We start from the raw sequence: 57,430 nt of genomic DNA on the forward strand, positions 1-57,430 counted from the left end.
GGTGTCGGGCTCGATCGCGACGAGCGCGCCGCGCTTGCCGGCGAACGCCTGCTCGGCGACCTGCTGCAAACCGATATCGAGCGACAGCACGAGGTTATTGCCAGGCGTGGCCTGCGTGCGCGACAGCGTGCGCACTGGGCGACCGCCTGCGGTCACCTCGACTTCCTCGAAGCCGGTCAGCCCGTGCAGCTCGGTCTCGTAGCTCTGCTCGACGCCGATCTTGCCGATGTAGTCGGTGCCCTTGTAGTTGTTCGCGTCGAGCCGTGGATCGTAATGATCCGGGTCTTGATCGTTCGCATCGCTGGCGTCGTCGATACGATCCTGGTCGCGCTGCGAAATCCGTCCGATGTAGCCGATCACGTGCGCGGCCGTCGGTCCGAGCGGGTATTGGCGGAACAGTCGCGCACGCACTTCGACGCCGGGGAAGCGGAAGCGCTGCGCGGTGAAGCGCGCGACTTCGTCGTCGGTAAGGCGCGTGCGGATCGGCAGACTCTCGAAGTTCTTCGAGTCTTCCTGCAGCTTCTTGAAACGACGCCGGTCGCGCGCGTCGATCGAGATCACCGTGGAGAGGTTGTCGATCACGTTGTCGAGCGTGTCGTTCAGCTTCGACGGCGTGATTTCGAGCGTGTACGCCGAGTAGTTCTTCGCGAGCACGACGCCGTTGCGGTCGGTGATGATGCCGCGGTTCGGCACGATCGGCGCGACCGAAATGCGGTTCTCGTTCGCCTGCAGCGAGTACTTGCTGTAGTGCCAGACCTGCAGATACAGGAAGCGGAACACGATCAGCCCGAAGCAGACGAACACGAACAGCCCCGCCGCCGCGACGCGCAGGCGGAATTTCGAGAGCTGCTGCTGGGTGTCCTTGAATTCGGTCATGCGAGTGCGGGGTGAGCCGCGAAGCGGCCGTCACGAAGTGCGCGGGCCCGCGGGCCGCGTACCGGGTCGAACGAAGTGCGTGGGCCGGGCCGGCTGGACGCAACGAATTTCACTGAGGGCCCCGGTGCGTGGATCAGATGGGACGCGTATCGTCCGGATCGGCCGGACGACGCTGCGGCATCAGCAGCAGCACGCTCGCGACCGGCCACAGCGCGGCCTCGACGAAGCCGTCGATCAGATAGCCCCAGCCGGGAAACGCGGCGCCGGTCAGCAGACGGATCACGAACGGCACGATCTGCGCGATGACGAGCAGCGGCATCACCGCGAAAACCTGCACGCCGAGCGACATCCACAACACACGTCGATGGATCGTGATCGCGCCGTACGACAGCAGCGTATACGCGAGCGCGTGTTCGCCGAGCAGGCTCGCGTTGTGCACGTCCATCAGCAGGCCGAGCAGGAACGCGATGCCCATGCCGACCTTGCGCGGCTGATGCACGTTCCAGAACAGCAGCACCAGTGCGACGAAGTCCGGCACGCCGATCATGCGGCCCCACGGCATCAGATTCAGCAGAAACGCGGCGGCGAGACTGAACGTGATGAAGTACGGATTGACCGGCTGCAGGATGTATTGCGGGCGGTTCATCGCGTCGCTCCCTGGCCGGCCGGTGCTGCGGGCTTCGTGTTGCCGCGCGCAGCGGGTTCCTTGCCGGCGGGTTTGGCTGCGGGCTTCGCAGCCGGCTTTTCAGTGGCTTTGTCGGCAGGTTTCTCCGCAGCCTTCGCGGGTTTTTCCGCCGCCTTCTTCGCCTTCGGATCCTTCGCGTTGGCGCTTGCGTCGGGATCTTCGGGGCGCGGCGGCACGTTGTTCTGGAAGTGCAGCACGAGCAGCTGACGCGCACCGCGCACCGTCGCGACCGGCACGCAGATCACGCGCGCGAACGCCGTATCCGCCTGCTTGTCGACCCGCACGACCTTCGCTACCGGCAACCCCGGCGGATAGAGACCGTCGAGCCCGCTCGTGACGAGTTCGTCGCCGGCCTGCACGTCGGCGGCGATCGGCACGAAGCGCAGATCGAGCGAATCGCCCTTCGGCGTGCCGTAGATCACGCTGCGCAGCCCGGTTCGGACGATCTGCACGGGCACGGCCTGATCTTTATCGGTGAGCAGCGTCACTTCGGCCTGCATCGGGAACACGCGTGTGACCTGGCCGATCACGCCGTCTTCATTGACGACCGGCGAGCCGTTCTGGATGCCCTGCTGCGAACCGCGACCGATCACGACTTTCTGCGTGAACGGGTCGCTGGTGTCGTACTGGATTTCGGCGGGGATCGACTGCGTGGCCGCGCGCTGCGACAGCTGCAGCAGATCGCGCAGATGCGCGTTTTCTGCGGAAAGCTGCGATGCGGTATTGGCCTGCAGCGACAACTGCAGGTTACGGTCGCGCAGTTTCGTGTTGTCGGCACGCAGTTGCGCGCTCGTCACTGCGAGATCGGCGGCGCCCATGAACAGGTCGCGCGGTACGAGCGCCGCGCGCTGCAACGGATACAACCCCGCGCCGAGTACGCCGCGCACGATCTCCAGCGTTCTGAAGCGCGCATCCGAAATGAGCAGCGCAAGCGCCAGCATGACGAAAAAGATCAGCCGGGCGAGCGCCGACGGGCCTTGCTTGAATAGGGGCGGCGGACTGTATTCCATGGTCGGCGCCGGGGGCGTAAGCAGGTGGATGAAGCGGCGTGCGGCGCGGCGCAGGCGCTCAGCGCGCGGCGGCCCGATGGGCCGCCTGGCCACGCGCCTGCCCGTGAGGGGCAGACTGGGCCGTGCGCGCTGCGGTCATGGAGCGACGCTCGCTTACTCGTAGGAGAAGATGCTGCCGAGCTTGTCCATACGCTCGAGCGCCATACCCGAACCGCGCACGACGCAGGTCAGCGGGTCTTCGGCGACCAGCACCGGCAGGCCGGTTTCTTCCGCCAGCAGGCGGTCGAGGTCGCGCAGCAGTGCGCCGCCGCCCGTCAGCATCATGCCGCGCTCGGCGATGTCGGCGCCGAGTTCCGGCGGCGTCTGTTCGAGCGCGATCTTCACCGACGACACGATCTGGTTCAGCGGATCGGTCAGTGCTTCGAGGATTTCGTTGCTGGAGATCGTGAAGCTGCGCGGAATGCCTTCCGACAGGTTACGGCCCTTCACTTCCATTTCCTTGACTTCGGAACCGGGGAACGCGGAGCCGATTTCCTTTTTGATCGCTTCGGCGGTCTGCTCGCCGATCAGCATCCCGTAGTTGCGGCGGATGTAGTTGACGATCGCCTCGTCGAACTTGTCGCCGCCGACGCGGACCGAACCCTTGTACACGATGCCGCCGAGCGAGATCACGCCGACTTCGGTCGTGCCGCCGCCGATGTCGACGACCATCGAGCCGGTTGCTTCCGACACCGGCAGGCCCGCGCCGATCGCAGCTGCCATCGGCTCTTCGATCAGGTAGACCTGCGAGGCGCCGGCGCCGTGCGCGGCTTCTTTAATGGCGCGGCGTTCGACCTGGGTCGAGCCGCACGGCACGCAGATGATGATGCGCGGCGACGGCGAAAACATGCGCGATTCGTGAGCGGTCTTGATGAACTGCTTGATCATCTGCTCGGTGACGGTGAAGTCGGCGATCACGCCGTCCTTCATTGGGCGGATCGCCTCGATGTTGCCCGGCACCTTGCCGAGCATCTGTTTGGCTTCCTTGCCGACTGCCTGGATCGTCTTCTTGCCGTTCGGGCCGCCTTCCTGGCGGATGGATACGACCGACGGTTCGTCGAGAACGATGCCTTTGCCGCGCATGTAGATGAGCGTATTGGCGGTGCCGAGATCAATCGCCAGATCGTTGGAGAAATAGCTGCGCAAAAAACCGAACATTCAAAATCCTGTCTCGCTGGGGGCCGGGCCTCGCACCATATGCGAAGGGCGGCAGCGGAAAAAATAGCAGCTTCACGTCGGCGGGAGCGGCCACGGTGAACACGAAACTGCGGGGGAATCTACCGGCGGCTGGAGCAAGGCCGCTCAGCGCTTGTGGACGAAGCTGAAAAATGTCCAGCAAGGCCTTGCCAAGGGGTCCGGGTTTGGGTCGAACGCGTAATGATACCTTATAATTTTGCTTGTTTTGAAGGAAACGGGTCGCACTTTTTGCCTCCGTGAGCCCCTTTTTCGAGGGGCGCCTCCATTGATGTAACCCGCTGTCGCAGCACTGTTTTTCCGCACTGCGGCAGTCCACCCTCTTCCCCGGTGACTGCATGGCTTTGACCCTGACCGATGTGAAACGTATTGCCCATCTCGCGCGGCTCGAACTCGCCGACGAAGAGGCGGGCCACACGCTCGCCCAGCTCAACGATTTTTTCGGGCTCGTCGAGCGGATGCAGGCGGTGGATACAACCGGAATCGAACCGCTCGCTCATCCGATCGAGCAGATCGAAGACGTCGCGCTGCGTCTGCGTAACGACGCGGTGACGGAGACCGTGCGCCGGGACGATTTCCAGAAGCCGGCGCCTGCTGTGCAGGACGGCCTGTATCTGGTGCCGCGGGTGATCGAATAGCGTCACGCGGGCGCCGGCTCGACGAGGTTCGATCCGGCGTGCCGTTGGCTGCGGCGCCCACGCGGGCGGCCGGGCTATCGTTGCGGCGCACGACGCGCCGCAGCGTTCTCCAGGAACAATGCAATGCATGAAAAGAGTCTGACCGAACTGCGCGCAGCGCTCGACGCGAAGGAATGCTCCGCGGTCGAACTGGCGCAGCTGTACCTGCAGCGGATCGACGCGGCGCGTGGCCTGAATGCGTTCGTGCATGTCGATGCCGACCTGACGCTCGCACAGGCGAAGGCCGCCGACGCACGGCTCGCCGCCGGCAATGCCGGTCCGTTGACCGGCCTGCCGGTCGCGCACAAGGACGTGTTCGTCACGCAGGGCTGGCGCGCGACCGCCGGCTCGAAGATGCTCGAAAATTACACGAGCCCGTTCGATGCAACCGTCGTCGACCGGCTCGCGCGCGCGGGCATGGTGTGCGTCGGCAAGACCAACATGGACGAATTCGCGATGGGTTCGTCGAACGAGAATTCGTACTTCGGCCCGGTGCAGAATCCGTGGGACACGCGTGCGGTGCCCGGCGGTTCGTCGGGCGGTTCGGCTGCTGCCGTTGCCGCGCGTCTCGCGCCGGTCGCGACCGGCACCGACACCGGCGGCTCGATCCGTCAGCCTGCATCGTTCGCGGGCGTGACCGGCATCAAGCCGACTTACGGCCGCGTGTCGCGCTACGGGATGATCGCGTTCGCGTCGTCGCTGGATCAGGCCGGTCCGTTCGCGCAGAACGCCGCCGATTGCGCGACGCTGCTCAACGCGATGGCCGGTTTCGATGAGCGCGATTCGACGAGCCTCGTGCGCGACGACGAAGACTACTCGCGCTATCTCGGTCAGCCGTGGCAGAGCGGCGCCGACGCGGGCAAGCCGCTTGCCGGGCTGCGTATTGGTCTGCCGAAGGAATACTTCGGTGAAGGTCTCGCCGCCGACGTGCGCGCCGCGATCGACGCTGCGCTGAAACAATACGAAGCGCTAGGCGCAACGCTCGTCGATGTATCGCTGCCGAAGACCGAACTGTCGATCCCCGTCTACTACGTGATCGCACCTGCCGAAGCGTCGTCGAACCTGTCGCGTTTCGATGGCGTGCGTTACGGCCATCGCGCAGCGGAATACCGCGATCTGCTCGACATGTACAAGAAGTCGCGTGCCGAAGGCTTCGGCCCCGAAGTGAAGCGACGCATTCTGGTCGGCACCTACGTGCTGTCGCACGGCTACTACGACGCGTACTACCTGCAGGCGCAGAAGATCCGCCGCATCATCGCGCAGGATTTCCAGGAAGCGTTCAAGCAATGCGACGTGATCATGGGACCGGTCGCGCCGAGTGTGGCGTGGGACATCGGCGCGAAGGGCGACGACCCCGTGCAGATGTATCTCGCGGATATCTACACGCTGTCGGTGAGCCTGGCCGGTCTGCCGGGCATGAGCGTGCCGTGCGGTTTCGGCTCGGGCGCGAACGCGCAGCGGCCGGTCGGTCTGCAGATCATCGGCAACTATTTCAATGAAGCACGGATGCTGCAGGTGGCGGACGCGTTCCAGCGCGCGACCGACTGGCATCGCAAGTCGCCGGCGGGAGTGTAAGCATGGCTAAAGAATGGGAAGTCGTCATCGGCCTCGAGACGCACACGCAGCTCTCGACGGTCTCGAAAATTTTCTCCGGCACCGCGACGCAGTTCGGCGCCGCGCCGAACACGCAGGCGAGCCCGGTCGATCTGGCATTGCCCGGCGTGCTGCCGGTGATGAACCGCGGCGCCGTCGAGCGCGCGATTCTGCTCGGTCTCGCGATCGGCGCGAAGGTCGCGCCGCGCAGCATCTTCGCGCGCAAGAATTATTTCTACCCCGATCTGCCGAAGGGCTATCAGATCAGCCAGTACGAGATTCCGGTCGTGCAGGGCGGACAGATCACGTTCCATGTCCCGGCCAACGAAAAGGCCGGTAAGGACGCGTACGAAAAGACCATCAACCTGACGCGCGCGCACCTCGAAGAAGATGCAGGCAAGTCGCTGCACGAAGACTTCGCGGGCATGACCGGCATCGATCTGAATCGCGCCGGCACGCCGCTGCTCGAGATCGTCACCGAGCCGGAAATGCGCAGCGCTGCCGAAGCGGTCGCATATGCGAAGGCGTTGCATGCGCTCGTGATGTGGCTCGGCATCTGCGACGGCAACATGCAGGAAGGCTCGTTCCGTTGCGACGCGAATGTGTCGGTGCGGCCGGTCGGTCAAAAGGAATTCGGCACACGCGCGGAAATCAAGAACCTGAACTCGTTCCGCTTTCTCGAAGAAGCGATCCAGTATGAAGTGCGTCGCCAGATCGAGTTGATCGAGGACGGCGGCACCGTTGTGCAGGAAACGCGTCTGTACGATTCGGACAAGCGCGAGACGCGCTCGATGCGCAGCAAGGAAGACGCGCACGATTACCGCTACTTCCCCGATCCCGATCTGATGCCGCTCGTGATCGACGCCGCGTGGATCGAGCGCGTGCGCAGTGAAATGCCCGAGTTGCCGGCCGGCATGCAGAAGCGCTTCGTCGAGCAGTACGGACTCACGCCGTACGATGCCGGCGTGCTGACGTCGAGCAAGGCGATGGCCGTGTACTACGAAGCGGTGGTCGCGAAAGCGGGCGCGGCGCAGGCGAAGGTCGCAGCGAACTGGCTGATGGGCGAGGTGTCGTCGCAACTGAACCGCGAAGACCTCGACATCGGCGCGAGTCCGGTATCGGCGGCGCAACTCGCGTTGCTGTTGCAGCGGATCGCCGACGGCACGATCTCGAACAAGATCGCGAAGGAAATCTTCGTCGCGATCTGGGAAGAGAAAGCCACCGACGAAGCCGCCGCCGACCGTATCATCGAAGCGAAGGGTTTGAAGCAGATCTCCGACAGCGGTGCGCTCGAAGCGATCATCGACGAAGTGCTCGCGGCCAACGCGAAGTCGGTCGAGGAATTCCGCGCAGGCAAGGAGAAGGCGTTCAACGCGCTGATCGGTCAGGCGATGAAAGCGACGAAGGGCAAGGCGAATCCGCAGCAGGTCAATGAACTGCTGAAGAAGAAACTGTCCTGAACGAAGTGACGCGGTAGCGGCGGCGAGTTTTTTCGCCGCTGCGAGCATTTGCACAACGGGCTGTTGCCGGATCGCATGGCGGGGCAACGGCCCGTTTCGTTTTATCGTTCGTGGTCCGGGCGTTGATCGACATCTGGACCATTCACAGGAGACGACTGCATGGCGAAAAATCCCGAGCTGGACGATTTCCTCGTGCCGTATTTTGACGGCAAGAAGGCCGCTAAATTCGCGCTGACCGATTTCGATCCGGCGGCGAAGCCGTTCTCGAGCGGCAACAAGGATGCCGACCGGCAGCGTCTCGCCGAGATCGGCGCGCAGCTCGATCCGATGCAGGAACGGCTGCACGCGCAGAACCGTCAGCGCGTGCTGCTGGTGCTGCAAGGCATGGACACGAGCGGCAAGGACGGCACGATCCGCGCGGTGTTCCATGAAGTCGATCCGCTCGGTTTGCGTATCGTGCCATTCAAGGCGCCGACGCCGGTCGAGGCCGCGCACGACTTTCTGTGGCGCGTGCACGCGCAGGCGCCGGCCGCCGGCGAACTGACCATCTTCAATCGCAGCCACTATGAAGACGTGCTCGTGCCGACGGTACTCGACCAGCTCGACGACGACGCGCGCGAAGTGCGCTACCGGCACATCCGCGAATTCGAAGGGCTGCTCGCGGACAGCGGCACGACGATCATCAAGTGCATGCTGCATATCTCGAAGGACGAGCAGCGCGAGCGTCTGCAGGCGCGCATCGACGATCCGACGAAGCACTGGAAATTCGACGTCTCCGATCTCGAAGCGCGCAAGCAGTGGGACAAGTATCAGACGGCGTATCGCGATCTGCTCGCGGCGACGTCGACGCCGACCGCGCCGTGGTACGTGATTCCCGCCGACTCGAAGACGCATCGCAACGTGATGGTCGCCGAACTGCTGCTGCGCACGTTCGAGGCGATGAAGCTCGAATACCCGACTGCGAAAAGCGAGTTGAAGGGCGTGAAGGTCGAATGACCCCTGACGCTTCCGTCCACTGTCATCCTCTCTAACAAGAACGCAAAAGGAACACCATGTTGCGCGTAATCACCGCCAATCTGAACGGCATCCGCTCCGCAGCCAAGAAGGGTTTCTTCGACTGGTTCGGCACGCAGGATGCCGACGTCGTCTGCGTGCAGGAAATCAAATGCTCGCAGGACGACATGACGCCCGAATTCCTCGCGCCGCACGGCTACACCGGCTATTTCCAGCATGCGGTGAAGAAGGGTTATAGCGGCGCGGGCGTGTACACGCGCCACGAGCCGGACGAAGTCGTGATCGGCTTCGGCAGCGAAGAGTTCGATGCCGAAGGCCGCTATGTCGAAGCGCGTTTCGGCAAGCTGTCGGTGGTGTCGGTGTATGTGCCGTCCGGATCGAGCGGCGAAGAACGTCAGCAGGCGAAGTACCGCTTCATGGCCGAGTTCATGCCGCACCTCGCCGCGCTCAGCAAGGAACGCGAAGTGATCCTGTGCGGCGACGTGAACATCGTCCACAAGGAAATCGACATCAAGAACTGGAAGAGCAACCAGAAAAACTCGGGTTGCCTGCCGGAAGAACGCGCGTGGCTCACGCAGCTGTTCGACGAAGTGGGCTACGTCGACGTATTCCGTACGCTCGACCAGCGGCCCGAGCAGTACACGTGGTGGAGCAATCGCGGGCAGGCGTATGCGAAGAACGTCGGGTGGCGGATCGATTACCAGATCGCGACGCCGGAGATTGCCGGCAAGGCGAAGCGCTGCGACGTGTTTCGCGACATCAAGTTCAGCGACCACGCGCCGGTCACGGTCGACTACGCGCACAAGCTCGCGCGTTGATTCGAGCCGCAGTCCCTGACTACTGGTCGCGTATCGTCGTACGACGCGGCCGGCCGATGCCCGCGTAATCGGGCAACGCATCGACCGTCTTGCCGATTGCCTTCGCGTACAGCGGCAGCATGTCGGCGAGACGCTTCATGATGTCCTGACGCCGCGCCGGCGTGTACGGATGCACGTAGATGAAGCCCTGATCGCGGTTGCTGCGCGTCGCGGCCGCGAGCTTGTCCCACAGCGTGATCGCCGCGCGCGGATCGTAGCCGGCTCGCGATGCAATGTCGCTGCCGATCACGTCGGCCTCGGTTTCGTCGGTGCGTTCGTACTTCATTTCCAGCAATCGCGAGCCGATGCCGAGCGGCGCCATGCCGAGATCAGCGAGGCCGAACAGTTGCGGAATCGTGCCCGAGCCGAACTGCGCGGCCTGCTGTTCGCCGAGGCGTTCGCGCGCGTGCTCGCGCAGCGCGTGCGCGATCTCGTGGCCGATCAGCATCGCGAGTTCGTTGTCGTTAAGCCGCACGCGATCGAGCAGCCCGCTGTAGATCACGATCTTGCCGCCCGGCAGGCAGTACATCCGGATATCGGACGAGCGCAGGACGGCGACGTCCCACTTCCAGTTCTTCGCGCGGTCGTTCCATTTGAGCGAATACGGAATCAGCTTGTCGACGATCCCGCGCACGCGCTGCACGCGATCGTCGGTGTCCGGATAGAGGCGATTCGAATGCTGCGCGCCGTGGACGATCTGGTCGTATTCGTCGGCGGCCTGGGCTTCGAGCATCGGCGACGGAATCAGATTGCGGAACACCGCGCCGTCGCCGTAGCGGATCTGCTGGCTGGTTTGATACGTCGGCGCCGATGCGCTCGACGGTGCGTTGGCGGCGGAGGTGTTCGACGTCGGCGCAGGCGAGCGCGCAGTCACCGGTTGTGCGGGTTGCGGCGATGAAGGAGCCGAAGCTGGGGATGCGGCAGCGGGAGAAGTCGGCGGCGCGGCGGTAGAGGGTGCAGGCGTATCGGCAGCAAACGCAGCAGGCGTTGCCGCCGACATCGCAAGCGCGACCACCAGCATGCGGCACGCAACGGCACGCAAAGAAAAACCCACCGACCGGACACCGGCCACGACACGCGACGAAAACAGCACGGTCACGACTGCGTTCTCCACGGGGCGATGCGGAACAAAAGTAGCATACCCGGCACCGCCAGCACGGTACACGCGATGAAGTACTCGAACCAGCCGAACTGCGCGACGAGATAGCCGCTGGCCGCCGACGCGAGCGTGCGCGGCACCGACGCAAGGCTCGTGAACAGCGCGAACTGCGTCGCGGTGTAGCGCGGGTCGGTCGTGCTGGCGATGTACGCGGTGAACGCGGCGAGCGTGAGACCGGTCGAGAAGGTTTCGAAGCCGTACACGAGCGCAAGCGCCACCGACATCGGATCGAACGAGACAGTCCAGCCGATCCCGACGAGCGCGAGCAGCTTTGTGAGCCCGGCGCCCGCCGATGCGGCGAACCCGTACACCGCGACGAGCGCAGGCGAAGTCGGCCCGACCTGCGCGAGCCACGCGAAGCCCAGCGTGGACACCATCTGCAGCCCGCCAAAGATCCACAGCCCGCGACCGATGCCGATGCGCATCAGCCAGATTCCGCCGATGATGCCGCCCGCGAGACTCGCGCCGAACGCGGTCGTCTTCGCGATCACGCCGATCTGCGTGCGCGTGAAACCGATGTCGAGAAAGAACGATGTGGACAGCGTGGTCGCCATCGTGTCGCCGAGCTTGTACAGGAAGATGAAGCCGAGCACGAACAGCGCGCCGCGCCAGCCGTCGCGCAGCACGAATTCGCGGAACGGCTCGACGATCGCCGCGCGCAGGTTCTTCGGCGGCACGCCGTGCACTTCGGGTTCGCGCACGACGAGCGTCATCACCATGCCGGGCAGCATGAACGCGGCGGTGACCGCGAACACGGTGGTCCACGGCAGATGGTCGGAGAGGATCAGCGCGAGCGAGCCCGGCACCAGCGCTGCGATCTTGTACGCGTTCACATGGACCGCGTTGCCGAGGCCCTGTTCGGTATCCCGAAGCAGTTCACGACGGTATGCATCGATGGCGATGTCCTGGCTCGCGCCGAAGAACGCGACGAGCGCGGTGAGCGCGGCGACGGTCCAGATCGATTCGCGCGGCGACACGAAACCGAGCGTCGCGATCGCACCAGCGACGAGGATCTGCGTGACCAGCATCCAGCCGCGCCGGCGTCCCGGCCGCCAGCCTGGCAGCCGCGGCACATAGCGGTCCATCAGCGGCGCCCAGACGAATTTCCACGTATAGGGAAACTGGATCAGCGCAAAGAGGCCGATCTCCTTGAGGTTCACGCCCTCGGAGCGCAGCCACGCCTGCACGAGATAGACGAGCGTGAAAAGCGGCAGCCCTGACGTGAAGCCGAGAAAGACGCAGATCAGCATGCGAGCGTTCAGGAACGCTCGCCAGCCGGGGTGTGCTTCGTGTGCGGTTAGTGCTTTCGCCTCGTGCGGCGGGTTCGACATAAGGAGGGTCAGCGCGAGCTTTTCTTGACGCGATAGACCGCAAGACTACCACGCCAGTTCACGCCCCAGCGCACCGCCTGACCGCCGTGCAGCACCGCGCGATCGAGAATTTCGATACCGACTTCGGGCGCTAGCGCCTCGAAATCGCGGATCGTCAGCACGCGCACGTTCGGCGTGTTGTGCCACTGGAAAGGCAGCGACTTCGACACCGGCATCCGGCCGCGCAGCACCGACAGCCGATGCGACCAGTAGCCGAAATTCGGAAACGACACGATACATTCGCGACCGACCCGCACCGTCTCGCGCAGGATCGCCGCGGTCTGATGGATGGTCTGCAACGTCTGCGACAGGATCGCGAAATCGAAGCTGCCGTCCTCGAACAGGCGCAGGCCGTCTTCAAGATTCTGCTGGATCACGTTCACGCCGTTCTTCGTCGATGCGAGCACGCCGGCGTCGTTGATCTCGATGCCGTAGCCGGACACGTCGAGTTCTTCGGTCAGCAGCGACAGCAGCGAGCCGTCGCCGCAGCCGAGATCGAGCACCGTCGAACGCGGTTCGACCCAACGGGCGATCGCGCGGAAGTCGGGGCGGGTCGCAAGATAATCGAGTGCGCGCTGGTTCATGCGTTCACCTCGGTGGCGATGCGTTCGTAGTAGGCGCGCATCAGGTTGTGATAGCGGGCGTCGTCGAGCAGGAAGGCGTCGTGGCCGTGCGGCGCGTCGATTTCCGCGTACGTGACCTGACGCTTGTGATCGAGCAGCGCCTTCGCGAGTTCGCGCGAACGCGTGGGCGCGAAACGCCAGTCGGTCGAGAAGCTCGCGATCAGATACTTCGCCGTGGTGTGCGCGAGCGCGGCGGTGAGGTCGCCGTCGAACGCCTTCGCGGGATCGAAGTAATCGAGTGCGCGCGTGATCAGCAGATAGGTGTTCGCGTCGAAGTAGTCGGCGAACTTGTCGCCTTGATAGCGCAGATACGATTCCACTTCGAACTCGACGTCGAAGTTGAAGTTGTACGCGTCTTCGGCACCTTCCGCGCGGCGCAGCGCACGGCCGAATTTCGCGGCCATGTCGTCGTCGGACAGGTACGTGATGTGGCCGATCATGCGTGCGACGCGCAGACCCCGCTTCGGCTTCACGCCGTGCGCGTAGTAGTTGCCGCCGTGGAAATCCGGGTCCGACAAGATCGACGAGCGTGCGACTTCGTTGAACGCGATGTTCTGCGCGGACAGCTTCGGCGTCGACGCGACGACGATGCAGTGCGCGACGCGCGCCGGGTACATCATGCTCCACGCGAGCGCCTGCATCCCGCCGAGGCTGCCGCCCATCACGGCAGCGAAGCGCTCGATGCCGAACTGGTCGGCGACGCGCGCCTGTGCGTTCACCCAGTCTTCGACGGTGACGACCGGAAAGCGCGCACCGTACGGTTCACCGGTGGCCGGGTCGATACTCATCGGGCCGGTCGAACCGAAGCACGAGCCGAGGTTGTTCACGCCGATCACGAAGAAGCGGTTCGTGTCGAGCGGCTTGCCGGGGCCGACCATGTTGTCCCACCAGCCGACGTCCTTCGGATCGTCCGCATAGACGCCCGCGACGTGATGCGACGCGTTGAGCGCGTGACACACGAGCACGGCGTTGCTGCGCGCGGCGTTGAGCGTGCCGTAGGTTTCGACCATCAGGTCGTAGTCCGCGAGCGAGCTGCCGTTCTGCATGAGCAGCGGCTCGGGGAAATGCATTTTCTGGGGAACGACGATCCCGATCGATTCCATTCAATCCGCCTTCTGACAGGAGCGGCTAAACGGCGTCGGCGATGCGCGGAGAAGAAACGGCTGGCGCGGCTGACGACCTCTTTAGCCGCATTTGTAGTGAACCTGGGCAAGAGGCCGGCAGGTTCGCGCGCCCGCAATCGAGTCAGCAAATCGGCGCGTTGTTAAGGTCGGCTGGCTATGCGAGCTAACCTCAACGGAGCGCAAAGTATAGCGGAAAAATGCGAGCGGCAGCGTCGGGGCGGCCTGTTGCTGGCTACTGCAGAATCAACCGCAGCTGCGCATCCGCGTGCTCGTCGGGCTGCCGTGTGAAGCCGCTGCGCGCATACCGGTGCCAGCGTCCGACGATATAGCTGACGAGCAGACTCGCGCGCACGGCGGGATCGTAGTCGGCGGGCAGCGGCACCTGTGAGCCCTTCTCGGTCTGAGCAGCTTGTGCATTCGAATCCATTAGCCCAAGCCGCAGACACTGCTTCAACGACGCCTCGACGCGTTCGAGCATCTGGTTCACCCGTTCGGTCAGCCGTTCGTGCTCGCCGACGAGCGCCTCGCCGGTCAGCACACGCGTCATGCCGGGATTCTTCGCGGCGAAGTTGAGCAGCATCAGCGCGATCGAACGTGCCTGCAGCACGCCGTTCGGCTCTTTCGCGACGATCTGGTTGATCAGTCCGAAGATGGTCTGCTCGACGAATTCGATCAGACCTTCGAACATCTGCGCCTTGCTGGCGAAGTGCCGGTACAGCGCGGCCTCCGATACGCCGAGCCGCGCGGCGAGCGCCGCCGTGGTGATCTTCTCGCTCTTCGGTGCTTCGAGCATCGTCGCGAGCATCTGCAGGATGTGCACGCGCCGCTCGCCGGGTTTCAGGCGCACGGTGCGCGCGCTGCCTGCTACTGCAGCGGCGGCGTCTTCGGTTACGGCCTCGTCATGCTTGCTGATCGGTTGCATGTGCGTCGTCCCTTCAGTCGCCCGGAGCGGGTGCCCAGTCGTAGCGATTTTAACGAACGAATGCACCGGTCGACATAGTGCGGTCTGCCGGTGCCCGGCAACGGCGCCCGGATGCCCGCCGGCCGGGCCGGAGCGGGCAGGTGACCGGTGATCCACACGGTGCGGATGCCGAGCCGCCGATAGTTTTTCAGGTGGCTGCGGGTGTCTTCGACGAGGATCGCGTCGCCGAGCGCGACGTGCGCGTCGCGCATCGCCCGGCGCAGCATCGACGCGTCGGGCTTCGCGCGCCACAACCGACGGTGCTGCATGTGCTCGATCGCGATCACGCGCTCGAACAGCCGCTCGATGCCGAGCTCTTTCAGCACGGCTTGTGCGTACGCGACGGGCGCATTGGTGAGGATGATCTTGCGGCCCGGCAGCGCGGCGATGAGCCGCGGCAAGCCGCGCTCGCTGCGCACCATCGACGGCAGATCCGGAAAATCGTGGACGACTCTCAGGAAGTCGTGCGGATCGATCGGATGATGGCGGGTAAGGCCCAGCAGCGTCGCGCCGTAGCGCAGGCTGTAGCCCGAGCGCAGACGGTTCGCTTCGTCGAGATCGACCTGCAGCGTGTCGATGATGTACTGCGTCATCGCTTCGTTGATCGCCGGGAAGATCGCATGCGACGCGTGATGCAGCGTGTTGTCGAGGTCGAACAGCCAGACGGGGCTGCCGGCTTCGATCTTGGGTCGACTGCGTCGCGGGCGGGAGGAGCGCATGAGGGAGAGCGGTTGGGACTGACGACAGCGGCACGGGTTGGGGTTGCGAGGCGTCGCGCGGACGCCTCGCCGCTTCCGCTCAGTGCGAGCGGATCATCGTGCCGAACGGCTGCTCGGTCAGGATTTCGAGCAGGACCGAATGCTCGATACGCCCGTCGATGATGTGCACCGAATGCACGCCGCTCTTCGCGGCATCGAGTGCCGACGAGATTTTCGGCAGCATGCCGCCGGAGATCGTGCCGTCGGCGAACAGCGCATCGATCTCGCGCGCCGACAGATCGGTCAGCAGGTTGCCCGCCTTGTCCATCACGCCGGGGATGTTGGTCATCATCACCAGCTTCTCGGCGTTCAGCACGACGGCGAGCTTGCCGGCGACGAGGTCCGCGTTGATGTTGTACGACAGGCCGTCTGCGCCGAAACCGATCGGCGAGATCACCGGAATGAACGCGTCGTCCTGCAGCGCCTTCACGACGGCCGGGTTGATCGACTCGACCTCGCCGACCTGGCCGATGTCGAGGTACTGACCCGGGTTGTCGCGGTCCGGCATCAGCAGCTTGCGCGCGTGGATCAGGCCGCCGTCCTTGCCCGTGAGCCCGACTGCGTGGCCGCCGAAGTGGTTGATCAGCGTGACGATGTCCTGCTGCACTTCGCCGCCGAGCACCCATTCGACGACTTCCATCGTCTCTTCGTCGGTGACGCGCATGCCTTGAATGAAGGTGCCCTGCTTGCCGATTTTCTTCAGCGCCTGGTCGATCTGCGGGCCGCCGCCGTGCACGATGACCGGGTTGATGCCGACCAGTTTCAGCAGGATCACGTCGCGCGCGAAGCCCTGCTTCAGCCGCTCTTCCGTCATGGCGTTGCCGCCGTATTTGATCACCACGGTCTTGCCGTGATACTGGCGAATGTAGGGCAGCGCCTCGGCAAGTATTTCGGCTTTCAGCGTGGGCGCAATCTGCGAGAGATCGGGAAGTTCAGACATGGCGGCGGACTCGGGCGCGGGCAGTTGAAACAAGGGCGAATTGTACAGGACTGGCGCGCTGCAACAGGGTTTTCGAAGCGGCTTTGGGCGGGGTTTCAGCGACGCTTCCCGCACTGCGCCATGCACGGTCGGCCGGGGTGCTTTTTCTGCGGATGTTCAGCGGATGTGGTCGGTTGGCGGGCGTGGCATCATGGCCACATCGGCGCTGCCGCTGTCATCGAACTGTCTTGCCATGAACCCGTCGGCTCATCGTTCGTCCACCTCTGCTTCCGCGTCCGCCAGCGGGCGTTGTCCGCGCTGCGGTCATGCGTTCGATTGCGGGATGCGGGCAGCCGCAGCCGCTGGTCAGCAGACCGACACGCCTCCGTGCTGGTGCCGCGCGATGCCCGCGCTACCCACCGAGCGTCTCGTGCCCGGTCGCGCGTGCCTGTGTCCCGAATGTCTCGCCGACGAGATCGCCCGCGCGCACGCCGCGTCAGACGCACCCGAGACACCCGGCCCTGCGCGATAAGCGGCGTCCGGTGCGACGTCACCATGTAAACTGACGGCATGCAACGCCTCACCAACACCGGCCGCGTCAATCTCAGCCATCTCTTCTGGCTGCGCAGCTTCGCCATCATCGGCCAGCTCGGCACGATCGCGTTCGTGCAGATTTTTATCGGCGTGCATCTGCCGTTGCCCGCGATGCTGCTCGTGATCGCGCTCGAAGCGCTGTTCAACGCGCTCACGTGGTTGCGCGTCGCGCGCGCGAAGCCCGAATCGAATCTTGAGCTGTTCGGCCAGATCTGGGTCGATCTCGGCTCGCTGTCGGCGCTGCTGTTTCTGTCGGGCGGCACGACCAATCCGTTTGTGTCGCTGTACCTGCCGTCGCTCGCGATTGCCGCCGCCGTGCTGCCGTGGCATCTGATGCTGTGGCTCGCCGCGTTCGCGGTGGCTTGCTACGCAGTGCTCGGTTTCGATTCGGTGCCGCTCAATCTCGATAATCCGGCGAACCTGTTCGACTACTACCGCTCGGGTATGTGGGTGAACTTCATGGTGAGCGTCGGGCTGATTGCGTGGTTCGTTGCGCGGATGTCGCGAGCGCTGCGGCAACGTGACGCAGCGCTCGGCGACGCGCAGCAGCGCTTGCTCCGCGACGAACGCGCGGTCGCGCTAGGCGTGCAGGCAGCGACGGTCGCGCACGAAATCGGCACGCCGTTGTCTACCATTGCGATGTTGACCGAAGAGCTGCGCGATGCCGCGCACACCGACGCCGGCCTCGCGCCGTATTCCGCCGACCTCGATCTGCTCGAACGGCAAATGACGTTGTGCACGTCGGCGCTCGCGCGGTTGCGTAGCCGCGCGGCGACGCACGAAGTGTCGGGCAACCGGCAGACGGTCGCACAATGGCTCGAATCGTTCGCCGAGCAATGGCGGCTGCGTCATCCGCACGTGACGTTCCAGCTGCTCGGTGCGCCGCCCGAAAGCGCGACGCTCGCCGATACGGTCGCGGCCGGCCAGATCCTCACGATCCTGCTCGACAACGCGGCACGCGCGAGTCGCGATCACGTGACGCTGTCTGCAGTCGAGACACCGCGTGGCGATTTCGTCGAGTTCGAGGTGCGCGATGCGGGTCTCGGGATTCCGTCGGCGCTGCGCACGTTGCTTGGGACGATGCCGGTCGATAGCACGCAGGGCGGCCAGGGTGTGGGGCTGTATCTGGCGTTTTCGGCGGCGGCGCGGCTGGGTGGGTCGATTGAGTTGACCGACGCGCGCGATATCAGGCCGCGGGGGACGCGGGCGGTGTTGCGTTTGCCGGTGGCAGGACATGATTCATCGGGGGGAGCGGGTTCAGACCTGGCGTTCCCCAATGTGGAGAAACACAAATGAGCGACAACAATTTTCTGGTCATCGACGACGACGAAGTATTCTCCGGCATCCTCGCGCGCGGTCTCACGCGGCGTGGTTTCGTGGTGGCCGAAGCGCACAACGCCGACGAGGCGATCCGTCTCGCGAACCAGCAGAAGTTCGGCCAGATCACGGTCGATCTGCATCTCGGCGACGATTCCGGTCTGAACCTCGTCGCGCCGCTGCGCGAACTGCAACCGGATGCACGGATGCTGGTGCTGACCGGCTACGCGAGCATCGCGACGGCCGTGAAAGCGGTGAAGGACGGCGCGGACAATTATCTGGCGAAGCCCGCGAACGTCGAGACGATTCTGTCCGCGCTGCAAAGCGAGGCCAGCGAGCTGCAGGCGGAAGAGGCAATCGAGAATCCGGTGCCGCTGTCGGTTGCGCGGCTGGAATGGGAACACATCCAGCGCGTGCTCGCGGAAAACGGCAACAACATCTCGGCGACCGCGCGTGCGCTGAACATGCATCGACGCACGCTGCAACGCAAGCTCGCGAAGCGGCCGGTCAAGCAATAAAAAACGGGCGGTCTTGCGAGATCCGCAAGACCGCCCGTTATGTGCAGCTTGGCGCTTACAGCACGTAGCGCGACAAGTCTTCGTCCTGTGCCACTTCATTCAGCGCGCGATCCACATACGCGGCGTCGATCTTGACGCTCGTGCCCGCGTGATTGCCCGCCGAGAACGACACTTCTTCCAGCAGCTTTTCGATCACCGTGTACAGCCGGCGCGCGCCGATGTTCTCGGTTTTCTCGTTCACCGAGAACGCGATCTCCGCGAGGCGGCGGATGCCGTCGTCGGCGAATTCGAGGTGCACGTCTTCGGTGGCGAGCAGCGCCTGGTATTGCTTGACGAGGCTCGCGTCAGTGGCATCGAGAATCGCTTCGAAGTCCTTCACCGACAGCGAATCCAGTTCGACGCGGATCGGGAAGCGACCCTGCAGTTCGGGAATCAGATCGCTCGGCTTCGCGAGATGGAACGCACCGCTCGCGATGAACAGGATGTGATCGGTCTTCACCATCCCGTACTTCGTGTTGATCGTCGTGCCTTCGACGAGCGGCAGCAGATCGCGCTGCACACCTTGACGCGACACTTCGCCGCCGCCCGCTTCGTTGCGCGACGCGATCTTGTCGATTTCGTCGAGGAACACGATGCCGTTCTGCTCGACGTTCTGCACGGCCTTCGTCTTCACTTCCTCGTCGTTGAGCATCTTCGACGCTTCTTCGTCGCTCAACACCTTCAGCGCTTCCTTGACCTTCAGCTTGCGGCGCGTCTTCTTGCCGCCGCCGATGTTCGCGAACATCGAGCGGATCTGCTCGGTCATGTCTTCCATGCCCGGCGGCCCCATGATGTCCATGCCCGGTTGCGGCAGTTCGACGTCGAGTTCGATTTCCTTGTCGTCGAGCTGGCCTTCGCGCAGACGCTTGCGAAAGGTCTGACGCGTGGCATTGTCGTCGCTGCCGGCGGATTCCTGCGAGCCCGCGCCGAAGCCGACCGTGCGTGCGCCCGGCAACAGGATGTCGAGGATGCGGTCTTCGGCCTGGTCCTGCGCCTTCGAGCGGACCTTGCGCATTTCGGTTTCGCGGGTCTGCTTCACCGAGATTTCGATCAGATCGCGCACGATGCTGTCGACGTCGCGGCCCACGTAGCCGACTTCAGTGAACTTGGTCGCTTCGATCTTGATGAACGGCGCGTCGGCGAGCTTCGCGAGACGCCGCGCGATTTCGGTTTTGCCGACGCCGGTCGGTCCGATCATCAGGATGTTCTTCGGCGTGATTTCCTGACGCAGCGGATCCGCGACCTGCTGACGCCGCCAGCGATTGCGCAGCGCCACCGCGACGGCTTTCTTCGCGCGGTCCTGGCCGATGATGTGTTTGTCGAGTTCCGAGACGATCTCGGCGGGAGTCATGGTGCTCATCGTGGGTCCTTACTCGATCGTCTCGATGACGCGGTTGTGATTCGTATAGATGCACATGTCGCCGGCGATCGCGAGCGCTTTCTCGACGATGTCGCGCGGCGATAGATCGGTGTTGTCGATGAGCGCCTGCGCAGCGGCCTGCGCATACGAACCGCCCGAACCGATTGCACAGATGCCGTTTTCCGGATCGAGCACGTCGCCGTTGCCGGTGATGACGAGCGTGGTCTGCGCATCGGCGGCGATCAGCATCGCTTCGAGCCGGCGCAGCATGCGGTCGGTGCGCCAGTCTTTCGCGAGTTCGACGGCGGCGCGCGTGAGATTGCCCTGATGCTTCTCGAGCTTGCCTTCGAAGCGGTCGAGCAGCGAGAACGCATCGGCGGTGCCGCCGGCAAAGCCGACCATCACCTTGCCGTTATAGATGCGTCGGACTTTCTTCGCGCCGCCCTTCATGACGATGTTGCCCAGCGTGACCTGACCGTCGCCGCCGAGCGCGACCTTGTCGCCGCGTCGCACGGAGACGATCGTCGTGCCGTGAAATTGCTCCATTTGCGTTCCTTTTGCAAAACGGGGAAGACCGATGGCGCGCCGCGCCACCGTGGAATGCGGCCGCTCGCTCAGAGCGGGAAAGCGGACGGCGCCGCGCGAGACTTCCGCGCGCGCACGTGCGGCGCATGTCCGATTTATTTTAGGGCGTGCCGCGTCATATCAAGAGCCGTTCGTGTGGGCTGCGGTGAAAAAGCGGCTATTGGTGTGCGGGTTTTGGAAGAAAGACCGATGCGGTCGGGGCGAGGCTGGGGAGCAGGTAAAAGATGCACGTAGAGATGCACGCAAATGCGGGCCGGTGGTGCGGTGAGGCCGCGCAGAGAAGGCGACACAAACCAGCTGCCCCAAAGAAAAAAGCGCACGGAATACCGTGCGCCTTTCGACGAAGCAATGCACTGGGCGCGGAACCGGCCGCGCCGTGGCGGTCAGTCGCCGAACAGTTTCTGGCGCAGCTCGCGGCGTTCCTGCGCTTCCAGCGACAGCGTCGCCGTGGGGCGCGCGAGCAGTCGCGGAATGCCGATCGGTTCGCCGGTTTCTTCGCACCAGCCGTAGTCGCCCGATTCGATGCGCGCGATGGACTGCTGCACCTTCTTCAGCAACTTGCGTTCGCGGTCGCGCGTGCGCAGTTCCAGCGCATGCTCTTCCTCGATCGTCGCGCGGTCGGCCGGGTCCGGCACGATCACGGTTTCGCGCAGGTTTTCGGTCGTCTGGCCGGCATTGCGGAGAATGTCCGCCTGCAGCTGTTCGAGCTTGTTCTTGAAGAAGGCGAGCTGATCCTCGTTCATGTAATCCTTGTCGCTCATCTTCAGGATTTCGGGCTCAGTCAAAGGTCGTTTCGTCGTCATCTGGCTTGCTTCTTCAATGTGGGGCAAAACTCATACATATTGCCCGCACTTTCGTGTAGCCCGCAACGGCGTCGGTATGACGCTCAATGAACGCCGGCGAACAGGACGGTGAACTGTCGTGATGCCGGACGCGTGGCGCTCATGCGCCGATGCGGGGCCGAACTCCTCTGGAACCGCTTCGTAGACTCCAGAGATATTGCAGACTGGGTACGCCTGCTGACCCTATCCTGGCCGGCGGCGATGTCGGCGTTATCTTCCAGACGAGATTTTCCGGCGCCGTTTCAAGGCCCGGCTCGAGACACGCAACGGCCGGCCGATTCGTTGTCCTTCTCCAGTGGGCACGTATTGTAACTGAATCACAATACGGCACCGCAACCGGGAGAGTCCCAGGCTTTCCGCCCCCGATTCCCGAAAATATAACGCGCCGACAATCAAAAAGCGATGGTCGTGCGCGCTTTGCGGCAACAGGGTTTTCACGCGTGCCGGACGGCTAGCCATTTGGCCCGCTGGGCGGCTCGCCAAAAGGCCATGCATACGCCGTGCCCGACTACCCGTGCCGTGCGGCACGGGTCCGGTGACTGCTTGCTGGCAGCATGCCGGACAAGCTTCGGGGTGAGGTCAGGCGAGGCAGGCGTCGAGGCCGTCGGTGATCAGATCCTGCGGCAGTTCGATACCGATGAAGACCATCTTGTTGGTCTTCTTTTCGACCGGCTGCCATTTCGCGGCGAGGTCGCTGCCCATCATCTGGTGGACGCCCTGGAACACGACCTTGCGATCGACGCCCTTCATGTACAGCACGCCCTTGTAGCGCAGCAGACGTTCGCCGTAGATCTGCAGGATGCCGCCGAGGAAATCTTCGAGCTTGTTCGGATCGAACGGGCGGTCGCTGCGATAGACGAACGATTTGATCTTGTCGTCGTGATGCGCGTGGTGATGATTGTGGTGTGCGTGATCGTGGCCCTCATGAGCGTGGCCTTCATGATCGCAATGGCCGTGATCGTGATCGCAGTTTGCGTGGTCATGATCATGGTCGTGATCGTGGCCATGCGCATGATCGTGGTCGTGGTCGTGATCGTGATCGTCTTCGGCGAGGAAGTCCGGATCGATCTCGAGCTTCGAATTCAGGTTGAAGCCGCGCAGATCGAAGATTTCCTTGATGTCCGCTTCGCCGAAATTGACGACCTTGATCGCCGCCTTCGGGTTCATGTGCAGCAGACGGTGCCGCAGATCCGCCACTGCGTTTTCATCGACGAGATCGGCCTTCGTGATGAACAGACGATCGGCGAAACCGACCTGGCGCTGCACGACTTCGTGTTCGTCGAGCTGATGGTTCGCGTGCTTCGCGTCGACCAACGTGATGATCGCGTCGAGCAAAAACTCATCGGCGATGTCGTTGTCCATGAAGAACGTCTGCGCGACCGGGCCGGGATTCGCAAGGCCGGTGGTCTCGATCACGATGCGGTCGAAATCGAGCTTGCCGTCGCGCTTCTGCGCGGCGAGGTCGGCGAGCACGCGAGCCAGATCGCCGCGGATCGTGCAGCAGATGCAGCCGTTGCTCATCTGGATGATCTGCTCGTTCGAGTCCTGCACGAGGATCTCGTTGTCGATGTTTTCTTCGCCGAACTCGTTTTCGATCACGGCGATCTTCATGCCGTGCTTCTCGTTCAGGATGCGTTTGAGCAGCGTGGTTTTGCCGCTGCCCAGAAAGCCGGTCAGGATGGTGACGGGAATCATGTGGTCGCCTGTCTGGGTACGTGAATCGGTGGATCGGTGCATCAGTGATTGGGGCCACGCGGGGTGCAAGCCGCGGGCATCGCCGCGCGTGGTTCAGCCAATTATTGAAACATATCTGTCAAGCCCCCGCTCGGCGGCGGCGTTACCGGCTGCCCGCGCGGACGCGTAATCCCGGCCAGATGGGGACGTTCACGCGATTTGCAACAGCAGTCCTTTCAGGTATTCGCCTTCCGGGAACGCCGTGAGCAGCGGATGATCGACGCCCGCGCCAAGGCGTTTCAGGATGCGGGCATCGACGCGCGCGTCGGCTGCGGCGCCCGCGACGATCTTCTGGAACAGATCGGCGTCGATCGCACCCGAGCACGAGTACGTGAACAGCAGGCCGCCCGGTCGCAGCAGCTTGAAGCCGGTCAGATTGATGTCCTTGTACGCGCGCGCGGCGCGGTCCACGTGCTCGCGCGACGGCGCGAACTTCGGCGGATCGAGCACGATCAGATCGAAGCGCTCGCCTTCGTCGTACAGACGACGCAGCGTCTTGAACGCATCCGCGTCGAGCCATTCGGCGCGCGCCGCATCGTAGCCGTTGGCCTCGACGTTGCGCTGCGCGAGCGCGAGCGCTTCGCCCGACGAATCCACCGACACGACCCGCTTCGCCCCGCCCTTCAACGCGGCCAGCGAGAAACCGCCGGTGTAGCAGAAGCAGTTCAGTACGTCGCGGTCCTGTGCGAACTGCTGCACGAGCGCGCGGTTGTCGCGCTGGTCGATGTAGAAGCCGGTCTTGTGACCGTGCAGCACGTCGACGTGATAGCGGACGCCGTTCTCGCTCGCGATCAGCGTGTCGGCGGGCGGGTCGCCGGCCAGCACGCCGGTGATCTGCCCGAGGCCTTCCTTCTCGCGGATCGATACATCCGAGCGTTCGTAGACGTTCGGGCAACTGGTCGCGCCGGTCAGCGCATCGACGATCGCGGTTTTCCATGCTTCGACGCCTGCGGCCATGAACTGGCAGACGAGCTGGCCCTGGGCGTTTTGCGACGCATCCGGCACGTAGTAATCGACGATCAACCCCGGCAAACCATCCGCCTCACCGAAGATCAACCGAACCGCACCCGTATCGCGAACCATCGTCTGCCGATGCGCAAGCGCGCGTTGCACGCGGCGCTTGAAGAACGCGTGATCGATCGGTTCGGTTTCGTCGAAGCTCCAGACGCGCGCGCGGATCTGCGAATGCGGACTCCATGCGGCGCGCGCGAGAAAGCGGCCGTCGTGCGCACGCACGAGCACCGTATCGCCGGCGACCGGCTTGCCGTCGACCCGATCGATTGCATTCGCGTAGACCCACGGATGCCGGCGCTGCAGCGATTTTTCTTTCGACGGTTTGAGCGTAACGATATTCATGACTTCACTTCGTGGAGGATTCGGCAGACACAGCCGCCGATGTGACGACCGGCGTCAGTCGCGCTTTTTAGCGCGCGGATGCGCCGCATCGTAAATGCGCGCGAGATGCTGGAAATCGAGGCCCGTATAGACCTGCGTCGCGGTGATGCTCGCGTGACCGAGCAGTTCCTGGACCGCACGCAGATCGCCGCTCGACTGCAGCACGTGCGTCGCGAACGAATGGCGCAGCACGTGCGGATGCACGTTCGCCGGAATGCCGGCGACGAGCGCCGCGCGCTTCACGCGATCGCGCACGACGTTCGGCGACATCCGGTTGCCGCGCGCGGTGAGGAACAGCGGATGCGGATCGTTTTTGACGAACTCGTCGCGCACCGCGAGCCATGCGCGCAGCGCGTCGAGTGCCTTGCTGCCCACCGGTACGGTCCGGCGACGATTGCCCTTGCCCAGCACTTCGACTTCCGCCGCATCGAGCTTCAGCCAGCCCACCGATTCATGGCCGTCCACCTTCGTGTACCGCGCGTCGAGGCTGACCAGCTCCGCGAGCCGCAGACCCGACGAGTAGAACAGTTCGAGGATCGCATGGTCGCGGACGTTCTCGGCGGTGCCTGCGGAGGGCGCTTCCATCAGCGTGTGCGCATCGTCGACGGATAGCGCCTTCGGCAGTGTCTTCGCGCGTTTCGGTGCGCGCACCGTCGAGCACGGATTCGCGGGCAGCTCGACGCGTCCGGCGAGCCAGCGATAGAACGCGCGCCATGCCGACAGCCGGTGACCGATCGAGCGCGCGGACAGCCCGCCCGCATGCGCGCGCACGACGGCGCCGCGGATGTCGACAGTGGTGAGACTTTCGAGCGGCCGGCCGTTCGCGAGCTTCTGCAGTTCGCCGAGTTCGTGCGTGTAGCCGCGCAGCGTGTGCGCCGACAACCGCCGCTCGTTTTCGAGGATCGCGAGGTAGTCGGCGACTGGATCGGCGGACGTCACGATGGCGGCGGGCTCGTCAGTACGTCAGCACATCAGCGCGGTAGCAGGCGGCTCAGCGCCGCTCCGGCAAGTGCGCCGATGTGGGTCAGGAAATCGGTGGCCATGCCGTCGTGGAAGCGGCGCGGATCGGCCGAGCCCATCACCAGCAGGCCGAACGCGGGCGCATCGGCGCTGCCTTCGGGATCGCGCAGCGCGAGCAGCGCAATCGATTCGATCGCTTCGGTCGTGGCCGACGTGCCGGCTGCGTCGTCGGCTGCGGCAACCGGCGCGAGCCACTGCGCGGCTTCGAAGCCGGTGTTCGCGCCGCAGTACGGCGCGACGAGGCTGTTCGCGAAAATCCGCACTTCCTCGCCGACGTTGCGCGTGAAGTCAGCCTGCGCATACGGCTCGCTAACGTCCCACACGCGCAGCGCAGCCTGCGGCACGTCGAACACGTCGCGCAGGCCGTTCGCGATCGTGCGCGGCAGTGCGTACGGGTCGCGTTCGGCCATCACATGCACGGTCCAGCGGCTGAATTTCGCGGCGATGCTGTCGTTCTCGTGGCCGTAGCGCACGAGTTCGGCGAGCCGGCGCTCGAGATGCTTGTTCTTGTCGCGGAGCATTTCCATCTGCCGCTCCTGCAACGACACGGCGGCCTTTCCGTGCGGGTTCGCGAGACGGATGGTCGCGAGCATCTCCGCGTGTTCGGCGAAGAATTCGGGGTTGGCCAGCAGGTATTCGGCGACTTCGCGATCGTTCATGGTTTCGGCGGATGAGCGTCCGGGTCGGACGCTGCGTTGAATGAGAGGAATCAGTCGGCCAGTTCGATCTCGCCTTCGAAGACGGTCGTGGCCGGGCCGGCCATCAGCAGCGGCGCGTCGTCGCGCGCGCGGTCCCACGAAATAGTCAGTGCGCCGCCGTGCGTGTGCACGGTGACCGGCGAATCGAGCAGCCCGCGACGGATGCCCGCCGCGACCGCCGCGCATGCGCCGGTGCCGCACGCGAGCGTTTCGCCCGCGCCGCGCTCGTAGACGCGCAGGTTGATCTCGCTGCGTCCGACGATCTGCATGAAGCCCGCGTTGACCCGCTGCGGAAAGCGCGGATGGTGTTCGATAACAGGCCCGTCGACGCCGACCGGAAACGCCTCGGTGTCATCGACGATCTGCACCGCGTGCGGATTGCCCATCGATACCGACGAGATCCAGCGCGTCGTGCCGTTCACGTCGAGCGGCCACAGCGTGTCGTCGCCTTCATGGCGTCCATCGAGACCTTGTGCATCGAACGGGACGCGCACGGGTTCGAAGATCGGAATGCCCATGTCGACGACGACGTCGCCGTTCGGCTGCATGGTCGGCACGATGATGCCGTTTTGCACCTGCACGCGGAGGCTGCGTTTATCGGTGAGACCCTGGTCGCGGACGAACTTGACGAAGCAGCGTGCGCCGTTGCCGCAGTGTTCGACTTCGCCGCCGTCGCAATTGAAGATGCGATACCTGAAATCGACGCCTTCGATGGTCGGCCGCTCGACCAGCAGCAACTGATCCGCGCCGACGCCGAAATGCCGGTCGGCGAGCGCGCGTACCTGCGCAGCGCTCAGGCTGAGCGGCTGCGTGTAGCCGTCGAGCACGACGAAGTCGTTGCCCGCGCCGTGCATCTTGGTGAATTTCAGTTTCATCCCACTATTGTACGGGACGCGGGCGATGCGTTTGCATCGGCCCGCAGTGCTTCGTCCGGTAAATCAGTAAAACCCCGGCTGACCAGGCGGTCGCGTCTTGAAGCGCTTATGCACCCAGTAATACTGTTCCGGCATCTTCGGAATCTGCTCTTCGAGGAACGCGTTCATCCGGCGTGCGTCGACGTCGTCGTCGCCGGTCGGGTAGTTGTCCCACGGCTTGAACACGCGCAGCCGGTAGCCCTTGTAGTTCGGCAGCACCTCGCCGATAAACGGCACCACCTGCGCGTGCCCGACTTTCGCGAGGCGGCCGACCGCGGTCAGCGTGCAGGTCGGCACGCCGAAGAACGGCACGAAGGTCGAGTTGCGCATCCCGTAGTCCATGTCCGCGCCGAGCATCACCGGCTTGCGTTCGCGCAGCCAGCGCAGCACGATCCGCGCGCTGTCGGCGCGGCTCGCCATGTCCGCGCCGAAACGGCCGCGTGCGGTCTTCGCGACCGCTTCGAGTTCCGGACTGGACATCGGCTGGTAGAGCGCGCCGCACTGCCGTTGCAGTGCGTGGTTGATGAAGACCGATCCCGCTTCGATGCCGACGAAGTGAAAACCGAGCAGCAAAGTGGGCGGCATATCGGGGTCGAGAAGATCGATCTCGCTGTCGATCTGCACCAGTTTTTCGAGCTTCTTCGCCGACGCGAACCACTGAAAGCTGCGTTCGAGATAGCTGCGGATCGCGTGGCGGAAATGCTTCTGCGCAATGTCTTCGCGGTGCTCGTCGCTCCACTCGGGGAAGCACAGCTTCAGATTGATGTGAACAATACGCCTGCGCCGGCTGGGGATCTGATACAGCAACCAGCCGAGCCCGTCGCCGAGACGCGCGACGAAGCCGTACGGCAGCAGCGCGAACAGCTTCAGCAGGCCGACGGCTAGCTTCAGGCCGAGCCGGCCCATCATGCGTGCGCTCCGGACACGACTGCGCGCGACGCGAAGCCGCGAAATACGCTGAACGAATGGATATACGGCACGCGTGGGTACTCTGCGACAAATTGGAGAAGTCGCTATAATAAGGGCTTCGCCGAGTTAATAGACAACTTGCGGGGCGAAGCCGGTCACACAATGCAGGATGCGTTTCACGCGTCTTTGCGTCGGGGCTGGTCAGGAAGTCCGCTAAAGCGTCGCCGCTTCAGGCTCCCGAAGCTGGCTACGTGAAACTCAACCGTAACCACACATCAGGAGTCTGTAACGTGGCAAACGACTATCTCTTCACCTCCGAATCCGTTTCCGAAGGCCATCCCGACAAAGTCGCGGATCAGATCTCGGATGCGATTCTCGATGCCATCCTGACGCAGGACAAATACTCGCGTGTTGCAGCGGAAACGCTGTGCAACACCGGTCTCGTCGTCCTCGCAGGTGAAATCACCACGACGGCCAACGTCGACTACATCCAGGTCGCGCGCGACACGATCAAGCGCATCGGCTACGACAACACTGACTACGGCATCGACTACCGCGGCTGCGCGGTGCTCGTCGCGTACGACAAGCAGTCGCCGGACATCGCGCAAGGCGTCGACCGTGCGCACGACAACAACCTCGATCAAGGCGCCGGCGACCAGGGCCTGATGTTCGGCTACGCATGCGACGAAACGCCCGAACTGATGCCGCTGCCGATCCACCTGTCGCATCGTCTCGTCGAGCGTCAGGCGAATCTGCGTCGCGACGGTCGTCTGCCGTGGCTGCGTCCGGATGCGAAGTCGCAAGTCACCGTGCGCTACGTCGACGGCAAGCCGCATTCGATCGACACCGTCGTGCTGTCCACGCAGCATTCGCCGGACATCGAACTGTCGGTGCTGCGCGAAGCCGTGATCGAGGAAGTCATCAAGCCGACGCTGCCGGCCGACCTCATCAAGGGCGATATCAAGTTCCTCGTGAACCCCACCGGCCGGTTCGTGATCGGCGGCCCGCAAGGCGATTGCGGTCTGACGGGCCGCAAGATCATCGTCGATACGTACGGCGGTGCGGCACCGCACGGCGGCGGCGCGTTTTCGGGCAAGGATCCGTCGAAGGTGGACCGTTCGGCTGCTTACGCCGGCCGTTACGTCGCGAAGAACATCGTGGCTGCGGGCCTCGCGTCGCGTTGCCTGATCCAGGTGTCGTACGCGATCGGCGTGGCGCAACCTACGTCGGTGATGGTGAACACGTTCGGCACGGGTCGCGTGTCGGATGCGACGATCACGCGTCTCGTGCAGGAGCATTTCGACCTGCGTCCGAAGGGCATCATTCAGATGCTCGACCTGCTGCGCCCGGTCTACGAAAAGACGGCCGCGTATGGTCACTTCGGCCGCGAAGAGCCGGAATTCTCGTGGGAAGCGACGGACAAGGCGCTCGTCCTTGCCGAAGCTGCCGGCACGGAACCGGTTGCTGCGACCGCTTGATCGCGTAAGCAGTCGTTATCGCGACGTCTGAACAAAGCCCCGCACGGCATCGGCCGTGCGGGGCTTTTTCATGCGCGTGCGCGAGAGACCGAAAGACGGGAGAGACGATGCGTAGCGATCAGCGATCAGCGCGCCGCGAACGCGAACCAGCCCGCGCTGCTCGCGCCCATTCGACGCGGCCGACGGCTCGTACTGTGCGGCGCGGGAATCCGTCGCGTGGACGGTGCGCGCAGCGGCGCGGGTTTGCGCAGCAGCGTGCGTAGCGACAACCGATGCGAACTGCGGCGTGCACGCAGCGCGGCGAAGAATGCATTGAACCACGTGCGGATGCCATCGACCGGATGCGCCCCACGCCATTGCCCGGCGAGCGCGCGCGTTCGCGCGGAGTGGTGACGCAGCGCGCGTGCAACGTGACGCTGCGCCGGACGCGCGGCGATGCGTGCGGCTCGTGTGAGTCGGGTGCTTAAAAGAGTGTGCATGGCTTTCGAAGAGGGTCGGCGGCGCGCAGGGGAGATGCGCGAGACGCGCACAATCGCAGCAGCAAGCGTGCCAATGACGGCACCCACCGCGCGACGGACAGGCCGGGGAGAAGACGGAAGCGTCTCGGGACGGGCAGAACGGGCCACCAGGGCTCGCATCCGCCGCGCCGCGAAGACTGAAATCGCGGACATTGCGTACGACATGAAATTCAGGCTACACGCGATTCGTGACGGTCGGAAGTCCGTTTTTACCCTCGCGTCGGATTCACGGATCATACCCTTTGGGCGCGATCGCCGTGCGCGCGTGCCCTTGCATCGTGCAGTGCGCCCCATTGACGCAGCAAAGCCGACGCAGTGCGATCCCGCACGATTTACAATCGGGCATACGGTCAGTCCAAAGAAGCGGAAACCCCATGCCAGGCCATTCGAAAAAGGAACAGATCCAGACACTGCGCGAGCAGGGCTTTGTCATCGTGCCGGGGCTGGTGTCGCCCGAGCGCTGCGCGGAGCTCAAACAGATCGCGCAGCAGCAACTTCAGGAAGCGGCCGACCCGATCGAGTTCGAAGCCGACCTGCGCTATCCCGGCGCGCCGGAATCGCGGCACGCGCAAGGCGGTCATACGGTGCGGCGATTGCTCGATGCGTACGCGCGTCATCCGCGGTTTCGCGAATGGGCGACCGCGCCCGAGATTCGCGGCTGGATGGAGTTGTACTTCGGCGAAGAGCCGCGCCTGTCGCGCACGCATCACAACTGCATGATGACCAAGCATCCCGCGTACGGCAGCCTGACCGGCTGGCATCGCGACGTGCGCTACTGGTCGTTCGAGCGCGACGATCTGGTGTCCGTGTGGGTTGCGCTCGGCCCGGAAACCGTCGATAACGGCGGCCTGTGGTTCGTCCCGCATTCGCACGCGGAGACGTTCACGTCGAACCGCTTCGACGAAGCGAAGTTCTTCCGCGCGGATCTGCCGGAGAACAAGGCACTCATCGACACCGCGTACTCGCCCGAACTGAAACCCGGCGACGTCGTCTTCTTCCACTGCAACACGTTGCATTCGGCGGGCAAGAACGTAACCGACGACGTGAAGTTCTCGCTCGTCTTCACGTATCACGGCGCGAGCAACGTGCCGCTGCCGGGCACGCGCTCCGCGTCGAAGCCTGAAGTCGCGTTCTGACTTCGGGCGCAGCTGCGGCTTTTGCTTCGGCTTCGGCTTCGCTCAGCGTTTGGCCGACAGCGTCAGGCCGACCAGCCCCGCGACCGTCGCGACGACTCCGCCGGCGATCAGAAACATCGTGCGGTTGGTCGGCGCGCCGGTGAACACACGCGACACGTCGTTGCTGAACGAGTGGAACGACTGTCCGCCGAAATACAGCAGCACGATGCCGCCGACAATCAATGCAACTGAAATCATCTTCGTCATGAAGGGCCTCGTCGATCCATGGATGGCCCGCAGTGTAGAAGACCCGCGCCGCAGCGTCCATTCCGTTGCGGTAACGATTTCACCGCAGGCTTCGTCCCACATGTTCTGTTGCGCATCTAAAGCGGCTGCACGGCGTGCTGCGATTCGCTAACATAGTGCGTTCGACGTACCCGCTCTGAACTTAGCCCCTCTCGTCCGGCAAGTGGCTCGGCGACCTCTCCCGCTTTCATCCATTTCTCACCAAGGATTTCACCCATGGCTTACGAAGCAGCTTCGGCACGCTATTCGGACATGCAGTACCGCGTTTGCGGCAAGTCGGGTCTCAAACTGCCCGCGCTGTCGCTCGGGCTGTGGCACAACTTCGGCGACACCACGCCGCTGTCCGTTCAACGTGAAATCCTGCGTACATCGTTCGATCTCGGCATCACGCACTTCGACCTCGCGAACAACTATGGCCCGCCGTATGGCAGCGCCGAAACGAATTTCGGTCGGCTGTTCAAGGACGACTTCAAGCCGTATCGCGATGAACTGCTGATCTCGTCGAAGGCGGGCTGGGACATGTGGCCGGGTCCGTACGGCCAGGGCGGCGGCTCGCGCAAGTACATCCTCGCGAGCCTCGATCAGAGCCTGCAGCGCATGGGTCTCGACTACGTCGACATCTTCTATTCGCATCGCTTCGACGCCGACACGCCGCTCGAAGAAACCGCCGGCGCGCTCGCGACCGCCGTGCAGCAGGGTAAGGCGCTGTACATCGGCATCTCGTCGTATTCGGCGGCGAAGACGCGCGAAATGGCGAAGCTGCTCGGCGAATACAAGGTGCCGCTGCTGATCCATCAACCCGCGTACAACTTGCTGAATCGCTGGGTCGAACACGAACTGCTCGATGCGCTCGATGAAGTCGGCGCGGGCAGCATCGCGTTCACGCCGCTCGCGCAAGGTCTGCTGACGGGCAAGTATCTGAACGGCGTGCCGCAGGACGCACGGATCAACAAGGCCGGTGGCGGCTCGCTGAAACAGGAGCATCTGAGCGAGCAGAACATCGAGCACGTGCGCAAGCTCAACGACATCGCGCAGCGTCGCGGACAAAGCCTCGCGCAGATGGCGCTCGCATGGACGCTGCGCGATTCGCGCGTGACGTCGGCGCTGATCGGCGCGAGCAAGCCGGAGCAGGTGATCGAGAACGCGGGCGCGCTGAAGAACCTGTCGTTCACGAAGGAAGAGCTCGCGGAGATCGACCGCTACGCGACGGAAGGCGGCGTGAACCTGTGGGAAAAGCCGTCGACGGATCAGCATATCTGAGCGTTCGCGCTGCATCGCAAGCCGCCTTCGGGCGGCTTTTTTATTGTGCTGCTTATTCGCCCCTATTGGCCCTTACCGGTCCTCACCGGCTCACGCGCGATTCTTCCGGTTGTCATCCTGCGTTGCTAAGTTCTCCGGCGATATCGAATCGACGACGGAGCGACGATGGATCGACAGGCCGCTGTAGCGGATGCATCACAGGCGTCACGGCAGAAGCCACAGCGGCCATCGCAACGGGTCGCCATCGATCGGCGCGCGAACGTCGCGTTGCTCGCGCTCGTGTTCGCGGCGTTGCTGTTGCAACTGTTCGGCTGGCCGCTGCTGCTGGCGCGTGTGGATGTCGCGTGGTGGCTCATCGCTGCGGTCACGCTGCTGTTCGTCGTGCTCGCGCCAATGCACTGGGGTTTGATCCACGAAGCGATTCACGGACAACTGCTGCCGCAGCGTCGCTGGAACGAGGCGGTCGGCCGGCGGCTTGCCATTGCGTTCATGCTGCCGTTCGAAGCAGTTCGTTTCGGTCACCTGATGCACCATCGCTTTACGCGCGAACCGTACGACCGGCCCGACGTATTCGACGACGGCGTTGCATCTGATGCCTCGGGCGCACCGTCGCGTACCTCGCGTGCATGGAAGCGCGCGGCGTCGTACTACGTACGTTTGCTCGGCGGGCTGTATCTGGCGGAAACGATGCTGCCGATTCTGGCGTGCGTGCCGGCAGGTGTGACGCGTCGTCTGGTGTCGCGTGCGATCGGTGCAGATGGACCCGTAGGCGCGGATGTGCAGCGCCTGTTCGTCACGTTCGCAAGCGATCCCGCACGACGCGCGCGCATCCGGCGCGACGCATTGCTGTCGCTCGCGCTGCACGCGTTCGCGTTTCATCTGTATGGAGAATGGTGGCCGCTATTGCTCGCGACGATGCTTCTGCGCGGCCTGTGGCTGTCGCTCGCGGACAACCTGCCGCACTACGACGTACCGCTCGATGTGTCGGGACGTGCGCGCAATTTCCGGGTGCCTCGAATCTGGCGGACGGTGCTGATGAATCACCATCTGCATCAGTTGCATCACCGCTACCCGACACTACCGTGGACAGCGCTACCCGCGCTCGCGGACGATCACGCGGCAATGCAACCGGACACGACGAAAGCAGCGGACGCGCATTACTTCCGCGCCGCGCTGCGGCAACTCCTGCGTTCGGGCCGCGTCGACTAAACCGTCGACGGCACGTGACGCTCGCGCTGACGCGCGAACGTCATATCAGCGCAGGTAGACCTTCGACAAGCACAACCGCGAACGCGACACCAATCAGCGCGCCCAGCACGCGTAGTGTGTTGTGTCTGAATTCGGTCGCACACGGTAGCGCCCCGAGGAATAACGCACCGGCGAGCGCCATCGGGATGACCAGAATGAAATCACTGATCGTGAAATAGGTCGTCATGCTCGTCTCCTTATCGGATCCTTCTTCGTCGTACGCCGGGTTCTGATTTTTCTGGCGAGCGTCGACTCGATTCGAGTATAGGCGACGGATTTCCGCGTGTTTCTCGCGGGCGTGCCGTTAGAGCACCGGTTTGTCTACTGTCGAAGCCCTGTGCCACAGGGCTTCGCGTGGTTTATGACCCGGCTGCGAGTGTGTAGCGTATGTTTACAAGCGCCTTTCCGAATATGCGCTTTGCCGTGAAAAAAGCGGGCTACGGAGCCTGCGGATCAAGCCGCGCCGATGCGTTCCCGGCTGCGCAACCGCCACGCAATCGCGACGCCCACGACGAGCAGCAGACTCACCAGGCCTGCCACGCCATTCCATCCATACGCGGTCCAGTATCGACCGCCGTACGACCCGACGATACTCGAGCCGAGATAGTAGGCGAGCAGATACAGCGCGGCCGCCTGGCCTTTCGCTTCCTTCGCGAGCCGGCCGACCCAGCCGCTCGCAACCGCGTGACCCGCGAAGAAGCCGAACGTCACGCAGGCGATGCCGCCGGCGATGGCCGCGATCGGATGCAGCATCGTGAGCCCGAGGCCGGCGAGCATCAGGACGAGACTCGCGATCAGCACGCGTCCGCGGCCGAACGAATCGGCCATGCGTCCCGACCACGGCGACGCGACGACGCCCGTCAGATAGACGACGAAGATCGTGCCGATCGCGGTCTGACTCAACCGGTACGGCGGCGCGAGCAGGCGATAGCCGATGTAGTTGTACAGCGTGACGAAGCTGCCCATCAGCACGAAGCCCATCAGGAACAGCGCGGGCAATCCAGGTTGACGGAAGTGTGTGGCGAGCGCCGCGCGATGATGCGCGAAGCCGAGCCCGCGACGCGGCACGAAGTGACGCGACGGCGGCAGCAGCGCGCGGAACGCGAGCATCGACAGCAAGCCGAGTACGCCGATCGTGCCGATCGACACGCGCCACGAGAACAGGTCCGCGACGATGCCGGTGATCACGCGCCCCGCCATCCCGCCGATCGCCGTGCCGCCGACGTAGAGTCCCATCGCGAGGCCGAGGCCATCCGGATGCGCTTCCTCCGCGAGATAAGCCATCGCGACAGCAGGCACGCCGCCGAGCGCGAGTCCTTCGAGCGTCCGCAGCACGAGCAGCATGTGCCACTGTGGCGTGAACGCGACCGCGAGCGTAAGCACCGACGACAGCGTCAGCGAAGCGGTCATCAACCGGTGCCGGCTCCAGCCTTCCGACACGAAGCCCGCGACGAACACGGCGACCGCGAGCGCAGCCGTCGTCAACGACAGCGACAGGCTGCTCTGCGCGGGACTCACGCCGAACGCGTCCGAGAAAGCGGGTAGCAGCGGCTGCACGCAGTAGAGCAGCGAGAACGTCGCGTAGCCCGCGAACAGCAGCGCGATGCTCGCGCGCCAGTAAGCCCGCGTGCCGCGTTCGAGATAGGGGGAGTCGGAAGAAGACGGGGCCGAAGAAGTGGTGCGATCGGGCTTCGGCGGGGCGGTCACGAACGGGTCTCCTGGCGGCGAAACATCAAACGATACGCCGATCGGGACGATGAGGGGGCGGGGAGCGCGGTGTCGATGTAGTGGCGGACGCGGTATCGGAACAAGGCGAGTCGGTGTGCAACGTGCGCGGTGACAGGTGAACCGGACAGGTGCAGCGCGAGCAACACATTGCATGCAACGTACGCGACGCCACACCACGCACACAACGCCGCGACATGCGTCCGGTTCCCTACCCCTTCGCCGCTACCGCACTCGCAGGCGCATCAGGCTTCTTCGAATCAGAATCCGGATGCACGAGCTGATCGCCGGTCGGCAGCGCGGACACATCCCACCCGCCGCCAAGCGCCTTGATCAACGCAACGCTAGCCGCCATCCGGCGACGCGCAATCGACACCGCCTGGCGCTCGTTGGTCAACGCGGTGGTCTGCGCGACGACGACGTCGAGATAGGTGATCGCACCGTTCTTGTAGCGGTTCGACACGATCGCGAGCGAGCGCTGCGACGCGGACACCGCCTGATCCTGCGCAAGCGCTTCGCGTTCGAGCACGCGCAGCGCGGCGAGATTATCCTCGACCTGACCGAACGCGGTCAGCACGGTCTGCCGATACTGCGCCACGCTCTCGTCGTATTGCGCCTGCGCTTGCGCCTTGACGGCCGCGCGTCCGCCGAAGTCGAGCAGCGTGCCCGCGAGCGACGGTCCGAGCGACCAGAAGCGCGCGGGTGCGAGCAGCCACTGGCTGTAGTTGGTCGCTTCGAGACCGCCGGTAAGCGACAGCATCAGGTTCGGAAAGAACGCAGCGGTCGCGACACCGATCTGCGCGTTCATGTCGACCACGTGCCGTTCCGCCGACGCGATATCCGGCCGCCGTTCGAGCAGCGCCGACGGCACGCCGGCCGGTGCGACGACGGGCACGGCGGCGAGCGGCGCGACCGGCAGCGAAAACGTGGACGGCGATTCGCCGACGAGAATCGCGATCGCGTGTTCGAGCTGTGTGCGCTGCACCTCGAGATCGATGGCCTGCGCCTGCGTGGTTTGCAACTGCGTTTGCGCCTGCGCGACGTCGGCGTCGGTGGCGATGCCGCCCGTCAGACGATGCTGCGTGAGATCGACTGCTTCGCGATACGCCTTGATCGTGTCGTCGAGCAGCCGCTGTTCGCTGTCGATGCCGCGCAGTTCGAAGTAGTCGGTGGCGAGTTCGGCCTGCATCGACAGCAGCACCGACTGCGCGTCGGCGGCATTAGCCTGCGCGTTCGCCTTCGCGCCTTCGACGGTGCGCGACACGCGGCCCCACAGATCCGGTTCCCACGACGCGTCGCCCTGCACGAGATAGTCGTTGATCGTGCGACCCGCGGTGGACTTGTACAGCACGTTCGCGGACGACCGCGCGCGCGAGAAGTCGCCGCCCGCGCTCACGACCGGAAAGAAGCTCGACCGGTACTGCGCGACCTGCGCGCGTGCCGCGCGAAAGCGCGCCTGCGCCGCCTGCACGTTCTGGTTCGCACCGGCCACCTGCTGTTCGAGCGCGTTCAGCGACGGATCGGCGTAGACCGCCCACCACGCGCTACGTAACGCGGTGTCGGCGGGTTGTGCGGGTTTCCAGCCGGTGCCGTCGAGTTCCTTATAGGTCGCGGCGGTGGTCGCGGTGGGCCGCACGTAGTCGGGGCCGACCGTGCATCCGGTGAACACAGATGCAGCGGATGCCGCGATTAGCGCCGCGAGTGTGCCGCGTGCGCCGCGCGAAGAGAGACGCCGCGTGCTCACTCTGCGGCCTTTGGCGTTTCGCCGGCGGCCGCACTGGCTGCCGGCGCGCTCGCCGCATCGTTCGTCGGTTCGCTGCCAGCCGGCTTCGTCGCCGCGATCCGCACCGGCGCGCCGTCGACGATCGAGTCCTGCGGATTCAGGATCACCCGTTCGTCGCCCTGCAATCCGGAGGCGATCGCGACGCGCGTACCGAAGTCGGTGCCGAGCACCACGCGCACGAGCTTCACGCGCTGTTGCGCATCGACGGTCGCGACCTTCACGCCGCTCGGACGGAACAGCAGCGTATTGCCGGGCAGCGTGAACGGCGCGCCGCCCGCGCCCAGCGAAAAATGCACCTGCGCGTACGCGCCGGGCAGCAGATCGCCGTTGCGGTTGTCGACGTCCACTTCGACGAGCATGGTCCGCTGCTGCGGATCGACCGCGCCGGCGCTGCGCGCGACGGTGCCGGGGAAATGCTTCGCCGGCCGCTCGATCAGCGTGAGGTACGCGTTCTGCTGCGCATGGATCTGCTGCGCGTACGCCTGCGGCACGTTCACGTAGACCCGCAGCTTGTCCGCCGACGCGACATGGAACAGTTCCTTCGCCGGGCCGCCCGAGCTGCCCGCGTCGATCAGCGCGCCGACGTCGACGTTGCGCGCCGTGACGATGCCGTCGAACGGCGCGTAGACCTTCTGGAACGACTGCGTCTTTTCGAGCCGCGCGACGTTGAAGCGCGCGGCGTCGAGCGTGCCTTTCTTCGCGAGCATGTCGCCGACCTTCTCGTCGGTTTCCTGCTTCGATACCGAGTTGCTTTTCAGCATGTCGGTCCAGCGATCGGCGGTGCTTTTCGCGAGCGCGTAGTTGGCCTGCGCATTCGCGAGGTCGGCGCGCGCGGCGCGCAGTTGATCGTCGACTTCAGGCGTTTCGATTTCGGCGAGCAGTTGGCCAGCCTTCACGTGCGCGCCGATGTCCGCGTACCACTGCTTCAGATAGCCGTTCGTGCGCGCGTAGATCGGCGTGTCGAGGAAGGCCTGCACGTTGCCCGACAGCACCAGGTCGAAGCCCGCCGTCGACTTCTTCGGCTGCACGACGGACACGCTGAGCGCGCTCGCATGCTCCGCGTCGCGTTCGAGCGCGGCGTGCGCGGTGTGCCGCGACCAGATGCCCTGGGCGGCCAGCGCGAGGACGACGACGATCGCCGCGATCGCGAGCCAGCGACCGCGGTGGGACGCCGCCGCGGCGGTCGTCACCAGCTTGCTGCCCGGCGGGGTGTTGTCGTCAGGATGTTGACCTTCCATCGATGCTCTGCCTCAGGATGACTTGTGAACCACGTGTTCCGCCGCGTGCCGCCGCCGGTCGGCGAGCCGGCGATAGATCATCGAGAACACGACCGGCACGAACACGAGTGTGGCGAGCGTGCCGATCGTGAGCCCGCCGATCACCGCGCGGCCGAGCGGCGCATTCTGCTCGCCGCCTTCGCCGAGGCCGATCGCCATCGGCACCATGCCGATCACCATCGCGAGCGCGGTCATCAGCACCGGGCGGAAGCGCGTGAAGCCCGCTTCGAGCGCGGCGCGCGTGGCGTCGCCGTGTTCCAGCAATTGTTCGCGCGCGAAGCTGATCACCAGAATCGAGTTCGCGGTCGCGATACCGATACACATGATCGCGCCGGTCAACGCGGGAATGGACAGCGTGGTGTGTGTGAGAAACAGCATCCAGATGATGCCCGCGAGCGCGCCCGGCAATGCGGTGATGATGATGAACGGATCGAGCCACGACTGGAAATTGACCACAATCAGCAGATACACCAACACGATCGCGAACAGCAGCCCGGCGAACAGGCCGGAGAACGAATCGTTCATCGTCTGCACCTGGCCGCGCACCGAGATCGTCGAGCTTTTCGGCAGATCCGCCTTCGAACTCGCGATGACCTTTTCGATATCGTCGGACACCGCGCCCAGGTCGCGGCCGTCGGCGGTGCCGTAGATGTCGATCGTGGATTGCGCGTTATAGTGCGTGAGCACCGCATGGCCCGCTTCGCGCCGCATCGTGGACAGCGCGCCGAGGATGTTGCTGTGGCCGTTCACGTTCAGCGGAATATTCGCGAGGGCCTGCAGCGAATCGATCGTGTACTGCGGCGCTTCGGTGATCACGTTATAGCTGACGCCGTTGCGCGGATTCAGCCAGAACGTCGGCGTGGTCTGCTGGCTGCCGGACAGCGTGATCAGCAGATCGCTCGCGATGTCTTTCTGCGTGAAGCCGGCCTGCTGCGCACGTGTGCGATCGACGTCGATGAAGATACGCGGCAGGTCCGCCGGCTGCTGGATGCGCGCATCGGCGAGCCCCGGCACGCCGCGCAGCCGGTTCAGCAGCGTCGCGGCGAACGCGCGGTTGCCGTCCACGTCGCGCCCGACGATCTGCACGTCGATCGGCGACGGCATCCCGAAGTTCAGCGTCTGGCTGACGATGTCGGCCGGCAGGAACGCGAACTGCACGCCGGGGAATTCGTCGGTGAGCGTGCGCCGCAACGTGCGCACGTAGTCGGCGGTCGGATGATGATCGGGATTCAGCGTGATCAGCACGTCCGCATCCGACGAGCCGATCGTGCCGGTGTTGCTGTACGACAGGTTGATCCCCGACACCGGCAGCCCGATGTTGTCGATCAGCGAATGCAGTTCTTTCGGCGGAATCAGCTGACGGATGCGCGCATCGACGCGATCGGTGACGACCGCCGTTTCCTCGACGCGCATGCCGGTCTTCGCGCGCAGATGCAGCGCGATCGTGCCTGCATCGACTGCCGGGAAGAAGTCGCGGCCGAGAAACGGAATCAGCAGCAGCGATAGCCCACAGCACGCCAGAAAGACCGTGACGAACATGCCGGGTCGCTCGACGCGCTTGACGAGAAACACACGATAGCGCTCGCGCAGGCTCTCGAAACCGCGTTCGAACGCGAGATGCACGCGCATGAACGGGTTGCGGCTCGTACCGCCGGTGTGATGCAGATCGGCGGGACGGTGGTGATTGCGCAGCAGATATTTCGCGAGCGTCGGCACCAGTGTTCGCGAGAAGAAGTACGACGCGAGCATCGCGAACACGACCGCTTCGGCGAGCGGGATGAACAGATAGTGCGCGACGCCGGACAGCAGGAACATCGGCACGAACACGATGCAGATCGACAATGTGGAGACGAGTGTCGGAATCGCGATCTGATGCGCGCCGTCGAGAATCGCCTGCTCGAGATTCTTGCCCTGTTCGAGCTGATGACTGACGTTCTCGATCGCGACGGTCGCATCGTCGACGAGAATCCCGACCGCGAGCGCGAGTCCGCCCAGCGTCATGATGTTGATCGTCTCGCCGAGCGCGGACAGCGCGATGATCGACGTGATCATCGATAGCGGAATCGACACCGCGATGATCAGCGTCGCGCGCCAGTTGCCGAGAAACAGCAGGATCATCAGGCCGGTCAGGCACGCGGCGATCAGCGCTTCGCGCAGCACGCCCTGCACCGAGGCGCGTACGAACAGCGACTGGTCCGCGACGGGATCGATGTTCAGCGACGCGGGCACGAGATTGTGCAGCACCGGCATCATGTTCTTGATGCGGTCGACGATTTCGAGCGTCGACGTGTTGCCGCTCTTGTTGATCGTCAGCAGCGAGGCACGCTGGCCGTTCACGCGCACGATGTTGGTCTGCGGCTGGAAACCGTCGCGTACATGCGCGACGTCGCGGATATAGACGGTGCCGGCGTCGGTGGTCTTGATCGGAATGTCGTTGAGGCCCTCGAGCGTCTCGGGGCTCGCGTTCATTTCGATCGAGTATTCGGTGGAGCCGATTTTCGCGGTGCCCGAAGGCAGGATCAGATTTTGCGTGCTGATCGCGTTAACGACATCCATCGGCGACAGGTTGCGCTGCTGCAGCTTGCGCGAGTCGATGTCGACCATGATCTGCCGCTGCTTGCCGCCGTACGGCAACGGCGCCGATGCGCCGGGCACGGTGGCGAGCTGCGTCTTCAGGAAGTTGTTGCCGAAGTCGAACAGCTCCTGCTCGGTGAGCTTCAACGAAGACAGCGACAGTCGCAGGATCGGAACGGTGGACGCGTTATAACGCAGGATGAACGGCGGCGTGATGCCCGGCGGCAGCGAGCGCACCTGCGCCTGCGACAGTGCGGTGACCTGAGCAAGCGCCTCGTCGATGTTCGCGTGCGGCTGGAAGAAGATCTTCACGACCGCGATGCCGTTCAGCGACGTCGATTCGGTGTGCTCGATATCGTTGACCGCAACCGACAGACCGCGCTCGTAGTTGAGCACGATGCGCTTTTCCATCTCGTCGGCGGGCAGACCGTTGTACGTCCAGATCACCGACAGCACGGGGATGTCGATGTTCGGAAAGATGTCGGTCGGCGTACGCATGATCGTCAGCGGACCGACGATCATCAGCAGCAACGCGAGAACGATGAATGTGTACGGGCGCCGCAGCGCCAGGCGAACGATCCACATGAGCGGTGCGGTCGGGGTGAGGGCAGAACCTGAAAAACTGTGCAGGCGGCGAAGATCATATAGGCGGCGGAGCGCCTATGCGACCGGAATATACCCTCTATCGTAAGCCACATCCGTGAAATTAAGCGGATGGTTCATCCGCAGTTATGATCGGTTCATTACTATGCGTTACAGTTAGTATTCTGTAAGCACAAGGCGGCGGAAAGACAGGACATGTCCCTTTACTTTCCACTTTCCCCGCGCCGCCAAAACGGCAACAATGGTTTAACCGCACGGGACACGCGCTGAGCGCGTAGCGGATCTGGTGTGCTTGCAACGTCAGGACGTCGCGGCGCTTTTTGTCATTCATTGACCGGCATGGAAGTCGACACAGCCGGCTTGGGAGAACGGGGAAACATCATGCAAGTCGGTTCTATCGTCCGATCCGTGCATATCGCCGTGCCTGCGGGCGCGCGCGGAATTGTCATGCGCATTCTCGGCGACATGGCGATGGTGGCGTGGTACGCCGCCGAACCCGGCACATCGCTGCACCTGAATACGGAACCCTTTTTCCTCGAAGATCTGATCGATACAGGCGACATCGTTCGTCCCGCCGGCGCGCAGATGCATTGAGCGTGCGCTGGTCTGCATGACGCGCAGGTCGTGTGCAGCAGAATGCGCACGTCCGTGACGCGCTCGTCATCCGTGGCGGCGCGGGGCACAATGCGGGCATGAACGACGATCTCCCCATTTCGCAGGGCGGCGCCGACGGCGCGGTGCCCTTTGCCCGGCTCACGCCGGAACGCGTGCTCGATGCGCTCGACGGCGTGCTCGACACGGTCGGCGTGCGCACGGACGGCCGCATGCTGCCGCTCAACAGCTACGAAAACCGCGTGTACCAGATCGGTGTCGAAGACGGCCCGCCGGTAGTCGCGAAGTTTTATCGTCCGGAGCGCTGGACCGACGAAGCGATTCTCGAAGAGCACGCGTTCGTCGCCGATCTCGTCGAGCGCGAAATTCCCGCTGTGCCGGCCCGTTCATTCGACGGCCGCACGCTACACGAATTCGAGGGCTTCCGCTTTTCGATTTTCGAGCGACGTGGCGGACGTGCGCCCGATCTCGACCGCAGCGATACGCTCGAATGGCTCGGGCGTTTTATCGGACGGATTCATGCGGTGGGCCGTACGCAGCGCTATACCGCGCGTCCCACACTCGACATCGATACGTTCGGCCGCGAGCCGCGCGAATATCTGCTCTCGCACGACTTCGTGCCGGATAACGCGCGCACTGCGTGGACGACCGTCGTCGATCTCGCGCTGGAAGGCGTCGAGCATGCATTCGAGCGCGCGGGCGACATACAGGCGCTGCGGATGCACGGCGACTGCCATCCGAGCAACGTGCTGTGGACCGATGCCGGTCCGCACTTCGTCGATTTCGACGACAGCCGCATGGGGCCTGCGGTGCAGGATCTCTGGCTGCTGCTGCCGGGCGATCGACACGACGCGTCGCGTGCGCTTGCCGATCTGCTCGCGGGCTATGAGGACTTCTGCGAATTCGAGCCGCGTGAGCTGCATCTGGTTGAAGCGTTGCGCACGCTGCGGCTGATTCACTATTCGGCGTGGCTCGCGCGTCGCTGGAACGACCCGGCGTTTCCCGCTGCGTTTCCGTGGTTCAACACGCAGCGTTACTGGGAAGACCGCATTCTTGAATTGCGCGAGCAGATCGGTGCGATGCAGGAAGGTCCGCTGTGGCCGGTATAGTCGACTAAAGAAAAAACGCTACACGCTGCAGGTCGCGCCGCCGCTCGCGGCAATTTCGCGGGCTGCTTTCGCGCCTTCCACTTGCAGCAGCGTCGGCAGCGACACGCCGTTCTTCGCGGCCGTCACTTCCGCGAGAATCGACACTGCGATTTCCGGCGGCGTGCGGCTGCCGATGTAAATGCCGACCGGCCCATGCAGCCGCGCGAGTTCGGCATCGTTCAGATCGAATTCCTTCAGACGTTCACGCCGTGCCGCGTTATTGCGCCGGGAACCGAGCGCGCCGACGTAGAACGCGGGTGTCTTCAACGCTTCCATCAGTGCAAGATCGTCGAGCTTCGGATCGTGCGTCAGCGCGATGACCGCGCAACGTTCGTCGAGCTTCATGTCGAGGACTGTATCGTCGGGCATCGTGCGGACGATCTTCGTGCCGGGCACGTCCCACTCGTCGGTGTATTCCTCGCGCGGATCGCAGACGGTCACGTGATAGTCGAGTCCCACCGCGATATGGCACAGGTAGCGCGACAGCTGACCGGCGCCGATTACGAGCATCCGGTAGCGCGGACCGTGAATGGTCAGCAGACGTTCGCCGTCGAAGTCGACGCCGTCGGTTGCACAGGCTGCTTCGAGGCGTGCCGTGCCGGTCGCCATGTCGACCGTGCGCGCGACGAGTTGACCTTCTTCCACCGCGCTGCACAGTTCGCCGATGCCGCTCGCGTGCGTTAGCGGTTCGAGCACGAGCTGGATCGTGCCGCCGCACGGCAGTCCGAAACGATGCGCTTCTTCGGCGGTGATGCCGTACTTCACCGCTTCGGGCACGCTCTGCTGAATGCCGAGACGGCGCACACGGTCGATCAGATCGTCTTCGATGCAGCCGCCCGAGACCGAGCCCACCACAAGGCCATCGTCGCGCACCGCGAGCATCGCGCCTTCGGGGCGCGGCGACGAGCCCCACGTCTTGACCACGGTTACGAGTAGCGCGCGGTGTCCTTCGTCGATCCAGCGTGCACTGGATTTCAGGACTTCGAGATCCACGCTGTCCATGATTTCTTCCTTTCCGGTTGAGCGGCTTCCGGCTGTCCATCGGCAGAAGATGGATCGGCGGGTTCCTGCGATTGTGCCGCAGCCTGCGCGTTCGCGTCGTCGACGGGTTCAGCTGAAGCGCCACTCACCTGTTCGCCGAACCGCTTGAAGAACTCGCCCGCGATCTTGCGCGCGGCACCGTCGACGAGCCGCGAGCCGATCTGCGCGAGCTTGCCGCCGACCTGTGCGCTCGCCGTGTACGACAGCTTCGTCACTTCATCGCCTTCGGGTTCGAGCGTCACGTGTGCGTTGCCGGTGCCGAAGCCCGCCGTGCCGCCCTGCCCTTCGAAGACGATCGTGTAGGTGCGCGGCGCGTCGATGTCGGTGAGCCGCATGCGGCCTTTGAAGCGTGCCTTCACCGGCCCGACCGACGCACTCATCGACAGCGCGAACACGTTCTCGCCGTCCGCTTCGATGCTGTCGCAGCCGGGGATCGACGCGCGCAGGATCGCGGTGTCGTTCAGCGCTTCCCATGCACGCTGCTGCGAGATCGGCAGCGTGTAGCTTTCGGTCAGTTCCATGATGTTGCTCCTTCGGAAGACGGTGTTCTTGCGACCGTGCGAGTCGTGCGAGGCGCACGCGCGAGCGGCGCGAGGTCGCGGCCGAATGCGGCGAGGCTCTCCAGATTATGGACCGGCCAGTGCACGTCGACGTGCGGCAGCATCGCCTGAACGCCGCGCGCTTTCGGTGCGAAGCCGCTATAGCGCAGCAGCGGATTGAGCCACACGATGCGATGCGCGAAGCGTCGCAGACGGGCCATTTCGGCGTCGAGCACATCGGTCGCTTCGTGATCGAGGCCGTCGGTGACGAGCAGCACGGTTGCGCGTCCGGTCAGCACGCGACGTGCCCAGCGTCGGTTGAATTCGGCGAGCGCGGCGCCGATCCGCGTGCCACCCGACCAGTCCGGCACCTGATCCGCGAGCGCCGCGAGTGCGACGTCAGGATCGCGTTCGCGCAGCGCGCGCGTCGCGTTCGTCAAGCGCGTGCCGAACAGAAACACCTGCAGACGTTCGCGCGATTGCAGCAGTGCATGGCAGAAGTACAGCACCGCGCGCGAATAGCTGCTCATCGAGCCGGAGATGTCGAGCAGCAGCACGAGCGGCGGTTTGCGCTCGACAACCGCGCGATACTTCCACACCGTCCAGTCGCCGCCCGCGCGCACCGCGTGACGTGCGCTCGCGCGCAGGTCCGCATGCGTGCCGCGCGACGCGGCCTTCAGACGTCTTGTCGGTTCGGTCGCGAGCGGCACGCGTTGCCCACGAATCATGTGACGCAGCGTGCGCCATTCGTCGGCGGTGAGCGTGTCGAAGTCGCGATGCCGCAGACGCTCTTCCGCGCTGAACGTCACGTGCGCGTGCAGTTCGTGCTGCGCGGTCTCGACCGGCGGTCGTGCATCGCGCGATGCGGGCGGACGCACGGCGAGCGCGTCGGCGAGACGGTTGTTGCGCTTCGGCGGCGGCAGGCCGTTGCGAACCTTCGGCAGCAGCAACGCGCGCAGCTTGCCTTCCCAGTCGGGGTCGCGCCAGAACAGCGTGAAGGCCGTGTCGAACAGATCGCGTTCATCGGGGGCTGATACGAGCGTTGCTGCGAGTGCTGCACGCACGTCGTCGCGTCGCGCGAGATCGACCCATTGCAGTGCGGCGAGTGCGTCGACGGATTGCGCGGGCGACATCGGTAACCCCGCGCCGCGCAGCACGCGCACGAAGTGCACGACGTTGCGCGCGAGCGTGTCGGGCTGCGATGCGCTGACGGAAGACGAGGGCACTCGCGTCATCGCATTCACCCCGCAGCCGCGAGACACTGCGCGATCTGCTGCGCGTCGACGCGCGCGAGGTCGTCCTGATACTTGAGCAGCACGCCGAGCGTGTCCTGCACCGACTGCGGATCGAGTTCCGTCACCGACAGCGCTTCGAGCGCGCGACACCAGTCGATCGTCTCAGCGATACCCGGTGCCTTGAACAGATCCATCCCGCGCAGCCGATGCACGAAATCGACCGCGCGACGCTGCAGTTCCGCCGACGTCTGCGGCGCGCGCGCGGCGACGATCGCCAGCTCGCGATCGCGTTCCGGATAACCGATCCATTGATACAGACAGCGCCGTTTCAACGCGTCGTGAACCTCACGCGTGCGATTCGACGTCATCACGACGACGGGCGGTTGCACCGCACGCACGGTGCCGTACTCGGGAATCGACACCTGGAAATCCGACAGCAGTTCGAGCAGGAACGCTTCGAACGGTTCGTCCGCGCGATCGATCTCGTCGATCAGCAGCACGCGGCGTGCGCCCGGATGCTGTTCGTCCGGCATCAACGCCTGCAGCAGCGGACGCTTCAGCAGGAATTCGCTGCGATACAGCGTGTCGTTCGCGGGACGTTCGCCCGATGCTTCGGCGAGCCGCAGCGCCATGATCTGTCGCGGGTAGTCCCACTCGTACAGCGCGCTCGCGGTGTCGAGACCTTCGTAGCATTGCAGCCGCAGCATCGACGTGCCGAGCATGCCCGCGGTCGCCTTCGCGAGTTCGGTCTTGCCGACGCCGGGCTCGCCTTCGACGAACAGCGGCCGCTCCATGCGCAGCGCGAGGAACAGGCCGGTCGCGAGTTCGCGGCTCGCAAAGTAGCCTTGCGCAGCGAGTTGCGCGGCGGTGTCGTCGATTGAAGCGGGCTGCATGATTCTCCTGATGCGGATGGACGCAGCCTGTCGCGCAGGCTGCGTCGTCGTGCGACGTTGCTAACCGTTCGCCCGTGTGACCGCACGCGCGGCTAGCACTGGGATCAGATGCGCGCGATAAGCGGCGTCCGCGTGCATATCGGTGTTCAGGTCGGTCGCGGCGATCGTCACGCCGCGCGCTGCCTGCGGCGTGAAGTTCGCGGTAAGCGCCGCTTCGAGGGCCTGCGCGCGAAACACCGACGATGCCGCGCCCGTCACCGCAACACGCACGCCGTTCGCAAACTTCGCGACGAACACACCGACGAGCGCGAAGTGTGAAGCCGGGTTGTTGAATTTCTCGTACGCGGCACGCTCGGGTACGGGAAATTCGACGGCGGTGAGTAGCTCGTCGGGTTGCAGCGCGGTCTCGTACATGCCGACGAAAAAGTCGTCAGCGGTAATGCGCCGTCGATCGGTGACGACCGTTGCGCCGAGCGCGAGCACGGCCGACGGATAGCACGCGGCCGGATCGTTGTTCGCAAGCGAACCGCCGATCGTGCCGAGCGCGCGCACCTGGCGATCGCCAATGTGTGCGGCGAGCGCAGCAAGTCCCGGCAGCACGCGACGCACATCCGCGTGATCCGCGACGTCCGCATGACAGACGGCCGCGCCGATCGTCACGCTCTTCGCGTCGACGCGAATCTCCTTCAGCGCGGCGATACGTGTGACGTCGATCAGCTTCGACGGCTGCGCGAGACGCAGCCGCATTGTCGGCAGCAGGCTTTGTCCGCCGGCCAGAAATTTCGCGTCGCTGTCCGCTGCGACGGCGGCGACTGCGGCCTTCGCATCGGCCGCGCGTTGATAGTCGAATGAGTACATGTCGGTTCCCTTCGCTGGACGGTGGGCTTACGCGTGCTGCGCGGCTTGGATCGCGGACCATACGCGATGCGGTGTCGCCGGCATCTGCAGGTCCTTCACGCCGAGCGGCGCGAGCGCGTCGACAATCGCGTTGATGACGGCGGGCGGCGAACCGATCGCGCCTGCCTCGCCGCAGCCCTTCACGCCCAGCGGATTGTGCGTGCACGGTGTGCCCTTCGCGGTTTCCACCGTGAAGTTGGGCAGATCCGACGCACGCGGCATCGCGTAGTCCATGTACGAACCGGACAGCAACTGGCCGCTCTCGTTGTCGTACACGCAGCGCTCCAGCATCGCCTGACCGACGCCCTGGCCGATGCCTCCATGCACCTGACCTTCGACGATCATCGGGTTGATCACGTTGCCGAAATCGTCGACGGCGGTGAAGCGCTCGATGCGCGTTTCGCCGGTATCGACGTCGACCTCGACCTCGCAGATGTACGCGCCCGACGGGTACGTGAAATTCGTCGGATCGTAGAACGCGCTTTCGTCGAGTCCGGGTTCGAGCTTGTCGAGCGGATAGTTGTGCGGCACGTACGCGGCAAGCGACACGTCGGCGAAGGTCTTCGTGCGGTCCGTGCCCGCGACGCGGAACGTGCCGTCCTTGAACTCGATGTCGTCGGCGGACGCTTCGAGCAGATGCGCGGCGATCTTCTTCGCTTTCGATTCGATCTTGTCGAGCGCCTTCATGATCGCCGAGCCGCCTACCGCGATCGAACGCGACCCATACGTTCCCATGCCGAACGGAATGCGGCCGGTGTCGCCGTGCACGACTTCGACGTTATCGATCGACATGCCGAGCCGGTCCGCGACCACCTGCGCGAAGGTCGTTTCGTGCCCCTGGCCGTGACTGTGCGAACCGGTGAACACGGTGACCGAGCCGGTCGGATGCACGCGGATTTCGCCGACTTCGAACAACCCCGCACGCGCGCCGAGCGCGCCCGCGATGTTCGACGGCGCGAGTCCGCACGCTTCGATGTAGCACGAGTAGCCGAGGCCGCGACGTTTGCCTTCGCGTTCCGACGCGGCGCGTCGTGCGGCGAAGCCTTTCACGTCCGCGAGTTCGAGCGCGCGCGACAGGCACGCTTCGTAGTCGCCGGTGTCGTAGGTGAGACCCACGGGCGTCGCGTACGGAAACGAGCGGATGAAATTGCGGCGGCGCAGATCGGACGGGTCGAGCTGCAGTTCGCGCGCGGCGGTTTCGACGAGCCGTTCGACCACGTACGTCGCTTCGGGCCGGCCCGCGCCGCGATACGCATCGACGGGTACCGTGTTCGTGAAGACCGCCTTCACTTCGGCGTAGATCGCGGGCGTCGCGTACTGACCGGCGAGCAACGTCGCGTACAGGATGGTCGGCACGCTCGACGCGAACGTCGACAGGTACGCGCCCATGTTCGCGATCGTATGCACGCGCATCGCGAGGAATTTGCCGTTCGCGTCGATCGCGAGTTCGGCTTTCGTCACGTGATCGCGGCCGTGTGCGTCCGAGATGAACGCTTCCGAACGCTCGGCAGTCCACTTCACCGGACGACGGATTTTCTTCGACGCCCACGTCAACGCGACGTCTTCCGCGTACAGGAAAATCTTCGAACCGAAACCGCCGCCGACATCCGGCGCGATGATCCGCACTTTCGATTCCGGCAGCGCGAGCACGAACGCCGCCATCAACAGCCGCTCGACGTGCGGATTCTGGTTCGCGACGTAGACCGTGTAGCTGTCGTCGTGCGCCGAATAGCTCGCGTTCACCGCGCGCGGTTCGATGGCGTTCGGCACGAGGCGGTTGTTCACGATGTCGAGCGTCGTGACGTGCGCGGCTTTCGCGAACGCGGCATCGGTCGCGGCCTTGTCGCCGTGGCCCCACGTGTAGCAGGTGTTGTCGGGGACTTCGTCGTGGACCGCGGGCTGGCCCGCGTCGGCTGCGTGCGCGGTGTCGACGGACGCGGGCAGCACGTCGTAGTCGACATCGATCAGCTCGGCGGCATCCTTCGCGGCCTTCACCGAATCGGCGATCACGAGCGCGACCTGGTCGCCGACGTGGCGCGCCTTCGTATGTGCGATCACCGGATGCGGCGGCTCGTTCATTGGCTTGCCGTCGATGCTGTGGATCAGCCAGCCGCACGGCAGGCCGCCGACGTTGTCGGCCGCGAGATCGGCGCCGGTGAAGATCGCGACGACGCCCGGCGATTGCTTCGCGGCGGTAGTGTCGACATGGCGGATGCGCGCGTGCGCATGCGGCGATCTGACGAAGATCGCGTAGGTCTGTTGCGGCAGGACGATGTCGTCGGTGTACTGACCGTTGCCGGTGAGGAAGCGGTAGTCTTCCTTGCGCTTGACGGAAGCGCCGATGACGCGGGTGGAGTCGGGTGCGTTCATGGCAGGCTCCTCACGCTGCGGCGCGGGCTGTCTGGCCCGCTGCCGGTGTGTCCGCCTGCATGCCCGCAGCACCTTCGAGCACGGCCTTCACGATGTTGTGATACCCCGTACAGCGACACAGATTGCCGTCGAGCTGCGCGCGCACATCCGCCTCGGTGAGTCCGGGTTGAGACGCGACGAGCGCAGTCGCGCTCATCACCATGCCTGGCGTACAGAAGCCGCACTGCAACCCGTGGCACGCGCGGAACGCGGCCTGCATCGGATGCAGTTCGCCGTCTTTCGACAACCCTTCGATCGTCGTGATCGACGCGCCTTCGGCCTGCACGGCGAGGATGTTGCACGACTTGATCGCACGGCCTTCCAGATGCACGGTACACGCGCCGCACTGCGCGGTGTCGCAGCCGATGTGCGTGCCGGTCAACCGCAACTGTTCACGCAGGAACTGGACAAGCAGGGTGTGAGGTTCGATCTGGGCGGTCACGGGCGTGCCGTTTACCGTCAGACTGATGCTGATCGCCATGGGGTGTCTCCTGTCGACCCGAGTTAGCGCTTTAGCGCTTACTCGGGTCCCATGTCGGAGTTAGCGCTTTAGCGCCTTACTCCGGGGTTGGGGGATGAGAGACCGGCTCGGGCCCATTACTGACTACCTGCCGCCTGACTGCTGAAGGGTCCGGTTCGGTTGGTGCTTTGTTATGGTGTAAGAAAGTAAAGCACAAATCCCGTAGTGCTGCCATTGGGGCGGGGCGTAAGCCGCCCGCCAATGCGCTGCGGAGAACAGCCGAAAAAAAACCGCAGGCCAGAAGGTCTGCGGTTGCGATGCTGCAGTGCGCGAAGTCGAATCAGCGCGTCAGTGCTGTACGTGCGCGAGCTTCGAATGACGTCGCGAGTAGCCGAAATAAATCACCATGCCGATCACGAGCCATACGACGAAAGCGATCCACGTGACCCGTTGCAGGTTGATCATCAGGAACAGGCACGATGCGACCGCGAGCACCGGCACGACCGGCACGCCCGGGCAGCGGAACGCACGCGGCAGATCCGGATGCGTCTTGCGCAGGATCAGTACCGCGATCGACACCATCGAAAACGCGGCGAGCGTGCCGATGTTGATCAGCTCGGCGAGCACGTTGAGCGGCACCAGCGCACCGATCAGGCCAAAGAAAATCCCGACGAGCCACGTCGTGAAGAACGGCGTCGCGAAACGCGGATGCACGCGCGACAGCGCGGCGGGCAGCAGCCCGTCACGCGACATCGCGAAGATCACGCGCGTCTGGCCGTACGCCATCACGAGAATCACGGTGAGCATGCCGAGCACGGCGCCGAGATCGATGAAGCCAGCGACCCACGGTTGCCCCGCCACTTGCAACGCGTAAGACACCGGGTGCGAGATGTTCGCGAACTGCGCATACGGGACGATGCCGGTGACGACTGCCGCGACCGCGACGTACAGCACCGCGCACACGCCGAGCGAAGCGATGATGCCGACCGGCAGATCGCGTTTCGGGTTCTTCACTTCCTCGGCGGCGGACGACACCGCATCGAAACCGATGAACGCGAAGAACATCACCGCCGCCGCGCCGAACACGCCGTTCCAGCCGTTCGGCATGAACGGATGCCAGTTCGCCGGCGCGACGTGGAACACGCCGACCGCGATCACGAGCAGCACGACCACGACCTTGATCGCGACCATCAGGTTGTTCACGCGGGTCGATTCGCGCACGCCGACCGACAGCAGCGCGGTGATCGCCATCATCACGAGGAAGGCGGGCAGGTTGAACAGCGTATGGATGCCGGGCACCGCGCCGGGCGCGGCCGTCAGCGCGTCCGGCAGCGAGACGCCGAAGCCATGCAGCAGCGACTGCAGATAACCCGACCAGCCGACCGACACCGCTGAGGTTGCGAGCCCGTACTCAAGCATCAGATCCCAGCCGATGATCCACGCGGCCAGCTCACCGAGCGTCGCATACGAATACGTGTAGATCGAGCCGGCGACGGGAATCGTCGAAGCGAATTCCGCGTACGCGAGCGCCGCGAAGCCGCATGCGACAGCCGCAATCAGGAACGACAGCATCAGCGCCGGCCCGGCCTGCACGGCGCCCGTGCCGGTCAGCACGAAGATGCCGGTGCCGATGATCGCGCCGACGCCGAGGAAAGTCAGATCGAGTGCGCCGAGCGCTTTCTTGAGCCCGGCGCTCTGGGCGCCGGCGAGCATCTGCTCGACGTTCTTCTTGCGGAAGAGGGACATGGAGGGGTCTCCTGAAAGCACGCGCATGGGCGGGCCGTATGGCGGAAAACCCTCGATTCTAGCGGATGTGGGGTAGGGCTCCGAGCGGAGCGCACAGGGTATGCGGCGTGGGTGAGCGGTGCGGGGCGGCGTATCAGGCCGCCATCACCGGATTCAGATCGACGAGCCGGTTGCTCATCACGTAGAACGTCAGTTCCGCGTTGTTGTTGAGCCGCATCTTTTCGAGCAGCCGCGTGCGGTACACGCTGACCGTCTTCACCGACAGCGACAACGCGTTCGCGATGTCCGTCAGACGTTGACCGGATGCAAGCATGCACAGCGTTTGATATTCGCGGTCGGAGAGTTTTTCGTGCGGCAGCTGTTCGCCGTCGAACGACACGTAGTCGGCGAGCGCTTCGGCCATCTCCGGGCTCACGTACTTGCGGCCCGCGGCGACCTGCTGGATTGCGCCGATCAGCTGCGCGGCGTCGATCGTCTTCGACAGATAGCCGGCCGCGCCGGCCTTCAGCGCGCGGACCGCGTACTGATCCTCGCGATACATCGAGAACATCAGCACAGGCACGCGGGGCGCCTTGCGCTTCACGCGCTTGAGCACTTCGACGCCGTTCATGTCCGGCAGCGAGATGTCGAGCAGGATCACGTCGTAGACCTGCTTCGCGGCAAGCGCGAGCGCTTCGGCGCCGGTCTGCGCCTCGACGACCTCGCATGCGACACCGCGATCGATCAGCAGATGGCTGACGCCCTGGCGGACGACCGCGTGATCGTCGATGAGCAGGATACGCAGGCTCATGAGCGGCCGCCTGTTCGTGCGTTCACACCGGTGCCGGTGCGGTAGGTGACGGGCTGCGGTGCATCGGCGAGCAGTTGGTCCCATGCGAAGCGTGCGCGGACCGTGGTGCCTGACGTCTTGACGTCGTCTTCGTGTGCGGTCGCGAGATTCGTGACCCGCAGCGTGCCGTCGAATGCTTCGCAGCGCGAGCGCATGCCGGCCACGCCATAGTGACCCTGCGCTTCGCTGCGGCGACGGCGCGAGCCGCGCGCGATACCGATGCCGTCGTCGGCGATGGTGAGCGTCAGGTGGCGACGGCTCGTCGCGATGCGTACGTCTGCGCACGATGCGCGCGCGTGACGGGCAGTGTTGGTTAGCGCTTCCTGCGCGACGCGGAAGATCGCGAGCGTGCCGTCGGCGGACAGACGTGTGAGGCGGACGTCGGCCGCGCAGACGAAGCTCGTGCGCAGGCGGGTGCGGGCGGCGAAGTCGTCGGTCCATTGCGCGAGCGCGGCGACGATGCCGGCTTCGAGAGACGGTGCGTGCCGTTCCGTGACGGCGTCGCGAGCGGCTGCACACGCGGCGTCGAGCGAACGGTTCGCGACGGCCAGTGCGGCCTTGCATTGGGGCGGAGCGTCGGCGGGCAGCCAGGTATCGATACCGGCGAGCGCGAAGCGAGCGGCGGTCAGTTCGGCACCGACGCTGTCGTGCAGCTCGCGGGCAAGCTGGCGACGCGCGGTTTCATGTGCGGCGGCGAGTTCGGCGGCGAGCGCACGGACGCGCTCGCGCAGTCTCGCGATCTCGGAATCGCCGGCAGAAATCGGGTTGCCCATGGCGATCGGCACGACCATCGACGTGTCCATCTCTCTCCCTCGTCAGGAAGCGGATTGGGTGACGAACTGCGTGCGCGTCGATCGCGCGAGGACAAAACAACGCATGCGAACCTCGAGCCTCCAGATGCATCCACGGCGGCACTGCCGCGCCGGATAATCACTACGTTTCAGCGTAACGAATTTTACATTCGGTAACAAATCGGATCTAACCCTGGTGAGGGTTAGAGCGACTGTTCACTGCGCCGCGATGATATCTTAAATAAAACAAAAATGTAGATACACCAAGGGTTAGCGAGGAATTTTAAAGTTCTTTCAGATGGCTGTCACAGACCGGTGCGTCAGAAAAACGCTGACGGCAAAGGTTAAATTGTGGACGTCGAATTGTAACGTCGACGGTGCGAGGCCGGACCGGCTCGCGGCATGGCGACGCGCCAATAAAAAACCGGAGCACGAGGCTCCGGTTCGGGTACTGCGCAGGCCGCTGCGAGTGTCGCTCAGCCGACGAATGCTTTCTCGACGACGTAGTGGCCCGGCTCGTTGTTGCTGCCTTCCTTGAAGCCGAGGCTGTCGAGCAGTTCGCGCGTGTCGCGCAGCATGTGCGGGCTGCCGCAGAGCATCACGCGATCGTTCTCGATCGAGAACGGCGGCACCTGCAGATCTTCGAACAGCTTTTGCGTATCGATCAGCTCGGTGATCCGGCCGCGATTCTGGAAGGTTTCGCGCGTGACCGTGGGGTAATACACGAGCTTCTCGCGGACCGCTTCGCCGAGGTACTCGTGGTTATGCAGGTCTTCGGTGATGTATTCCTTGTACGCGAGCTCGTCGACGAAGCGGCACGTGTGCGTGAGCACCACCTTGTCGTAGCGGTCGTACACCTCGGGATCCTTGATGATCGACATGAACGGCGCGAGGCCCGTGCCAGTCGACAGCAGCCACAGCGTTTTGCCGGGCAGCAGGTTGTCGGCCATCAGCGTGCCCACCGGCTTCTTGCCGATCAGCACCTGGTCGCCGACCTTCAGATGCTGAAGGCGCGACGTGAGCGGGCCGTCCTGCACCTTGATGCTCAGGAACTCGAGGTGTTCCTCGTAGTTCGCGCTGGCCATGCTGTATGCGCGGATCAGCGGCTTGCCTTCCACTTCCAGCCCGACCATCGTGAACTGGCCGTTTTCGAAGCGCAGGCTCGGATCGCGCGTGCAGGTGAAGCTGAAAAGCGTGTCCGTCCAGTGATGGACGCTCAGAACGGTTTGTTGAGTCAGGTTGCTCATGGCGCTTGATGGATGCGAAAAAGAAGGCGGCCGTCGGTTCCGGCCTGACAGCGATATGGCGCACACCGATGGGAACGATGCGCAATCCGCTATTCTACCGCGCCCGACGTTCGTTGCCTGTCAGCTGCTAGCAGCCTGTGGGTTCCGGTGCGGGCGCAGGCTGGCTGCGTCTGGCTGCCGTCCGCCGCGCTGCGCACATGATGTGCGCGCCAGCTGGGCCTCGTGCAATCGGCCTGCAGGATGCCGGATGGACATCAACGGGCTTTGCCGGGACGGCAAAACAGCCCTGCGATGATACCGAAACCGGTCGTGCGACGCAGCATTGACCCTGCTGACGGAGCGGTAAAGGCTTGAATCGCTTGGAGAAAAGCGCGCTATAACAGACGCGGCGGCTAGCGTTCGGCGGCGAGCTTCGCACCCAGGCCGACGAGCACCGCGCCGCAGACACCGTCGATCGGCCGACGCAGCCGGCGATAGCCGCGCTGCGTGCGCTCGGTCGCGAACATCAGCGCGACGCCGCCGTACCAGCCCGCCGACATCGTGCCGATCATCGCCAGCACGACGCCGTAGAACCACAGCGGCGGATTCGTGGGGAACATCGTCGCGAACACGCTGGTCCAGAACGCGCACGATTTCGGATTCGTGAGGCACGTGAGCAGACCCGAGCGCCATGCGCGGAAATACGCGCCGGGCGTTGCATCGGGCGGTGGCGCGTCGACGACCGGCACCGCCTCGCCGCGCCGCGTGCTCGCGCGCAGCAGCTTGATGCCGAAGTAGATCAGATAGAGCGCGCCCGCGATGCGGATGCCGTTGTACAGCCAGTCGATCTTCTGCAGTACCGCAGCGAGTCCGAGCATCGCAAGCGACGCCCAGATCGTCGACGCGGTGCCGACGCCGAGCGCGGATGCGGTGCCGAGGCCGCGACGTCCGGCGAGCGACAGCTGGGTGATCATGAAAAAGTTGGGACCGGGGCTGATCGCGGCGACGAGGTAGACGACGGCGATCTGCAGCAGGATCGGAAGATAGGGATGGTGCATGGCGGTTCGCGGTGCGTTGAAGCGCGGCGGGTCGTAAGCGGCGGAATCGCGATCTTACTCGCGCGTGGCGTGGACGTCATGCATGGCTGCATTTGCCGATCGCGTGATGTCAGGGGCACCGGGCACACACGTGCTCTGCTCAACCCAACGCGGCAAATCAAAGAGCCATGCGCCTGGGCGATACGTCTCGGCGTCCGCCGTTGCGCAACGAAGCCAGCTACCCCGCTGCCACCGTCTTGCGCCCCCGTTGCTTCAACACCCGCGCCTGCAACACGATCACGACCAGCAGGAAAACCCCGCGTATCACCGACTGCCAGTACGCCGACAGACTCACGAACCCCAGCCCGTTCTCGAAGTTCAGCAGGTTGAACACGAGCCCGAGCAACAGCACACCCGCGATCGTCATCGCGATGGA

54 protein-coding genes (2 of these 54 only partly in view) are annotated in these 57,430 nt (G+C 64.5%); 14 read left to right on the forward strand and 40 right to left on the reverse strand.

Annotated elements, in window-relative coordinates:
* From mrdA to E1748_RS24210, 4 genes are all read right to left on the reverse strand, one after another.
* Positions 1–876 carry the 5' end (the start) of a penicillin-binding protein 2 gene (mrdA, locus tag E1748_RS24195; RefSeq protein ID WP_133649803.1) on the reverse strand. It extends 1,416 nt beyond the left edge of the window, so 876 of the gene's 2,292 nt are visible here — the first part of the coding sequence; the start codon lies at positions 874–876; its stop codon lies off the left edge, out of view.
* A gap of 133 nt (positions 877–1,009) precedes the next feature.
* Entirely contained in the window at positions 1,010–1,522 is a 513-nt protein-coding gene (gene mreD / locus E1748_RS24200) for a rod shape-determining protein MreD (RefSeq protein ID WP_133649804.1), read from the reverse strand.
* Positions 1,519–2,571, reverse strand: coding sequence for a rod shape-determining protein MreC (gene mreC / locus E1748_RS24205; RefSeq protein WP_133649805.1), 1,053 nt, complete (start codon positions 2,569–2,571; stop codon positions 1,519–1,521). Before mreC ends, mreD begins: the two co-directional genes overlap by 4 nt.
* Before the next feature lie 153 nt (positions 2,572–2,724).
* Positions 2,725–3,768 carry a rod shape-determining protein gene (locus E1748_RS24210; protein WP_004189550.1) on the reverse strand — a complete coding sequence of 348 codons (1,044 nt, stop codon included), beginning with the start codon at positions 3,766–3,768 and terminating at the stop codon, positions 2,725–2,727.
* Between the two features lie 374 nt (positions 3,769–4,142).
* Here E1748_RS24210 and gatC point away from each other — a divergent pair, with 374 nt between their 5' ends.
* The 5 genes from gatC (at position 4,143) to E1748_RS24235 (ending at position 9,366) form a co-directional block, all read left to right on the forward strand.
* A complete protein-coding gene (gatC, locus tag E1748_RS24215; RefSeq protein WP_133649806.1) occupies positions 4,143–4,442 on the forward strand; it encodes an Asp-tRNA(Asn)/Glu-tRNA(Gln) amidotransferase subunit GatC in 300 nt (99 codons plus the stop codon).
* A 123-nt stretch (positions 4,443–4,565) separates the two neighbouring features.
* A complete protein-coding gene (gene gatA / locus E1748_RS24220; RefSeq protein ID WP_133649807.1) occupies positions 4,566–6,056 on the forward strand; it encodes an Asp-tRNA(Asn)/Glu-tRNA(Gln) amidotransferase subunit GatA in 1,491 nt (496 codons plus the stop codon).
* 2 nt (positions 6,057–6,058) lie between these two features.
* A complete protein-coding gene (gene gatB, locus E1748_RS24225) occupies positions 6,059–7,534 on the forward strand; it encodes an Asp-tRNA(Asn)/Glu-tRNA(Gln) amidotransferase subunit GatB (RefSeq protein ID WP_133649808.1) in 1,476 nt (491 codons plus the stop codon).
* 159 nt (positions 7,535–7,693) lie between these two features.
* Positions 7,694–8,530: a PPK2 family polyphosphate kinase gene (locus tag E1748_RS24230; protein WP_133649809.1), complete on the forward strand. Its 837-nt coding sequence runs from the start codon at positions 7,694–7,696 to the stop codon at positions 8,528–8,530.
* 56 nt (positions 8,531–8,586) lie between these two features.
* Positions 8,587–9,366 (forward strand): exodeoxyribonuclease III, encoded by a 780-nt coding sequence (locus E1748_RS24235; RefSeq protein ID WP_133649810.1) that lies wholly within the window; start codon positions 8,587–8,589, stop codon positions 9,364–9,366.
* Between the two features lie 19 nt (positions 9,367–9,385).
* Here the strand turns inward: E1748_RS24235 and E1748_RS24240 are convergent, their stop codons facing one another.
* The 7 genes from E1748_RS24240 to argB form a co-directional block, all read right to left on the reverse strand.
* Positions 9,386–10,447, reverse strand: a complete 1,062-nt coding sequence (locus E1748_RS24240) for a M48 family metallopeptidase (RefSeq protein WP_420819356.1) — start codon at positions 10,445–10,447, stop codon at positions 9,386–9,388.
* A gap of 53 nt (positions 10,448–10,500) precedes the next feature.
* Entirely contained in the window at positions 10,501–11,895 is a 1,395-nt protein-coding gene (locus E1748_RS24245) for an AmpG family muropeptide MFS transporter (RefSeq protein ID WP_133649811.1), read from the reverse strand.
* 8 nt (positions 11,896–11,903) lie between these two features.
* Positions 11,904–12,518 carry a methionine biosynthesis protein MetW gene (gene metW / locus E1748_RS24250; RefSeq protein WP_133649812.1) on the reverse strand — a complete coding sequence of 205 codons (615 nt, stop codon included), beginning with the start codon at positions 12,516–12,518 and terminating at the stop codon, positions 11,904–11,906.
* Positions 12,515–13,660: a homoserine O-succinyltransferase MetX gene (metX, locus tag E1748_RS24255; RefSeq protein WP_133649813.1), complete on the reverse strand. Its 1,146-nt coding sequence runs from the start codon at positions 13,658–13,660 to the stop codon at positions 12,515–12,517. Before metX ends, metW begins: the two co-directional genes overlap by 4 nt.
* Before the next feature lie 253 nt (positions 13,661–13,913).
* Positions 13,914–14,603 carry a nucleoid occlusion factor SlmA gene (gene slmA / locus E1748_RS24260; protein WP_133649814.1) on the reverse strand — a complete coding sequence of 230 codons (690 nt, stop codon included), beginning with the start codon at positions 14,601–14,603 and terminating at the stop codon, positions 13,914–13,916.
* Positions 14,570–15,361, reverse strand: a complete 792-nt coding sequence (locus E1748_RS24265) for a pyrimidine 5'-nucleotidase (protein WP_133649815.1) — start codon at positions 15,359–15,361, stop codon at positions 14,570–14,572. The genes slmA and E1748_RS24265 overlap by 34 nt, the downstream gene beginning before the upstream one ends.
* Positions 15,362–15,440: 79 nt before the next feature.
* Positions 15,441–16,340 carry an acetylglutamate kinase gene (gene argB / locus E1748_RS24270; RefSeq protein ID WP_133649816.1) on the reverse strand — a complete coding sequence of 300 codons (900 nt, stop codon included), beginning with the start codon at positions 16,338–16,340 and terminating at the stop codon, positions 15,441–15,443.
* A gap of 232 nt (positions 16,341–16,572) precedes the next feature.
* Here argB and E1748_RS24275 point away from each other — a divergent pair, with 232 nt between their 5' ends.
* From E1748_RS24275 to E1748_RS24285, 3 genes are read left to right on the forward strand one after another with little or no spacing between them, the layout of a single operon-like run.
* Entirely contained in the window at positions 16,573–16,851 is a 279-nt protein-coding gene (locus E1748_RS24275) for a cysteine-rich CWC family protein (RefSeq protein WP_133649817.1), read from the forward strand.
* 38 nt (positions 16,852–16,889) lie between these two features.
* Positions 16,890–18,209, forward strand: coding sequence for an ATP-binding protein (locus tag E1748_RS24280; protein WP_133649818.1), 1,320 nt, complete (start codon positions 16,890–16,892; stop codon positions 18,207–18,209).
* The gene (locus E1748_RS24285; protein ID WP_133649819.1) at positions 18,206–18,748 is read left to right on the forward strand and encodes a response regulator transcription factor; all 543 of its coding nucleotides are present in this window, start codon (positions 18,206–18,208) and stop codon (positions 18,746–18,748) included. The genes E1748_RS24280 and E1748_RS24285 overlap by 4 nt, the downstream gene beginning before the upstream one ends.
* Positions 18,749–18,803: 55 nt before the next feature.
* Here E1748_RS24285 and hslU read toward each other — a convergent pair whose 3' ends face one another.
* From hslU to E1748_RS24330, 9 genes are all read right to left on the reverse strand, one after another.
* Positions 18,804–20,147, reverse strand: coding sequence for an ATP-dependent protease ATPase subunit HslU (hslU, locus tag E1748_RS24290; RefSeq protein ID WP_133649820.1), 1,344 nt, complete (start codon positions 20,145–20,147; stop codon positions 18,804–18,806).
* 9 nt (positions 20,148–20,156) lie between these two features.
* Complete coding sequence (hslV, locus tag E1748_RS24295; RefSeq protein ID WP_133649821.1) at positions 20,157–20,693, reverse strand: ATP-dependent protease subunit HslV; 537 nt, start codon at positions 20,691–20,693, stop codon at positions 20,157–20,159.
* 422 nt (positions 20,694–21,115) lie between these two features.
* Positions 21,116–21,535, reverse strand: a complete 420-nt coding sequence (gene dksA / locus E1748_RS24300) for an RNA polymerase-binding protein DksA (protein ID WP_133649822.1) — start codon at positions 21,533–21,535, stop codon at positions 21,116–21,118.
* A 618-nt stretch (positions 21,536–22,153) separates the two neighbouring features.
* Positions 22,154–23,269, reverse strand: a complete 1,116-nt coding sequence (locus E1748_RS24305; RefSeq protein ID WP_133649823.1) for a CobW family GTP-binding protein — start codon at positions 23,267–23,269, stop codon at positions 22,154–22,156.
* 189 nt (positions 23,270–23,458) lie between these two features.
* Positions 23,459–24,664: a class I SAM-dependent rRNA methyltransferase gene (locus E1748_RS24310; RefSeq protein WP_133649824.1), complete on the reverse strand. Its 1,206-nt coding sequence runs from the start codon at positions 24,662–24,664 to the stop codon at positions 23,459–23,461.
* A gap of 54 nt (positions 24,665–24,718) precedes the next feature.
* On the reverse strand, positions 24,719–25,642 hold the full coding sequence (gene xerC, locus E1748_RS24315; protein ID WP_133649825.1) for a tyrosine recombinase XerC: 924 nt from the start codon (positions 25,640–25,642) through the stop codon (positions 24,719–24,721).
* Positions 25,643–25,674: 32 nt separating this feature from the next.
* The gene (locus E1748_RS24320; protein WP_133649826.1) at positions 25,675–26,382 is read right to left on the reverse strand and encodes a DUF484 family protein; all 708 of its coding nucleotides are present in this window, start codon (positions 26,380–26,382) and stop codon (positions 25,675–25,677) included.
* Positions 26,383–26,432: 50 nt separating this feature from the next.
* Positions 26,433–27,296, reverse strand: coding sequence for a diaminopimelate epimerase (dapF, locus tag E1748_RS24325; RefSeq protein WP_133649827.1), 864 nt, complete (start codon positions 27,294–27,296; stop codon positions 26,433–26,435).
* A 63-nt stretch (positions 27,297–27,359) separates the two neighbouring features.
* A complete protein-coding gene (locus E1748_RS24330) occupies positions 27,360–28,244 on the reverse strand; it encodes a lipid A biosynthesis lauroyl acyltransferase (protein WP_133649828.1) in 885 nt (294 codons plus the stop codon).
* Positions 28,245–28,534: 290 nt separating this feature from the next.
* Between E1748_RS24330 and metK the strand changes: the two genes are divergently transcribed.
* The gene (gene metK, locus E1748_RS24335; protein WP_133649829.1) at positions 28,535–29,722 is read left to right on the forward strand and encodes a methionine adenosyltransferase; all 1,188 of its coding nucleotides are present in this window, start codon (positions 28,535–28,537) and stop codon (positions 29,720–29,722) included.
* Between the two features lie 125 nt (positions 29,723–29,847).
* Here the strand turns inward: metK and E1748_RS24340 are convergent, their stop codons facing one another.
* Entirely contained in the window at positions 29,848–30,201 is a 354-nt protein-coding gene (locus tag E1748_RS24340; protein ID WP_133649830.1) for a hypothetical protein, read from the reverse strand.
* Between the two features lie 413 nt (positions 30,202–30,614).
* Here E1748_RS24340 and E1748_RS24345 point away from each other — a divergent pair, with 413 nt between their 5' ends.
* Positions 30,615–31,376 carry a phytanoyl-CoA dioxygenase family protein gene (locus tag E1748_RS24345; protein ID WP_133649831.1) on the forward strand — a complete coding sequence of 254 codons (762 nt, stop codon included), beginning with the start codon at positions 30,615–30,617 and terminating at the stop codon, positions 31,374–31,376.
* A 42-nt stretch (positions 31,377–31,418) separates the two neighbouring features.
* Here E1748_RS24345 and E1748_RS24350 read toward each other — a convergent pair whose 3' ends face one another.
* Complete coding sequence (locus tag E1748_RS24350; RefSeq protein ID WP_133649832.1) at positions 31,419–31,622, reverse strand: DUF3185 family protein; 204 nt, start codon at positions 31,620–31,622, stop codon at positions 31,419–31,421.
* Between the two features lie 255 nt (positions 31,623–31,877).
* Here E1748_RS24350 and mgrA point away from each other — a divergent pair, with 255 nt between their 5' ends.
* Both mgrA and E1748_RS24360 read left to right on the forward strand, forming a co-directional pair.
* Entirely contained in the window at positions 31,878–32,921 is a 1,044-nt protein-coding gene (mgrA, locus tag E1748_RS24355; protein WP_133649833.1) for an L-glyceraldehyde 3-phosphate reductase, read from the forward strand.
* A gap of 165 nt (positions 32,922–33,086) precedes the next feature.
* On the forward strand, positions 33,087–34,130 hold the full coding sequence (locus E1748_RS24360) for a fatty acid desaturase family protein (protein ID WP_133649834.1): 1,044 nt from the start codon (positions 33,087–33,089) through the stop codon (positions 34,128–34,130).
* Between the two features lie 40 nt (positions 34,131–34,170).
* Here E1748_RS24360 and E1748_RS24365 read toward each other — a convergent pair whose 3' ends face one another.
* The 5 genes from E1748_RS24365 to E1748_RS24385 all read right to left on the reverse strand — a co-directional run bounded on the left by E1748_RS24365 (position 34,171) and on the right by E1748_RS24385 (position 42,113).
* Complete coding sequence (locus E1748_RS24365) at positions 34,171–34,356, reverse strand: hypothetical protein (RefSeq protein WP_133649835.1); 186 nt, start codon at positions 34,354–34,356, stop codon at positions 34,171–34,173.
* Between the two features lie 266 nt (positions 34,357–34,622).
* Positions 34,623–35,876 (reverse strand): MFS transporter, encoded by a 1,254-nt coding sequence (locus E1748_RS24370; RefSeq protein ID WP_133649836.1) that lies wholly within the window; start codon positions 35,874–35,876, stop codon positions 34,623–34,625.
* Positions 35,877–36,105: 229 nt separating this feature from the next.
* Positions 36,106–37,638, reverse strand: coding sequence for an efflux transporter outer membrane subunit (locus E1748_RS24375; RefSeq protein ID WP_133649837.1), 1,533 nt, complete (start codon positions 37,636–37,638; stop codon positions 36,106–36,108).
* Positions 37,635–38,915 (reverse strand): efflux RND transporter periplasmic adaptor subunit, encoded by a 1,281-nt coding sequence (locus tag E1748_RS24380; protein WP_133649838.1) that lies wholly within the window; start codon positions 38,913–38,915, stop codon positions 37,635–37,637. The genes E1748_RS24375 and E1748_RS24380 overlap by 4 nt, the downstream gene beginning before the upstream one ends.
* A 12-nt stretch (positions 38,916–38,927) precedes the next feature.
* Positions 38,928–42,113 carry an efflux RND transporter permease subunit gene (locus E1748_RS24385; protein ID WP_133649839.1) on the reverse strand — a complete coding sequence of 1,062 codons (3,186 nt, stop codon included), beginning with the start codon at positions 42,111–42,113 and terminating at the stop codon, positions 38,928–38,930.
* A 399-nt stretch (positions 42,114–42,512) separates the two neighbouring features.
* On the opposite strand from E1748_RS24385, the gene E1748_RS24390 reads away from it, so the two are divergent.
* Positions 42,513–42,725, forward strand: a complete 213-nt coding sequence (locus E1748_RS24390; RefSeq protein WP_133650507.1) for a hypothetical protein — start codon at positions 42,513–42,515, stop codon at positions 42,723–42,725.
* Positions 42,726–42,823: 98 nt separating this feature from the next.
* Positions 42,824–43,852: a serine/threonine protein kinase gene (locus tag E1748_RS24395; RefSeq protein WP_133649840.1), complete on the forward strand. Its 1,029-nt coding sequence runs from the start codon at positions 42,824–42,826 to the stop codon at positions 43,850–43,852.
* Positions 43,853–43,870: 18 nt separating this feature from the next.
* Here the strand turns inward: E1748_RS24395 and E1748_RS24400 are convergent, their stop codons facing one another.
* The 13 genes from E1748_RS24400 to E1748_RS24460 form a co-directional block, all read right to left on the reverse strand.
* Positions 43,871–44,893, reverse strand: a complete 1,023-nt coding sequence (locus E1748_RS24400; protein ID WP_133649841.1) for an XdhC family protein — start codon at positions 44,891–44,893, stop codon at positions 43,871–43,873.
* Positions 44,866–45,453: an SRPBCC family protein gene (locus E1748_RS24405; protein ID WP_133649842.1), complete on the reverse strand. Its 588-nt coding sequence runs from the start codon at positions 45,451–45,453 to the stop codon at positions 44,866–44,868. Before E1748_RS24405 ends, E1748_RS24400 begins: the two co-directional genes overlap by 28 nt.
* A complete protein-coding gene (locus tag E1748_RS24410) occupies positions 45,444–46,706 on the reverse strand; it encodes a vWA domain-containing protein (RefSeq protein ID WP_133649843.1) in 1,263 nt (420 codons plus the stop codon). Before E1748_RS24410 ends, E1748_RS24405 begins: the two co-directional genes overlap by 10 nt.
* 5 nt (positions 46,707–46,711) lie before the next feature.
* The gene (locus E1748_RS24415) at positions 46,712–47,599 is read right to left on the reverse strand and encodes an AAA family ATPase (RefSeq protein ID WP_133649844.1); all 888 of its coding nucleotides are present in this window, start codon (positions 47,597–47,599) and stop codon (positions 46,712–46,714) included.
* A 60-nt stretch (positions 47,600–47,659) separates the two neighbouring features.
* Entirely contained in the window at positions 47,660–48,457 is a 798-nt protein-coding gene (locus E1748_RS24420) for an FAD binding domain-containing protein (protein ID WP_133649845.1), read from the reverse strand.
* Positions 48,458–48,484: 27 nt separating this feature from the next.
* A complete protein-coding gene (locus tag E1748_RS24425; RefSeq protein WP_133649846.1) occupies positions 48,485–50,866 on the reverse strand; it encodes a xanthine dehydrogenase family protein molybdopterin-binding subunit in 2,382 nt (793 codons plus the stop codon).
* A 10-nt stretch (positions 50,867–50,876) separates the two neighbouring features.
* A complete protein-coding gene (locus E1748_RS24430) occupies positions 50,877–51,386 on the reverse strand; it encodes a (2Fe-2S)-binding protein (RefSeq protein WP_133649847.1) in 510 nt (169 codons plus the stop codon).
* 327 nt (positions 51,387–51,713) lie between these two features.
* The gene (locus E1748_RS24435) at positions 51,714–53,111 is read right to left on the reverse strand and encodes a branched-chain amino acid transporter BcaP (RefSeq protein ID WP_133649848.1); all 1,398 of its coding nucleotides are present in this window, start codon (positions 53,109–53,111) and stop codon (positions 51,714–51,716) included.
* A 133-nt stretch (positions 53,112–53,244) separates the two neighbouring features.
* Positions 53,245–53,901 carry a response regulator transcription factor RqpR gene (rqpR, locus tag E1748_RS24440; protein WP_133649849.1) on the reverse strand — a complete coding sequence of 219 codons (657 nt, stop codon included), beginning with the start codon at positions 53,899–53,901 and terminating at the stop codon, positions 53,245–53,247.
* Positions 53,898–54,743 carry a sensor histidine kinase gene (locus E1748_RS24445; RefSeq protein WP_133649850.1) on the reverse strand — a complete coding sequence of 282 codons (846 nt, stop codon included), beginning with the start codon at positions 54,741–54,743 and terminating at the stop codon, positions 53,898–53,900. The genes rqpR and E1748_RS24445 overlap by 4 nt, the downstream gene beginning before the upstream one ends.
* Before the next feature lie 464 nt (positions 54,744–55,207).
* Positions 55,208–55,978, reverse strand: a complete 771-nt coding sequence (locus E1748_RS24450) for a ferredoxin--NADP reductase (protein WP_133649851.1) — start codon at positions 55,976–55,978, stop codon at positions 55,208–55,210.
* 392 nt (positions 55,979–56,370) lie between these two features.
* Positions 56,371–57,015, reverse strand: coding sequence for a LysE family translocator (locus tag E1748_RS24455; RefSeq protein ID WP_133649852.1), 645 nt, complete (start codon positions 57,013–57,015; stop codon positions 56,371–56,373).
* Between the two features lie 217 nt (positions 57,016–57,232).
* Positions 57,233–57,430 carry the 3' end of an ABC transporter permease gene (locus E1748_RS24460; protein WP_133649853.1) on the reverse strand. It continues 759 nt past the right edge of the window, so 198 of the gene's 957 nt are visible here — the last part of the coding sequence; its start codon lies beyond the right edge, outside the window; its stop codon occupies positions 57,233–57,235.

This window comes from Paraburkholderia flava (genome assembly GCF_004359985.1).
Lineage (GTDB): Bacteria > Pseudomonadota > Gammaproteobacteria > Burkholderiales > Burkholderiaceae > Paraburkholderia > Paraburkholderia flava.

Coding starts and splice junctions, on each gene's coding strand:
- mreD (WP_133649804.1), bottom strand. CDS start 1,522: ATGAACCGCCCGCAATACATCCTGCAGCCGGTCAATCCGTACTTCATC.
- mreC (WP_133649805.1), bottom strand. CDS start 2,571: ATGGAATACAGTCCGCCGCCCCTATTCAAGCAAGGCCCGTCGGCGCTC.
- E1748_RS24210 (WP_004189550.1), bottom strand. CDS start 3,768: ATGTTCGGTTTTTTGCGCAGCTATTTCTCCAACGATCTGGCGATTGAT.
- gatC (WP_133649806.1), top strand. CDS start 4,143: ATGGCTTTGACCCTGACCGATGTGAAACGTATTGCCCATCTCGCGCGG.
- gatA (WP_133649807.1), top strand. CDS start 4,566: ATGCATGAAAAGAGTCTGACCGAACTGCGCGCAGCGCTCGACGCGAAG.
- gatB (WP_133649808.1), top strand. CDS start 6,059: ATGGCTAAAGAATGGGAAGTCGTCATCGGCCTCGAGACGCACACGCAG.
- E1748_RS24230 (WP_133649809.1), top strand. CDS start 7,694: ATGGCGAAAAATCCCGAGCTGGACGATTTCCTCGTGCCGTATTTTGAC.
- E1748_RS24235 (WP_133649810.1), top strand. CDS start 8,587: ATGTTGCGCGTAATCACCGCCAATCTGAACGGCATCCGCTCCGCAGCC.
- E1748_RS24245 (WP_133649811.1), bottom strand. CDS start 11,895: ATGTCGAACCCGCCGCACGAGGCGAAAGCACTAACCGCACACGAAGCA.
- metW (WP_133649812.1), bottom strand. CDS start 12,518: ATGAACCAGCGCGCACTCGATTATCTTGCGACCCGCCCCGACTTCCGC.
- metX (WP_133649813.1), bottom strand. CDS start 13,660: ATGGAATCGATCGGGATCGTCGTTCCCCAGAAAATGCATTTCCCCGAG.
- slmA (WP_133649814.1), bottom strand. CDS start 14,603: ATGCAACCGATCAGCAAGCATGACGAGGCCGTAACCGAAGACGCCGCC.
- E1748_RS24265 (WP_133649815.1), bottom strand. CDS start 15,361: ATGCGCTCCTCCCGCCCGCGACGCAGTCGACCCAAGATCGAAGCCGGC.
- argB (WP_133649816.1), bottom strand. CDS start 16,340: ATGTCTGAACTTCCCGATCTCTCGCAGATTGCGCCCACGCTGAAAGCC.
- E1748_RS24275 (WP_133649817.1), top strand. CDS start 16,573: ATGAACCCGTCGGCTCATCGTTCGTCCACCTCTGCTTCCGCGTCCGCC.
- E1748_RS24280 (WP_133649818.1), top strand. CDS start 16,890: ATGCAACGCCTCACCAACACCGGCCGCGTCAATCTCAGCCATCTCTTC.
- E1748_RS24285 (WP_133649819.1), top strand. CDS start 18,206: ATGAGCGACAACAATTTTCTGGTCATCGACGACGACGAAGTATTCTCC.
- hslU (WP_133649820.1), bottom strand. CDS start 20,147: ATGAGCACCATGACTCCCGCCGAGATCGTCTCGGAACTCGACAAACAC.
- hslV (WP_133649821.1), bottom strand. CDS start 20,693: ATGGAGCAATTTCACGGCACGACGATCGTCTCCGTGCGACGCGGCGAC.
- dksA (WP_133649822.1), bottom strand. CDS start 21,535: ATGACGACGAAACGACCTTTGACTGAGCCCGAAATCCTGAAGATGAGC.
- E1748_RS24305 (WP_133649823.1), bottom strand. CDS start 23,269: ATGATTCCCGTCACCATCCTGACCGGCTTTCTGGGCAGCGGCAAAACC.
- E1748_RS24310 (WP_133649824.1), bottom strand. CDS start 24,664: ATGAATATCGTTACGCTCAAACCGTCGAAAGAAAAATCGCTGCAGCGC.
- E1748_RS24320 (WP_133649826.1), bottom strand. CDS start 26,382: ATGAACGATCGCGAAGTCGCCGAATACCTGCTGGCCAACCCCGAATTC.
- dapF (WP_133649827.1), bottom strand. CDS start 27,296: ATGAAACTGAAATTCACCAAGATGCACGGCGCGGGCAACGACTTCGTC.
- E1748_RS24330 (WP_133649828.1), bottom strand. CDS start 28,244: ATGATGGGCCGGCTCGGCCTGAAGCTAGCCGTCGGCCTGCTGAAGCTG.
- E1748_RS24340 (WP_133649830.1), bottom strand. CDS start 30,201: ATGCACACTCTTTTAAGCACCCGACTCACACGAGCCGCACGCATCGCC.
- E1748_RS24345 (WP_133649831.1), top strand. CDS start 30,615: ATGCCAGGCCATTCGAAAAAGGAACAGATCCAGACACTGCGCGAGCAG.
- E1748_RS24350 (WP_133649832.1), bottom strand. CDS start 31,622: ATGACGAAGATGATTTCAGTTGCATTGATTGTCGGCGGCATCGTGCTG.
- mgrA (WP_133649833.1), top strand. CDS start 31,878: ATGGCTTACGAAGCAGCTTCGGCACGCTATTCGGACATGCAGTACCGC.
- E1748_RS24360 (WP_133649834.1), top strand. CDS start 33,087: ATGGATCGACAGGCCGCTGTAGCGGATGCATCACAGGCGTCACGGCAG.
- E1748_RS24365 (WP_133649835.1), bottom strand. CDS start 34,356: ATGACGACCTATTTCACGATCAGTGATTTCATTCTGGTCATCCCGATG.
- E1748_RS24380 (WP_133649838.1), bottom strand. CDS start 38,915: ATGGAAGGTCAACATCCTGACGACAACACCCCGCCGGGCAGCAAGCTG.
- E1748_RS24385 (WP_133649839.1), bottom strand. CDS start 42,113: ATGTGGATCGTTCGCCTGGCGCTGCGGCGCCCGTACACATTCATCGTT.
- E1748_RS24390 (WP_133650507.1), top strand. CDS start 42,513: ATGCAAGTCGGTTCTATCGTCCGATCCGTGCATATCGCCGTGCCTGCG.
- E1748_RS24395 (WP_133649840.1), top strand. CDS start 42,824: ATGAACGACGATCTCCCCATTTCGCAGGGCGGCGCCGACGGCGCGGTG.
- E1748_RS24400 (WP_133649841.1), bottom strand. CDS start 44,893: ATGGACAGCGTGGATCTCGAAGTCCTGAAATCCAGTGCACGCTGGATC.
- E1748_RS24405 (WP_133649842.1), bottom strand. CDS start 45,453: ATGGAACTGACCGAAAGCTACACGCTGCCGATCTCGCAGCAGCGTGCA.
- E1748_RS24410 (WP_133649843.1), bottom strand. CDS start 46,706: ATGACGCGAGTGCCCTCGTCTTCCGTCAGCGCATCGCAGCCCGACACG.
- E1748_RS24415 (WP_133649844.1), bottom strand. CDS start 47,599: ATGCAGCCCGCTTCAATCGACGACACCGCCGCGCAACTCGCTGCGCAA.
- E1748_RS24420 (WP_133649845.1), bottom strand. CDS start 48,457: ATGTACTCATTCGACTATCAACGCGCGGCCGATGCGAAGGCCGCAGTC.
- E1748_RS24425 (WP_133649846.1), bottom strand. CDS start 50,866: ATGAACGCACCCGACTCCACCCGCGTCATCGGCGCTTCCGTCAAGCGC.
- E1748_RS24430 (WP_133649847.1), bottom strand. CDS start 51,386: ATGGCGATCAGCATCAGTCTGACGGTAAACGGCACGCCCGTGACCGCC.
- E1748_RS24435 (WP_133649848.1), bottom strand. CDS start 53,111: ATGTCCCTCTTCCGCAAGAAGAACGTCGAGCAGATGCTCGCCGGCGCC.
- rqpR (WP_133649849.1), bottom strand. CDS start 53,901: ATGAGCCTGCGTATCCTGCTCATCGACGATCACGCGGTCGTCCGCCAG.
- E1748_RS24445 (WP_133649850.1), bottom strand. CDS start 54,743: ATGGACACGTCGATGGTCGTGCCGATCGCCATGGGCAACCCGATTTCT.
- E1748_RS24450 (WP_133649851.1), bottom strand. CDS start 55,978: ATGAGCAACCTGACTCAACAAACCGTTCTGAGCGTCCATCACTGGACG.
- E1748_RS24455 (WP_133649852.1), bottom strand. CDS start 57,015: ATGCACCATCCCTATCTTCCGATCCTGCTGCAGATCGCCGTCGTCTAC.